Annotated in this window: 50 protein-coding genes, 3 pseudogenes and 1 riboswitch (2 of these 54 cut by a window edge); of the genes and pseudogenes, 20 read left to right on the plus strand and 33 right to left on the minus strand. The window is 40.1% G+C overall.

Annotation, left to right across the window (positions count from 1 at the left end; translation table 11 throughout):
- The 4 genes in view from PRIP_RS06190 to PRIP_RS06205 are tightly spaced (at most 18 nt apart) and all read right to left on the minus strand, a layout consistent with a single transcriptional unit that may run on beyond the window.
- A protein-coding gene (locus tag PRIP_RS06190; RefSeq protein ID WP_052008757.1) for a nucleotide sugar dehydrogenase crosses the window boundary here: on the minus strand, positions 1-200 show its 5' portion. 1,153 nt of this gene lie to the left of the window's left edge; the window shows 200 of its 1,353 coding nt (coding positions 1-200); the start codon lies at positions 198-200; its stop codon lies off the left edge, out of view.
- Between the two features lie 18 nt (positions 201-218).
- On the minus strand, positions 219-1,661 hold the full coding sequence (locus PRIP_RS17560; protein WP_241434096.1) for an O-antigen ligase family protein: 1,443 nt from the start codon (positions 1,659-1,661) through the stop codon (positions 219-221).
- Complete coding sequence (locus PRIP_RS06200; RefSeq protein WP_036100168.1) at positions 1,612-2,298, minus strand: CpsD/CapB family tyrosine-protein kinase; 687 nt, start codon at positions 2,296-2,298, stop codon at positions 1,612-1,614. Before PRIP_RS06200 ends, PRIP_RS17560 begins: the two co-directional genes overlap by 50 nt.
- Complete coding sequence (locus PRIP_RS06205) at positions 2,295-2,963, minus strand: YveK family protein (protein WP_036100170.1); 669 nt, start codon at positions 2,961-2,963, stop codon at positions 2,295-2,297. Before PRIP_RS06205 ends, PRIP_RS06200 begins: the two co-directional genes overlap by 4 nt.
- Positions 2,964-3,614: 651 nt before the next feature.
- Here PRIP_RS06205 and PRIP_RS06210 point away from each other — a divergent pair.
- Positions 3,615-4,319, plus strand: a complete 705-nt coding sequence (locus tag PRIP_RS06210) for a Crp/Fnr family transcriptional regulator (protein WP_036100171.1) — start codon at positions 3,615-3,617, stop codon at positions 4,317-4,319.
- 58 nt (positions 4,320-4,377) lie between these two features.
- Here PRIP_RS06210 and PRIP_RS06215 read toward each other — a convergent pair whose 3' ends face one another.
- The 4 genes from PRIP_RS06215 to PRIP_RS06230 all read right to left on the minus strand — a co-directional run bounded on the left by PRIP_RS06215 (position 4,378) and on the right by PRIP_RS06230 (position 10,715).
- The gene (locus PRIP_RS06215) at positions 4,378-5,226 is read right to left on the minus strand and encodes a carbonic anhydrase (protein WP_241434097.1); all 849 of its coding nucleotides are present in this window, start codon (positions 5,224-5,226) and stop codon (positions 4,378-4,380) included.
- A gap of 247 nt (positions 5,227-5,473) precedes the next feature.
- Complete coding sequence (locus PRIP_RS06220; protein ID WP_036100172.1) at positions 5,474-6,196, minus strand: cyclic nucleotide-binding domain-containing protein; 723 nt, start codon at positions 6,194-6,196, stop codon at positions 5,474-5,476.
- Between the two features lie 306 nt (positions 6,197-6,502).
- Entirely contained in the window at positions 6,503-9,487 is a 2,985-nt protein-coding gene (locus PRIP_RS06225; protein ID WP_036100174.1) for an Ig-like domain-containing protein, read from the minus strand.
- Positions 9,488-9,836: 349 nt separating this feature from the next.
- A complete protein-coding gene (locus PRIP_RS06230) occupies positions 9,837-10,715 on the minus strand; it encodes a helix-turn-helix transcriptional regulator (protein ID WP_036100176.1) in 879 nt (292 codons plus the stop codon).
- 135 nt (positions 10,716-10,850) lie between these two features.
- Between PRIP_RS06230 and PRIP_RS06235 the strand changes: the two genes are divergently transcribed.
- From PRIP_RS06235 to PRIP_RS06270, 8 genes are all read left to right on the plus strand, one after another.
- Positions 10,851-14,096, plus strand: a complete 3,246-nt coding sequence (locus PRIP_RS06235; protein WP_036100177.1) for a tetratricopeptide repeat protein — start codon at positions 10,851-10,853, stop codon at positions 14,094-14,096.
- A 53-nt stretch (positions 14,097-14,149) separates the two neighbouring features.
- Positions 14,150-15,136: an aldose epimerase family protein gene (locus tag PRIP_RS06240; RefSeq protein ID WP_149023772.1), complete on the plus strand. Its 987-nt coding sequence runs from the start codon at positions 14,150-14,152 to the stop codon at positions 15,134-15,136.
- A gap of 137 nt (positions 15,137-15,273) precedes the next feature.
- A complete protein-coding gene (locus tag PRIP_RS06245; protein ID WP_036100179.1) occupies positions 15,274-16,542 on the plus strand; it encodes an extracellular solute-binding protein in 1,269 nt (422 codons plus the stop codon).
- A gap of 87 nt (positions 16,543-16,629) precedes the next feature.
- Positions 16,630-17,529 (plus strand): carbohydrate ABC transporter permease, encoded by a 900-nt coding sequence (locus tag PRIP_RS06250; protein ID WP_036100180.1) that lies wholly within the window; start codon positions 16,630-16,632, stop codon positions 17,527-17,529.
- A gap of 15 nt (positions 17,530-17,544) precedes the next feature.
- Positions 17,545-18,375 (plus strand): carbohydrate ABC transporter permease, encoded by an 831-nt coding sequence (locus PRIP_RS06255; RefSeq protein ID WP_036100181.1) that lies wholly within the window; start codon positions 17,545-17,547, stop codon positions 18,373-18,375.
- Positions 18,376-18,390: 15 nt separating this feature from the next.
- Positions 18,391-20,589, plus strand: coding sequence for an alpha-galactosidase (locus PRIP_RS06260; RefSeq protein WP_036100182.1), 2,199 nt, complete (start codon positions 18,391-18,393; stop codon positions 20,587-20,589).
- A 95-nt stretch (positions 20,590-20,684) separates the two neighbouring features.
- The gene (locus PRIP_RS06265) at positions 20,685-21,035 is read left to right on the plus strand and encodes a magnetosome magnetite crystal formation protein family (RefSeq protein WP_036100184.1); all 351 of its coding nucleotides are present in this window, start codon (positions 20,685-20,687) and stop codon (positions 21,033-21,035) included.
- 63 nt (positions 21,036-21,098) lie between these two features.
- A complete protein-coding gene (locus PRIP_RS06270; RefSeq protein ID WP_036100185.1) occupies positions 21,099-21,497 on the plus strand; it encodes a hypothetical protein in 399 nt (132 codons plus the stop codon).
- A 45-nt stretch (positions 21,498-21,542) separates the two neighbouring features.
- Here PRIP_RS06270 and PRIP_RS06275 read toward each other — a convergent pair whose 3' ends face one another.
- The 5 genes from PRIP_RS06275 to PRIP_RS06295 form a co-directional block, all read right to left on the minus strand.
- Complete coding sequence (locus PRIP_RS06275) at positions 21,543-22,043, minus strand: GNAT family N-acetyltransferase (RefSeq protein WP_036100187.1); 501 nt, start codon at positions 22,041-22,043, stop codon at positions 21,543-21,545.
- Positions 22,044-22,106: 63 nt separating this feature from the next.
- The gene (locus tag PRIP_RS06280) at positions 22,107-22,670 is read right to left on the minus strand and encodes a hypothetical protein (protein ID WP_052008760.1); all 564 of its coding nucleotides are present in this window, start codon (positions 22,668-22,670) and stop codon (positions 22,107-22,109) included.
- Positions 22,671-22,687: 17 nt separating this feature from the next.
- A complete protein-coding gene (locus tag PRIP_RS06285; protein WP_036100188.1) occupies positions 22,688-23,719 on the minus strand; it encodes a DUF4097 family beta strand repeat-containing protein in 1,032 nt (343 codons plus the stop codon).
- The gene (locus tag PRIP_RS16210; protein WP_052008761.1) at positions 23,712-24,290 is read right to left on the minus strand and encodes an HAAS signaling domain-containing protein; all 579 of its coding nucleotides are present in this window, start codon (positions 24,288-24,290) and stop codon (positions 23,712-23,714) included. The genes PRIP_RS06285 and PRIP_RS16210 overlap by 8 nt, the downstream gene beginning before the upstream one ends.
- Positions 24,283-24,615: a PadR family transcriptional regulator gene (locus tag PRIP_RS06295; RefSeq protein ID WP_036100190.1), complete on the minus strand. Its 333-nt coding sequence runs from the start codon at positions 24,613-24,615 to the stop codon at positions 24,283-24,285. Before PRIP_RS06295 ends, PRIP_RS16210 begins: the two co-directional genes overlap by 8 nt.
- Positions 24,616-24,796: 181 nt before the next feature.
- On the opposite strand from PRIP_RS06295, the gene PRIP_RS06300 reads away from it, so the two are divergent.
- The 4 genes from PRIP_RS06300 to PRIP_RS06310 all read left to right on the plus strand — a co-directional run bounded on the left by PRIP_RS06300 (position 24,797) and on the right by PRIP_RS06310 (position 27,759).
- Positions 24,797-25,336: a biotin transporter BioY gene (locus PRIP_RS06300; protein WP_036100191.1), complete on the plus strand. Its 540-nt coding sequence runs from the start codon at positions 24,797-24,799 to the stop codon at positions 25,334-25,336.
- 142 nt (positions 25,337-25,478) lie between these two features.
- Positions 25,479-25,622: a hypothetical protein gene (locus PRIP_RS18210; protein ID WP_420912109.1), complete on the plus strand. Its 144-nt coding sequence runs from the start codon at positions 25,479-25,481 to the stop codon at positions 25,620-25,622.
- Complete coding sequence (locus tag PRIP_RS06305) at positions 25,615-26,154, plus strand: Crp/Fnr family transcriptional regulator (protein WP_420912110.1); 540 nt, start codon at positions 25,615-25,617, stop codon at positions 26,152-26,154. Before PRIP_RS18210 ends, PRIP_RS06305 begins: the two co-directional genes overlap by 8 nt.
- Positions 26,155-26,412: 258 nt before the next feature.
- Positions 26,413-27,759 (plus strand): LPXTG cell wall anchor domain-containing protein, encoded by a 1,347-nt coding sequence (locus PRIP_RS06310; protein ID WP_052008762.1) that lies wholly within the window; start codon positions 26,413-26,415, stop codon positions 27,757-27,759.
- Between the two features lie 47 nt (positions 27,760-27,806).
- Here the strand turns inward: PRIP_RS06310 and PRIP_RS06315 are convergent, their stop codons facing one another.
- The gene (locus PRIP_RS06315) at positions 27,807-28,334 is read right to left on the minus strand and encodes an HdeD family acid-resistance protein (RefSeq protein ID WP_036100193.1); all 528 of its coding nucleotides are present in this window, start codon (positions 28,332-28,334) and stop codon (positions 27,807-27,809) included.
- A gap of 318 nt (positions 28,335-28,652) precedes the next feature.
- Positions 28,653-28,752, plus strand: a riboswitch (SAM riboswitch).
- 112 nt (positions 28,753-28,864) lie between these two features.
- On the opposite strand from PRIP_RS06315, the gene PRIP_RS06320 reads away from it, so the two are divergent.
- On the plus strand, positions 28,865-30,142 hold the full coding sequence (locus PRIP_RS06320; protein WP_036100194.1) for an O-acetylhomoserine aminocarboxypropyltransferase/cysteine synthase family protein: 1,278 nt from the start codon (positions 28,865-28,867) through the stop codon (positions 30,140-30,142).
- A gap of 22 nt (positions 30,143-30,164) precedes the next feature.
- Positions 30,165-31,284: pseudogene (gene metX, locus PRIP_RS06325) on the plus strand (homoserine O-acetyltransferase MetX).
- Positions 31,285-31,465: 181 nt separating this feature from the next.
- Here the strand turns inward: metX and PRIP_RS06330 are convergent.
- From PRIP_RS06330 to allC, 11 genes and pseudogenes are all read right to left on the minus strand, one after another.
- Complete coding sequence (locus PRIP_RS06330; protein WP_036100196.1) at positions 31,466-31,942, minus strand: GyrI-like domain-containing protein; 477 nt, start codon at positions 31,940-31,942, stop codon at positions 31,466-31,468.
- Between the two features lie 100 nt (positions 31,943-32,042).
- The gene (locus tag PRIP_RS06335; protein WP_036100198.1) at positions 32,043-32,843 is read right to left on the minus strand and encodes a formate/nitrite transporter family protein; all 801 of its coding nucleotides are present in this window, start codon (positions 32,841-32,843) and stop codon (positions 32,043-32,045) included.
- A 209-nt stretch (positions 32,844-33,052) separates the two neighbouring features.
- A pseudogene (gene arcC, locus PRIP_RS06340) lies at positions 33,053-34,013 on the minus strand (carbamate kinase).
- 30 nt (positions 34,014-34,043) lie between these two features.
- Positions 34,044-34,820, minus strand: a pseudogene (locus PRIP_RS18075) (oxamate carbamoyltransferase subunit AllH family protein); the annotation flags it as partial.
- Positions 34,821-34,840: 20 nt separating this feature from the next.
- The gene (locus PRIP_RS06345; protein ID WP_036100199.1) at positions 34,841-36,109 is read right to left on the minus strand and encodes a YlbE family protein; all 1,269 of its coding nucleotides are present in this window, start codon (positions 36,107-36,109) and stop codon (positions 34,841-34,843) included.
- A gap of 21 nt (positions 36,110-36,130) precedes the next feature.
- A complete protein-coding gene (gene fdrA, locus PRIP_RS06350) occupies positions 36,131-37,903 on the minus strand; it encodes an acyl-CoA synthetase FdrA (RefSeq protein ID WP_036100201.1) in 1,773 nt (590 codons plus the stop codon).
- Between the two features lie 17 nt (positions 37,904-37,920).
- Positions 37,921-38,970 (minus strand): ureidoglycolate dehydrogenase, encoded by a 1,050-nt coding sequence (allD, locus tag PRIP_RS06355; RefSeq protein ID WP_036100202.1) that lies wholly within the window; start codon positions 38,968-38,970, stop codon positions 37,921-37,923.
- A gap of 27 nt (positions 38,971-38,997) precedes the next feature.
- Positions 38,998-40,053 carry an ureidoglycolate dehydrogenase gene (gene allD, locus PRIP_RS06360; protein WP_036100544.1) on the minus strand — a complete coding sequence of 352 codons (1,056 nt, stop codon included), beginning with the start codon at positions 40,051-40,053 and terminating at the stop codon, positions 38,998-39,000.
- Between the two features lie 35 nt (positions 40,054-40,088).
- Entirely contained in the window at positions 40,089-40,877 is a 789-nt protein-coding gene (gene allE / locus PRIP_RS06365) for a (S)-ureidoglycine aminohydrolase (RefSeq protein ID WP_036100203.1), read from the minus strand.
- A gap of 74 nt (positions 40,878-40,951) precedes the next feature.
- Entirely contained in the window at positions 40,952-42,064 is a 1,113-nt protein-coding gene (locus PRIP_RS06370; RefSeq protein WP_241434098.1) for an MFS transporter, read from the minus strand.
- Between the two features lie 139 nt (positions 42,065-42,203).
- The gene (gene allC / locus PRIP_RS06375) at positions 42,204-43,433 is read right to left on the minus strand and encodes an allantoate deiminase (RefSeq protein ID WP_036100205.1); all 1,230 of its coding nucleotides are present in this window, start codon (positions 43,431-43,433) and stop codon (positions 42,204-42,206) included.
- 276 nt (positions 43,434-43,709) lie between these two features.
- Here allC and PRIP_RS06380 point away from each other — a divergent pair, with 276 nt between their 5' ends.
- The 4 genes from PRIP_RS06380 (at position 43,710) to PRIP_RS06395 (ending at position 49,858) form a co-directional block, all read left to right on the plus strand.
- Positions 43,710-44,561 carry an alpha/beta hydrolase gene (locus tag PRIP_RS06380; protein ID WP_052008764.1) on the plus strand — a complete coding sequence of 284 codons (852 nt, stop codon included), beginning with the start codon at positions 43,710-43,712 and terminating at the stop codon, positions 44,559-44,561.
- Positions 44,562-45,116: 555 nt separating this feature from the next.
- Positions 45,117-45,617 (plus strand): helix-turn-helix domain-containing protein, encoded by a 501-nt coding sequence (locus tag PRIP_RS06385; protein ID WP_036100207.1) that lies wholly within the window; start codon positions 45,117-45,119, stop codon positions 45,615-45,617.
- Positions 45,618-45,732: 115 nt separating this feature from the next.
- Complete coding sequence (locus PRIP_RS06390) at positions 45,733-46,533, plus strand: hypothetical protein (protein ID WP_149023773.1); 801 nt, start codon at positions 45,733-45,735, stop codon at positions 46,531-46,533.
- Positions 46,534-46,963: 430 nt separating this feature from the next.
- The gene (locus PRIP_RS06395; protein WP_036100209.1) at positions 46,964-49,858 is read left to right on the plus strand and encodes an Ig-like domain-containing protein; all 2,895 of its coding nucleotides are present in this window, start codon (positions 46,964-46,966) and stop codon (positions 49,856-49,858) included.
- 171 nt (positions 49,859-50,029) lie between these two features.
- Here PRIP_RS06395 and PRIP_RS06400 read toward each other — a convergent pair whose 3' ends face one another.
- From PRIP_RS06400 to PRIP_RS06425, 7 genes are all read right to left on the minus strand, one after another.
- On the minus strand, positions 50,030-50,698 hold the full coding sequence (locus PRIP_RS06400; protein WP_149023774.1) for a Crp/Fnr family transcriptional regulator: 669 nt from the start codon (positions 50,696-50,698) through the stop codon (positions 50,030-50,032).
- A 14-nt stretch (positions 50,699-50,712) separates the two neighbouring features.
- A complete protein-coding gene (locus PRIP_RS18215; protein ID WP_077912924.1) occupies positions 50,713-50,895 on the minus strand; it encodes a helix-turn-helix domain-containing protein in 183 nt (60 codons plus the stop codon).
- Complete coding sequence (locus PRIP_RS06405) at positions 50,886-51,251, minus strand: hypothetical protein (protein ID WP_036100212.1); 366 nt, start codon at positions 51,249-51,251, stop codon at positions 50,886-50,888. The genes PRIP_RS18215 and PRIP_RS06405 overlap by 10 nt, the downstream gene beginning before the upstream one ends.
- A gap of 37 nt (positions 51,252-51,288) precedes the next feature.
- A complete protein-coding gene (locus PRIP_RS06410) occupies positions 51,289-52,377 on the minus strand; it encodes a BglG family transcription antiterminator (RefSeq protein ID WP_036100214.1) in 1,089 nt (362 codons plus the stop codon).
- Positions 52,374-52,781 carry a helix-turn-helix domain-containing protein gene (locus tag PRIP_RS17925; RefSeq protein WP_036100215.1) on the minus strand — a complete coding sequence of 136 codons (408 nt, stop codon included), beginning with the start codon at positions 52,779-52,781 and terminating at the stop codon, positions 52,374-52,376. Before PRIP_RS17925 ends, PRIP_RS06410 begins: the two co-directional genes overlap by 4 nt.
- Before the next feature lie 13 nt (positions 52,782-52,794).
- Positions 52,795-53,493: a carbonic anhydrase family protein gene (locus PRIP_RS06420; RefSeq protein ID WP_077912925.1), complete on the minus strand. Its 699-nt coding sequence runs from the start codon at positions 53,491-53,493 to the stop codon at positions 52,795-52,797.
- Positions 53,494-53,668: 175 nt separating this feature from the next.
- Positions 53,669-53,902, minus strand: a complete 234-nt coding sequence (locus PRIP_RS06425) for a GntR family transcriptional regulator (protein WP_036100217.1) — start codon at positions 53,900-53,902, stop codon at positions 53,669-53,671.
- 230 nt (positions 53,903-54,132) lie between these two features.
- On the opposite strand from PRIP_RS06425, the gene PRIP_RS17930 reads away from it, so the two are divergent.
- On the plus strand, positions 54,133-54,255 hold the full coding sequence (locus tag PRIP_RS17930; protein ID WP_277620080.1) for a hypothetical protein: 123 nt from the start codon (positions 54,133-54,135) through the stop codon (positions 54,253-54,255).
- A 137-nt stretch (positions 54,256-54,392) separates the two neighbouring features.
- Here PRIP_RS17930 and PRIP_RS16215 read toward each other — a convergent pair whose 3' ends face one another.
- Positions 54,393-57,671 carry the 3' portion of an SdrD B-like domain-containing protein gene (locus tag PRIP_RS16215; RefSeq protein WP_052008765.1) on the minus strand. 297 nt of this gene lie beyond the right edge of the window, so 3,279 of the gene's 3,576 nt are visible here — the last part of the coding sequence; the start codon falls outside the window, past its right edge — the gene reads right to left on this strand; the stop codon is at positions 54,393-54,395.

Genomic DNA, 57,671 nt, shown 5'->3' on the forward strand with positions numbered 1-57,671 from the left:
AGCGTATCGTTGGAAATATCTTCAATATCAGATATTCCTTGGCTTAAATCATTAATCTTCTTAACATTGATATCATATCCAATTGTTTCAAAACCATTCTTGGCAAAAGAAACGGCTAAAGGTAATCCTACATAGCCCATCCCCATAATTGCTATTTTAACTTCTTTTTTTAATATTTTTTCTTTTGAAATACTACTCATATTTTCACCATCCCAAATTTAATTCGATACTTTTTTTTCATTTAATTTCCTGTAATGGATATTTAGTATACTCATTCCTATACCAAGGCCTAATCCTAAAAACATTTTATCGAAGGTCCCACTCAATCCAATGCTTGCAAATACAAATGCAACACCAATTAAAAATGGAACCGCACTATCGCTCCTCCACCCCGTTTTTATCCAGTAGCATAAAGATAAGGTGAAATATAACATGAAGAAGCTAATTAGTGGTAGAAACGCGAGAATTCCTCCATTTGCTAAAACTTCTAGCCAATAATTATGCGGTGACCAATAGCTTGCAGAGGCATTCTCAAACCCATACATCGCCGCACTCAGGTGTGTTGGTAGCATGCCTGCACCAATTCCTATAAAATTAGATTCTCTAATCAATGACCATGTTACCTTGTACATTTCCATCCGTTCTAATGTAGAACCATTCTTGTCTGTAAAGGCTCTTGTAATATCGGAAAACAGCTGTATTATCAAATTCCATTTAAAGTAGAAGGAGATAAGAACTGATCCTATTCCACCTAATATAATTCCAACCAGAGCCCAACTTCTCATCCAACTAACCAACAGCACGGTTGCTTCAATTAAAATAACCAACATTGCCATTCTCGAAAAGGTTACAATGACAAGATAGATTGCCACAAAAGAGATAATAGTGGTTGCTATAATAGACACCTTTTTCCTCCACTTGCTAATTTCAATAACAACTAAAGGAAAAAGAATGGTTAGCAAAGCAGCATAATCATTGGTATTAAATTGAAAACCCGTTGGTTGATACTTACTCGTTGTGGTGATATAAAATGTTGATCCTGAACGCGGAAGATGCAAACCTGTGATAACTTCCCATAAGCCGATAGAGATAAAAAGAATGTATAGAATAACCGTACACTTGGCAAACACTCGATAGCTTTTCGTGTCATTCAGAAAATACACACAAATAAAGAATACATACAACCATTCAAAAAGAAAATAAATGTATCGAAGACTTCCTCCTATACTATCTGTCCAGAACAATGTTAGCGACATTGTAAAAATAAACAGAATATACAGCACCAAAAAGATTCTTATTTTTCGTATCCGCTCCCAGTCTTTTTTGTAGAAAAAGAGAAATAACACTAAATGGATTGGTAATAACACACGGAACAAAAATATATTTTCCATGGAGGGCAAGCCCAAATACGGACCAAAAAAACCTGCACACAATAAAATAATCGAAAGTGTAAACATACATTTTTCCATATCAATTCGGAAACATACCAGGATAAATACTACCAAAAGTAAAGCTACAGGAACGTAACCATAAGGAATAAATACACATATTTCTAATATAGCGATAGCAATCAAGAAGAAAGCAACTATTTTGTAATTTCCATTTAACCATTTAATAATAAGCATACACTTGCTTGTCTTTCTCACTATATTTGCTACCATTCAATATAGCTCCTACAATCGGCGTTCCGGTCTTATCAATATAGTCTCTTGCTTCCTCCACCTCATATATTTTCGTTATACCGCTACGAACGACCATAATTACTCCATCACATAAAGATGCAATGACCCGACCATCTGATAATACTCTAACAGGCGGCGTATCAATAAATATATGATCAAATTTAGACTCTAGTGAATTGAGCGTTTCCGAAAAGAAATCCGAACTGATAATGCCTAGAGGATTAGGAGGTAATATACCTGTTGGCAAAACATATAAATTCTCAGATACGTTGTAAATACACTTACTACTATTAATGTCATGCCGCTCTTTAATTATGTTCATCAATCCATTCTTCTCTCTTGGTAATAAACTTTGCGATAATCTTGGATGATGCAAATCTAAATCGACTAAGAGTACCTTTTTTCCTTGATTTGCAACCTCTTTTGCCACATTGATGATACAAAATGTCTTCCCTTCGCCTTTGTTTGCTGACGTAAACATAATTTTTTTATGATTCGCTTGTGTCAATAACGAAAACTGCATATTCACTTGAATAGAACGAATTTTCTCTGCTTCAAATGAATTTGATTCTCCTTCAAAAAAAAGAACCTTGTTTTTACTCCTAGTTTCCATCATTCCATATCTCCTTTTATAAATGGCATATCTCCAAGAAATGTAAGTTTTAATTCATCAATTGCCGTCTTATGACGAATTGTATTGTCATAACTAGCTTGTAAAATAATAAATACAAGCGCAAGCGCAATTCCGAATAATCCAGCTAATATATATTTAATTAAATTACTGACCTCTGCTGGCGGACTTGCTTTCTCCAAAATAACCATTTTAGTGGAGTTAAATAATTTTGCAAAATCTTTTTGTGACACTTCAGCTATGCCATTTGTTAATTGTTCAATCTTGCTAGGATCGCTGTCATGCACCGTAATAGTGTACACTAATGAATTTTCACTGCTTGCGACTGTTACTTGGTTAGCTAATTCTGCAGCGGTTTTATTTAACTTATACTTATCAATGACACCTTGCATCGTTCTGGCGCTTCCTAGTGTCGTACTAAAAGTGTTTCCAAGTTGTATGGATGTTCTTATTTCTTCAAAACTGGGGGTTTCATCTCCTTTCGTTGTTGCAGTCACCAATACCTGTGTAGATGAGGTATAAATTGGCTTCAACCACAATGTACTAACAGCTAGTGTCACTAAAATTAATAGCGCTGGTATGACAATTAACAGTGACCACAATTTCTTCAAACTTCTTAAAAAGCTGTTAATCGTTATTACTTGTTTCATCTTACGCCTCCATCTCAACGTATCTATAGATTCCCTATTCTTCAAATGCACATACTTGTTATTTATTTTTGTTTACCGAATTTTCAATCTTATATCTGTCTAAGAATTCACGTGATTGTATGTTGCATCAGGCTCTTAATAATTATTTCATCTCCTCACATCAGCCCAATGTATACACATAGTCTACACCTATTTAGCACAGAAATCTGTAGACAAATTACAACTATTATTGCTAAAAATAGTGCCTTTCTGATAGTCTAACGAGCTATAATTGCTATGAAAACGTTCTCTCGATGTGTTTGTTTTTTTGGTGCGCAATAAAGTATGCTAGGACCGAATTCTTCATTTGCCTATTTTAATGAAGCAGTGTTGAAAGGCAGTACAAACTATTTTTACAATCTCTACTTAGCCTGTAACAGTTCATATATGTACTTGGCTAGAATATGAAAGCAAATGTAGTTCGCAAAACACTTTTTTATGAGAACGCTTTCTTAATCATTTTTCTGCTATTACATTGACGTTAGTGCGACTTCTGGTGAGAAAGAGTTGTTTTTTGTCTACAGATTTTCATAGATAAGTGGTATAGAATGTAAGTATGAACAACATTAATGTTCGTAAGCTTTTTCACTGTTAACTGAAGGGAGCGAGACCATGTTGGCTATTTGTGAGTTTTTAACCGCATCACCGGATTTGGCAAAGGAGTATACAAAAAAAATTACCTTTCATGACAACGAAGTCATTCATAAATACGATTATGTAAAAAATAATCAATTCGTATTAATAGAAAAAGGTGTCGGAAAATTAGAATTTTACAGAAAAAGAAGATGGGAATTTGAGACTTTCATTGCACATGATGAATTCGCTGGAATTGAGAATTTGCTTAACTCAAAAAAATATGATTGCTCTATGAAATATAGGATTGTTGGTGCATCTGAGGGAACTGCTTTTTTAGTAAATAAAAACTTTTTTCTTGATCATATGTATGCTGACCCAACTATTTTTCATACCGTATTAGAGCACATTGCTTTGCGTCACGTTTTAACCTCTCATAATTTTCGTGAAAAGAAGTCACCTTTAAAGCAGCGGGTTGCTGATGTCCTAATAGAATTTGCAATTATTAATTCTCTACCAACCTTAGATAACCAAATCATTTTCCCCGATTATTTTTCTGAGTCTATGTTAGTTAGCGTACTTCGAGCTCCTTCTCATCATGTGTTCGCGATTTTGGAGTTTTTAGAGGAGCAACAAATAATAAGTAGATTCCCCCAATTTGAAATTAGGGATTTTGCACGGATGCAACGATTATCTAATCTTCATCTAGCGCTTCTTGAAAATTCTGTTGCACCTGTTATCTAATCTATCTCCTAAAATGTTTCTGAGATTGGCTACATTAGCTAATCTCAGAAACGTTTTTTTATTCTTCATGTTTCAGAATTGACCTGCCATTTAAAGGTTGTACTTTGCGATTATTACCGTCATAATACGTATTAAATGTTTCGATTTGTTGTTGTGATACCTCGACTGGTGTTGCCATCACATACCATTCTACATTTTCGGTAAGGGGCGGAGTGGTCAGTGAGCCAAGATAGTGGTAGTATGTGCGGTTGTCAGGTAACATGCTTGCTACATCAACGCTTTCTGCTGAAGGACTTTCTTGACCTTTTTTAATATGTTCTAAAACGGCCTGAAATCCTGGATTAGCTTTTCCTTCTTTAAAGAATACACCAATTACCGCTAAACGCCCCGCCTGTGATTGATTTACAAAATGAACTTCTAAAGGGTAGTATTCTCCGTCTAATGTGTGCTCACTTTTGGCATGGAAATGGAACTGTTTTAGCTCAAATTGGCGACCGTTGATTTCTGCTATCCCTTCATCGTTAACCTGTATGCTATGACCATTATCAACCTGATTTAGCACTTTATCATTGTAGTTTAAATCTAATGCACCCTCATCTTTCATAGGAACTGCCTTTGTAGTATCGATATTAATTGGTGATTGAAATTTTCCTGATTCTACCTTCCAATCTGATTGTTTACCATAGTCTAAGTGCTCCTCATGCTCACTAGATGTTGCTTTTTCTTCCTTTTTTTGTTCCGTATCACCACAGCCAGATAAGACAACACTAAAAGCTAGTAAGACTCCTATTAACATTGTTTTTTTCATATTTTTTCCTTTCTTTTTCACATTTTTTATAAATTTAGAATTTTTATAAAACAAAAATTTTAGTCGGCCATTCACCTCCTTATACAATAAATTATACATAACACACGCTTTCAGGTATGTAGATAAAATCCAAACATATTAATTTATTCAAGCTGTGTGATAGCGCTTTCTTAGCTGTTTATTCAAATTAAGATGTGCATCGATTTATGTATTAATATACAAAAAAATAATGCGCCTTCTAAATAGCTTACATTCTCATTTCTACTAAAATTAAGTAATGCACCAATCAAAAAAACCGCTAAGTTCTCTTAGCGGGCTCATGGTACACTGGCATACTATTGGCATTTCAATTTGCTTGTTGTAAATCAACTTCTTCAAATGTATTATTGCGACATGTTTCTAGGTTAAGATTTGATAATTTACCTAGCCTCACATAATCAATTACTTCAAACTCACATTCTCTAGTGATGATTTTTTCTTTTTCCAAAAATTTCAGTATCGACTGAATATGATGGATTGGAACCTTTAATGCGGAAGAAATAATTTCTTCGGAAAAAGGGAATGGTAGCGTTACGTGATTATTTTTAATTGGTAATGAAGCAAACATGATGAATTCCAATACAATATCGGCCAAGCGCTGTTTCAGAGGTGATTTTTTTTCACGAAAATTATGTGCCGTCATTATTTGGTGCAATGTTACGTTTTCAAGTACTTTGTGAAATAATGCTGGATTGGCATACATGTGATCCAGAAAAAATTCTTTATCTACTAATAACGCTTCGCCATCTGAAGCTGCAACAATTCGGTATTTTATATTCGTGCTAAAAAGTCGATTTTTTATTAAGTTCTCTATCCCACCAAATTCATCAATAGAAATAAAAGTTTCGAATTCCCAACGCCGCTTCCGATAGATTTCAATTCTAGCTACTCCATTTTTCATTAGTAAAAAATGATTATTCCTTGACCAGTCATACTGATAAATTATCTCGTTTTCACTAAAATGAATTGTTTCTGTAAATTCCTGTGCTAATCCTTGGGAAGTTGTCAAAAAGTCATACACCTCTAACATAATTTTCACTCCTCTTATTAGAACGCTACTCTATCACTTCTCTACTTCACTGTGAAAAAGCATTTATTACTTGTATTAGTATACACTTTCTCCTAGGCATATACATGTGAATAATATTACAAAAAGAATAAGGGAGCTTACACTTTCGTAAGGTACTGACATTTGATTCTTCTCCCTACCTCACTCATTTTCATTAGCTACCTCCTGATATCATGCTAATTAAAGGTAAATAAACGACTTACTAGTGTATTCTTATCAAAATACATAGTAAGTCGTTTATTACTCTATTAAAAGCATTTCGTAGTATTATTTAGCTTGTATAAAACCTACTGTTCCATCACTTACCGATCCATTTTCACCGAAAGCTTTAACAGTAAAGCTATCTCCCACTACTTGAAGAGCCTCAATACCATTTACATAAATCTTAAATGTCCCATCTTCATTCACTTGTCCATTTTTTAGTATTACTCCTGCTTTATCAAAAATAGATATTCTCTTCACTTGTTTACTTACAGTCCCTGTAACGTAACTCTGACTTACTCGATACGGATTAACGACTGGTGGTTCCAAACCTTTTACTACTCCGGTCACGGCTTCACTTGCTACATTGTTTCCATCCAACGCGCTAATTTCAAATGCTGCGCCCACTTGTTTCAATGCTACTACGTCGTTTACATAAATACTGTAAGTCCCATCTGCTGAAACGGCTGCTACACGGATAGCTACACCATTTACACTTAATCGCACTCTAGTAGCTCCTGCTGATGCTGTCCCTTTAACATAAGCTGAATTCAAATAGAAGTTATTCACAGTCGGTGCTATAAGTCCATGTGCCTCAATGATTCCCTGAGCTGGACTACTAATTGCGCCACTTGCATTGAAAGCTCTAACGGTAAAACTTTCTCCTGCAGTCTGGAAAACTTCTTGGTCCTCTACATAGATTTTAAACGTACGATCGGCATTAATTTGACCATATCGCAATAATTTTCCCGATTTATCGTATACTGCGATTCTTGAAACTCCCTCGGCTACCGATCCAGTCACATTTGTTTGGCCTACTTGATAGCGATTAAGTGTCGGTGCTAGAACAGATTTCACTTCACTTGTTGCTATTTCGCTTACTAAGTTATTATTATCTCGCGCGATAATGCTGAATGTTGCCCCTTCTTTTTGTAGAGTAGCTACATCATTTCCGTAAACGCTATATGATCCGTTTGCTGCCACATTGACAGATCTAATTTCTTTGTTGTCTACAATTAAAGCAATTTTTACTGCTTCAGCTGGGGCTGTTCCTCGAATATAGGCACTACCCACAAAATAATCATTAATTGTTGGAGCTGCCATGCCTTTAATAATGGTTACTTCCACTGGCTCACTCTCATCGCCTGCTTTAGATTGTGTAATCACGAGCTTGCTTCCTTCTGCTTGTTTTGAAATCGTTATTTCGAACTCGCCATTGTCGGTTGTTGTTGCTGTACCAATCTCTGTTCCGTTGTTCTTCACGCTAACTATCGACCCAGCAATACCTTTACCTGTCACTTTTGTGCTGTGTGAAGATAATTTGTTAATTTCTGTTACTTTTTCAATACCTTTCACAACGGTTGCCTCTACTGCCGCACTTTCACCTTCTGTATTTTGTTGTGTTAGTGTTAGTTTTGTTCCTTCTGCTTGCTTCGCGATAGGCGCTACGAAGTCACCATTAGCATCTACTTGGCCTGTGCCAATTTCGGTTCCATTTAATTTGATACTGACAGTTGCGCCGGCGCTACCTCTACCAGTTACTTTAGTGCTGTTCGTTGTGACTGTGCCAATGTTACTTAATTTGTCTAATCCTTTGACAGCGGTAAATTCTGTAGATATACTGCTTTGACCGTTTTTAGATTGCGTAATTACTAATTGTTGCGCGTCTAGTGCTTGTTCAATCGTCAGTTCAAAATTGCCATCCTTGTCTACAGTTGCTGTGCCTATTGCTTGCGCCCTTTTTATTGTTGCTTTTAAGTTGACGCTAATTGTTGCGCTTGGGCTTCCTTTACCAGTAATTTTTGTTTTCCCATCGGCAGCTACTGCGCGAACATCAGTTGGACTTCCTAAATGAATAGCATACCTAATACTATCTTTATATTGATTAAAAGCAAGTGCTGCTCGAACTTGAACTGCATTTCCTGCTACTAAAGCTGGAACGGTTGCGGACCACTCTCCTGTTAATGCATCTGCTTTTGTTGTAGCGGCGATGTTTGCTCCACCAGTCCATACTGTAATATCTGCTCCTGGATAGGCGGTCCCAGCAATCGTAGTCATTCCATCCGCTAATTCTGATGTTACTTCAGGTACTTCTTGTCCTACTGTTATTCTTTCTGGTTCACTTATATCCAAAACACCAATATTTTCTTCTTGCGTTACTAATAATCTAGTCCCTAATGCTTGTTTTGGAATAGTAACTTCATATTGACCGTCTTCGTTTGCTGTAGCATTTCCTAGTTCCTTTTGATTTCTGTCTTTAACACGTATTTGCGCGCCAGCTTTCCCGTATCCAGTTATCTTTGTATCTTTGTTTGATACGGCATTAACTAATGGACTGTCAATCCCTTGTTTAACAAATACAAAGTCCCAAGTGGACGGAAGTGTGTTCCCAGCGCGAACTACCGATTGCCTAACAGAAATGCTACTTCTCTGTGGTAATTGATTTATTGTTGCCTCGTAATTTCCTGTGGCATTTGCTACAACCTTTTCAGAGAAATACTGGCCGCCAGCATAGTAGCCAAATTCTACAGTTGCTCCTGGAATAGCACCTTCTCCATAAACTTTCGTACTGTTCGTTGTTACTGGCTTTACTTTGTTTGCATCGATAGGCGGTGTGATTACTCCAACATCCTGTGAGTCATACGGTGAACCATCCTGTTGGAAAGAAATGCGCAACGCATCTGATATTTCTAATTCCGTAACGTCTATTCCCCAGTTCCCCTCACTGTCTGCTGTAGTTGAGTGCGTTTCTGTAATGGATCCTGCATGAAATCTATAATGTGTTATTGATATAGTCGCTCCTGGCCGAGCTACTCCTGAAACATGTGTGCTCTTGTAATAAATGCCTTTTGTATTCGCTGCGATTTGTGGTTGAATTTCAGCTAAACTGGAAGCTCCTTCGTCTCCAAAAGTTGGAGTTACAGGCAAGCTACCAGTAATTTCAGCTGCCGCCACTTTTTTATTTCCTGAAAATTCCGTAAAATCAGCTTCGGATATAACAGCTAATCCTGCAGCCAATGACAATGCTGCGATTTGTTTTCTTTTTTTCATACCTTAAATCTCCTTTATTAGTGAACTACTTTTTTATACGGTGAAACAATTCGAGTGACATTTCTGATTACCTACTGTGTTTTTCTTAAGAATGGATATTGTCCCTATAAGTTATGTGACTTAACCAGTATGATTTTTTTCTGTTTTGCACCTCTAGTTGTTTATATCTTAATTATACGTGTGATTGTAAAATTAGTATGTAGATAAATTTAATACATTCTTTCAAAAACAAATGTATAAGAGAACGCTTACATGATATATTTTGCTTTTATTGGATAGCTGGGCAGAAAAATTTTTTTCATTCAGTATTTGTTTGGCTAATCCTTCATTTTGAAAGCGCTATCTTTTTCTACCCCTGCTTGAAAGTCTCTTCTTCCATCTGTGCTCGATAGACCTTTGGTGAGAGGCCAGTGTATTTCTTAAATAGCCTTGAAAAATAATATGCGTCTTCATAGCCTACTTTTTTGGCGATTTCGTAGATTTTTAGGTCGGTCATTTTCATATATTTACAAGCTTGGTCGATTTTTAGGTGGATGAGGAATTCGATGGGTGATTGTCGCGTGTATTTTTTGAAAATGTTGCTTAGGTAGCTTTGGGATATTTTTAAGTGATGCGCGAGTTGTTTTAGCGTGAGTTCTTGATTGATGTTTTCGTTCATGTAGCGGATGCATTTGGATAAGTATTGATTTTGTTTGTCGAAGGAAACTTTGTCTTCTAATAGGTAGGTTTCAGCGAGAATGAGGGATAGAAGTTTGGAAATGACGATGAAATGATGCTGGCTGAATTCTTTTTCTGAGATTTGGAGTAAGTTGATGAAATGGGATTGTAGTAAATGCTTTTTTTCTGGGGAGGAAATGGTGATTTTGTCGTCGGCAAATAAATCCATCATGTCGCTTACAAAATGAACCCAGATGATGGACCATGGGTTATCAGATAAGGCATAGTAACGGTGTGGTGTTTTGGCGGGAATACAGAAAATTTCACCGGCGTTTAGTTGGATAATTTTATTGTGCAATAGTTCGATGACGCCGCTTCCTTCCATACAATAGATAAAAATATTTTCATCGATGCCTTCCATCCTTTCGCGATAGTGGTATTTGGCAGATGGGTATAGACCTAGTTCAGTTATGTAAGTGCCGTTGATTAGTGGGTGTTTAGTGTAATCGGTTTCATTTCTAATTGGTAGGGCAATGTATTTCTCATCTTTGAAGCCATCTTTTTTCTTCATTTAGAACGCCTCGCTTTCTTTTTCATTATATCAAATAAAGTAAAATAGTCCATCAATGGCATAATTTTCGCTATGTTTAATCGCATGGATTCGCTGTATTCTTGAATTATTACATGTGGATTGGAGTGTTGAATAATGAAAACAGTGCGTGTCTGGGAAGAGGAAATTGTGATTCCAACGTATGAAGCTTCGGCACCGGATAAGAACCCGCTCTTTTTTGAAAAACGGGTGTATCAAGGAAGTAGCGGCAAAGTATATCCGCTTCCTGTGACGGAGAAGATTGCGGATGATAAGGTGGACAAGACGTATAAGGCGGTTTATTTGGAAAATGAGTATTTGAAAGTGATGCTTTTACCGGAGCTTGGTGGACGGATTCAGCGGGCAACGGATAAGACGAATAATTATGATTTTGTCTATTATAATCATGTGATTAAGCCTGCGCTTGTTGGGCTCGCGGGGCCTTGGATTTCTGGGGGCATTGAGTTTAATTGGCCGCAACATCATCGTCCTAGTACGTTTATGCCAGTGGAGTACACGATTGTTACGAATGAGGACGGGAGTAAGACGGTTTGGACGAGCGAGATTGATCAAATGTATGGTTCGAAGGGATCGGCTGGTTTTACGCTTTATCCGGACAAGGCGTATATTGAGATTACGGGGAAAGTGTATAATCGGACGGATATTCCACAGACGTTTCTTTGGTGGGCGAATCCGGCGGTGCCTGTGAATGATCATACGATATCTATTTTTCCGCCGGATGTGCATGCTGTGATGGATCACGGGAAACGAGCTGTTTCTAGCTTTCCGATTGCGACGGGGACATATTATAAGTTTGATTATTCGGAAGGTGTGGATATTTCGATGTATAAGAATATCCAAGTTCCGACGTCGTACATGGCGCACCATTCGGATTATGATTTTATCGGGAATTATGATGAACAAAAGCAGGCAGGACTCCTACATATCGCGGATCATCATGTGTCACCTGGTAAGAAGCAGTGGACTTGGGGAAACGGCGATTTCGGACGGGCATGGGATCGGAATTTAACGGATGATGACGGGCCTTATATTGAGTTGATGACGGGAGTTTTCACGGATAATCAGCCGGACTTCACTTGGTTAAAGCCCTATGAGGAGAAGACTTTTCAGCAGTATTTCATGCCTTATAAGGGCGTTGGTCGGGTGAAAAATGCGACGGTGGATGCTTCGGTGAATTTAGAGAGTGACGGGAAATCGACGACGCTTACGATTTATGCTTCTGCGGTTTTTATAGGGGCTCAAATTATGTTAACTGCGGGGCCAAAAACGATTTTTGCGGATAGTGTAGACCTTTCGCCTGATTTGTTTTATCATAAGGTTTTGGATGTTGCGGGCGATGACTTGACTGTTCGTGTTTGCGATGCGAATGGGCAGTTGTTGGTGAATTATGCGCTGAAGGAAGAGGAGTTGCAGCCATTGCCGGAGCCTGCGGAAGCGCTTGTGTCCCCTACTGACATGAAGACGACGGAGGAATTGTTCTTGGCAGCGCTGCACATTGAGCAATATCGCCATGCGACGCTAGATGCGGAACAATATTATTTGGAAGGTTTAAGACGTGATGCGAAGGATATTCGGTTAAACAATGGGTATGGGATGTTCTTGTATCGTCGTGGGTTGTTTGCGCAAGCTAGAGATTATTTCCAGAATGCAGTGGACACACTGACTTGGAAAAGTCCGAATCCTTATTACGGCGAACCGCTCTTCAACCTTGGTTTGGCTTATGTGAAGCTCGGTGATGAGGAGAAGGCGTATGATGCGTTTTATAAGGCGACTTGGAATGATGATACGCAAGCTGCGGCGTTTTATCAGTTGGCTTGTATTGCGAGTCGCAGAGCGGATTGGGATGGTGCGCTGGCTTTTGTCCAACGGGCGATTGTGAAGAATCAGCATCATTTGAAGGCGCGCGTGCTTGAGGTTTATATTTCGAGGCGGCTGAATCTTGCTGTGGCACCACTTGTAGCGGCTAATTTGGCCATTGATGCGCTTGATTTAGGGAGTTTGTTTGAAGCGGCAAAATTGAATGCGGCAGCAAAACCTGCTTGGCAATCGGCAATGCGGGATTCCTTGAATAATTATTTGGAGTTATCGCTTGATTATGCGTCGTTCGGAGATCGGCAGTCAGCGATGGAAATTTTACAGGAATGTCCTGTAGCGAGTCCTTTGAAATATTATTACCTGGCTTATATGGCGCCAAAACACGCGGATCAGTTAGCTTGGATTGAGGAGGCGGAGAAGACTTCACCAGATTATTGCTTCCCAAATAAATTGGATGAAATTTTGATTTTGCAACGGGTTATTGCACTTTGTCCTGAGGCGAGTTTTGCGAAATATTATCTTGGTAATTTGTATTATGATAAGCGACAATATGTGGATGCGGTCGCGCTTTGGGAAAGTAGTGCGAAGCTTAATCCTGATTTCCCGACGGTTCATCGGAACTTGGCGTTTGCTTACTATAATAAACAACAGAATGCGATGAAGGCGCTTCAAAGTATTGAGAAGGCTTGTGCGCTTGATTCTAATGACGGTCGACTGCTCTTAGAACGCGATCAACTGACAGCGAGCCAGAGCACATCGGTTGCGGATCGGTTGGCGGCGCTGCAAGATAATATGGTGACTACGGAAACGCGTGACGATTTATTTATTACGTATATTTCGCTTCTGAATACGCGTGGCGTTTATGAAACGGCGCTTGATCTACTGCTAAATCGGAAGTTTCATCCGTGGGAAGGCGGCGAAGGCAAGGTTAGCGGACAGTATTTGTACGCGTTGATTGAACTTGCAAAACAAAAAATCGACTCCGCGCCACAAGATGCAGTTGCATTGTTGGAACGAACTTTTGCGTATCCTGAGAATTTGGGTGAAGGTAAATTGGCAAATGTTCGTGATACGATTAGCTATTATTATTTAGCGCTAGCATATAGAAAACTTGGGCAGGAGGAACAAGCCATGTCCTCGTTCTTGCAAGCAACACAAGGAAATTTCGAACCTGAGAGTGTATTGTATTATAATGATCAGCCGGCGGATACGATTTTGTATCAAGGGTGGGCTCATGCAGCGTTAGGTAATGCAGCGGCGGCGAAGTCTTGTTTCCATAAGCTCGTGAGTTATGGTGAGAAGCTTTTATTTGATACAGTTGCTTATGATTATTTCGCGGTTTCAATGCCGAATACGGTTGTTTTTGATGATGATATTCAGTTGAATAACACGATTTACTGCCAGTATTTGATGGCACTTGGCAATATTGGGCTTGGGAATACTGAAAAAGCACGCGAGTTGTTGGAAGGGATTTTAGTCATTCGCCCAGATCATCAAGGCGCAATTAGACACCTATCATTTTGTTAAATCCATGAGGAACGGCGTTAGTTCGCCTTCCTTTTTTTGAAAGGGGAATTTCATTGAGAATGTATCAGTTGGAAAATGCTAACGGGGTTTCTATGCGTTTTATGAACTATGGTGCGGCCGTTATTGCGATTGAAATACCTGATTTTCGTGGGAAGATGGATAATATTATTTTGAGTTTGCCGACATTGCAAGATTATACGAAAGCAAAAACCTATCTTGGTGCGACTATCGGGCGTGTTGCTGGGCGTATTCGAGGCGGCGAATGGACTTTTCCACTTGAAAAAAATGAGGGCGAAAACCATTGCCATGGTGGTACAATCGGATTTGAATCTCGTTTCTGGGACGGCGAGCCATTCCAAGAAGAAACGCGTGTTGGTGTTCGTTTTACGTATCATAGCCCTGCTTTTGAAAATGGCTATCCTGGGAATTTAACGGCGACGGTTTGTCATAGTTTAGATTATGAAAATAATTGGCGCATCACGTACACGGCTACAACGGATGCTACCACTTTGTTTAATCCAACAAATCATGTGTATTTTAATTTGGCTGCAAATAAGGAAAATACGATTCATAATCACACGCTCATGATTCAAAGCGACGCCTACCTTCCCTTAACCGCTGAACATTTACCAACAGGCGCAATCAAAAATGTCCAAAACTCACCATTTGACTTGCGAACTGCGACTCCGTTACAAACAATTCTTGCAAGTAGTCATCGAGATATTCAGCAGTCACAAGGACTAAATCACCCCTTCATTCTGAATAAGCGACAACATCCAGACGCAATACTCACGCATCCAGGTACAGGCCGGCAAGTCCGCATCACAACTACAGCGCCAGCAGTTATCGCGTATACAGGCAATCATTTCAATCAAGACTTCACCCTATCCACAAGTCAAAAAGTAACAAGATATGCTGGCATCGCCTTAGAAGCACAACAACTTCCCGATGCGATTCATCATCCTAACTTCGGAAATATTATTTTGCAGCCAGATCAGCCCTTTTATTCCGAAACAACGTATCAATTTAGCCTAAAGTAGAAAATAATCCATCTTTCTAGCAACATAATCTATTTGAAAAAAACGGCTATTTACCTATAATTAGCTTATCAAATAGCTATTTAACACCGAATAAGTAAGCGCTTTCCGAAATTATAAGTAGAGAGGACGAATAATCAATGAAAACACACAGAACAAGAATTTTAGCCGTTTTTTTCACTATCCTTTTAGCAGTTGGGCTGGCGGGTTGCGGATCTTCTGGATCTGATAAAGCCTCGTCATCAGGAAAAACCGAGATTACTCTGGCGCTTTGGGATGCAAACCAGAAACCCGCCATGGAAGAAATGTCAAAAGCATTCATGAAAGAAAATCCTGACATTAAAGTCAACGTCGAGCTAACACCATGGGATCAATACTGGACAAAATTACAAGCAGCGGCAACTGGTGGAAATATGGCAGACGTTTTTTGGATGTCTCCAGAACAAATTTTCACATATGCACAAGGTGATGCGTTACTCGATTTAAATGACAAGATTAAAACGGACAAGTTCGACATGACGAAATATCCGAAGAATTTAGTTGATGCGCTAAAAGTAGACGATAAACAACTCGCCATTCCAAAAGACAATAGTACCGTTGCGCTTTGGTATAACAAAGATTTGTTTGACAAAGCTGGGGTATCATATCCTGATGACACGTGGACATGGGATACTTGGATGGATGCCGCGAAGAAACTGACCAACAAAAAAGCTGGGGTTTACGGTATGCTAGCGCCGAACAATGGGCAGAATTTCACTTACAATTTAATTTATCAAAACGGTTCTGATTTCTTCACTAAAGATGGCAAGAAGAGCCTTTATGATTCGCCAAAAACAATCGAAGCTGTCGAATACGGTACTGAATTTATCAAAAACGGCTACTCCCCTTCTATCGCCGGCTTTAGTAACACAACACCAGATCAATATTTCGAATCTGGTAAGGCTGCAATGGTTACGGCGGGTTCTTGGATGAACAGTGAATATTTAGCTGTTGATGGACTAAATGTTGGTGTTGCGCCAATGCCGAAGAAAGCAGATCATGGCACAATTTCAGCAGGCATGGGCTATTCTATCGCTGCTAAAACAAAAAATCCAGATGCTGCTTGGAAATTCGTACAATACATGGGTGGTAAAGATGCCAACTTAATTCAATCGAAATCCGGTGCTGCAATCTCTGCTTATGATGGCACACAACAGCCATATGTCGATAAATTCCCATCGATTGACGCACAAGTATTTGTGGATGCTGCGAAATATGGCCATTCGTCTTACATGGTTCCGAGTCGTGCAGACTGGTTAAGCATGGAAGAAGACATGATGATTAATATTTTCTCCGGCCAAATCAGTGCGAAGAAAGGCTGTACAGAACTAGCAAAACAAATCAACGACGTCATCGCTAACCAAAAATAAGTTTTTCAAAGACGCTTGGAGTTCTTATTTTTAGGACTCTGAGCGTTGTATATTTGGGAAACGACATATCTAAGGGAGTGAAGCTTGATGAAAGAAACATCTTTGAAATCGTGGCAACGAAATAAGCAAATCTGGGCTTTTATTTTTATTGCTCCGACTTTGCTACTCATACTCATTTTAAATGTCTGGCCGATTGTTCAAACATTGTATTACAGCTTCAACACGATTAAAGGGCTTGGCGAACCTGTCTGGAATGGCATTGCCAACTACACAACGGCTTTCCATGACAAAGAACTTGGGCGCGCGCTCATCAACACGATGATTTTCACCGTCGTTACCGTTCCTGTTGGCACCTTCTTATCACTACTCACAGCCGTTCTACTCAACTCCAAAATTAAAGCCAAATCCTTTTTCCGGGTCGTGTATTTCATTCCCGTCATTTCGGCGCCTGTCGCAGTTTCGATGGTTTGGAAATGGCTTTATAACTCGGAATATGGGCTGATTAACTATTTGTTATCGTTGATTGGTATTAACGGACCTGACTGGCTTGGTGATCCTAAATTTGCGCTGACGTCGATTATGATTGTCGGCATTTGGTCACTCGTTGGTTACAATATGGTTATTTTGTTAGGCGGATTGCAAGATATTCCAAAAACTTTTTATGAAGCTGCGGAAATGGATGGTGCTGGACCTGTGAAGCAATTTTTCACAATTACGATTCCGCTTCTTTCCCCGACTCTATTTTTCGTTGTTATTACAACGTTTATTGGTGCACTTCAAGTATTTGATTACATTTTGATGATGATTAGCCGGTACAGTCCTTCGATCAAGTCGACTGAATCGATTGTATATCTTTTTTACCAATACACATTTGCGAATAATAATAAGGGCTATGGCGCGACAATCGCTATTATTCTGCTCGTAATTATTCTCGTCATCACGCTGATTCAAATGAAACTACAGAAAAAATGGGTGCACTACAAATAAGGAGGGGCAAAAATCATGCCTAAAAAAAGAATTGCAACGAGTCATATTTTCATTTATATACTGCTCGGAATTGGCGCCATCGTTATGATTGTCCCGTTTCTATGGAGTATTTTAACGTCATTTAAAACATTATCGGAATCGCTGGAATTTCCACCGAAATTATTCCCAGCTGACTGGAGCTTCAAAAACTATACCGATGTTTGGCACGCTTTGCCGTTTCCGTATTTCTTTTGGAATACCTTTGTGATGATTGCCGTTCGGGTCGTTGTCTCCACTGCACTGTGCGCGCTCGCTGGTTTTGCTTTTGCGCGAATTCGCTTTAAGGGGAGTAATATTTTGTTCTTATTAGTCTTGTTGCCAATGATGATTCCTGGACAAGTGTACATTTTACCGCAATACTTGCTCGTCTCGGACATGGGGCTTGCAAACACTGTCACCGCGCTTATTATTCCGGGGATTGCCAGTGCATTTGGGACATTCTTGATGCGCCAGTTCTTCATGAGCGTTCCCGACGAACTGGAAGAAGCTGCAACACTCGATGGCTGTAACACCGTACAAATTTTCTTCAAAATCATGCTTCCTCTTGCAAAAGCACCACTGACATCGCTTGCCATTTTCACATCTCTATTTGCTTGGAAAGACTTGATGTGGCCACTGATTGTCAACATGTCACCTGAAAAAATGCCATTGTCATCTGGTTTGGCATTACTTCAAGGACAATACACAACGAACTATCCGCAACTCATGGCGGGATCTGTTATCGCAACGATTCCGATGGTGATTCTGTTCATCATTTTCCAAAAAAAATTCGTACAAGGGGTCGCTTCTACAGGGTCCAAAAATTAAAAAGGAGGCGCAGCAATGCCGATTATTTTTCACGAGGAAACAGGACAATTTCATTTATTTAATAAGGATGTAAGTTATGTGATGGAGCTTAAGGAGCAGTTCTTGGTTCATGCTTATTGGGGGGAGCGGATTCGGAGTTTCACGCAGTCGGATACGTATCCGAAGAAAGACCGTTCTTCTTTCTCGCCAAACCCTTATCGCACAAATGATGCGACTTTTTCGCTCGATAATGTGTTACAAGAGTTCCCTGGATTTGATTCGGGGGATTACCGGGAGCCAGCGTTTGAGATGACGTATTCGGATGGGACGAAGGCGACGCAATTTCAATATGCCAGCCATACGATTTATAGCGGGAAGAAGCGTTTAGATGGTTTGCCTGCGACGTATGTTATGGAGGATGATGAGGCGGAAACACTGGAAATCACACTCGCAGATAATATCCGCGGCATCCACGCGACGCTAAGCTATACGATTTATCGGGATCGTTCTGCCATCACAAAATCCGTGCAATACCAAAACATGTCGGAACACACGATTCAATTAAACCGCGCGCTCTCTAGTTGTGTTGACTTTGATGATGCGGCGTTCGACTTATTGCAACTCCCAGGCGCATGGGCTCGCGAAAAACAAATCGTGAAAACACCACTCGCGATGGGCATCCATGTTTTAGACAGCAAACGCGGCGCCAGCAGCACCCATCAGCAACCCTTCATCGCCCTTCTTCGCAAAAATACGACCGAGCATCATGGCGATGTGTACGGTTTCCACTTTGTATATAGTGGCAATTTTACGATCCGTACGGAGGTAGACACATTTTCGCAGACACGCGTTCTAGTTGGAATGAATTCGCATAATTTTGGTTGGCAACTAGAGCCGAATGCCATTTTCCAAACGCCAGAAGTTGTATTAGTGTATGCCAAAAATGGCTTGAATGACATGTCGCACACGTTCCATTCGCTGTATACCGAACGATTGGCGCGCGGCGAACATAAATTGCAGGAGCGTCCTGTTTTAATTAATAACTGGGAAAGCACTTACTTCCAATTCGACGAGCAGAAGTTATTACATCTAGCAGACGGGGCAAAAGCACTTGGTGCAGAGCTTTTCGTGTTGGATGATGGCTGGTTTGAAGCGCGAAATGACGATACTACATCACTTGGAGATTGGGTCGCAGATTGCAAGAAATTACCGTCAGGGCTCGCCAACCTTTCTTCTCAAATTCATGAACGCGGCTTGAAATTCGGCCTATGGTTCGAGCCAGAAATGATTTCAGAGCAAAGCCAACTTTTCCAAGCGCATCCGGATTGGCATATTCACGTGAACGGCTACCCTACTTCGCTTGGACGCAACCAACTCGTACTTGATTTTAGCCGGCAGGAAGTGCGCACAGAAATTGTTCGTCAGATGACGGAAATCCTTGATGCGGTGCCGATTGATTACATTAAATGGGACATGAATCGCAATATGACAGAGATTGGCTCGCGTGACCTAACACCGCAACAGCAAATGGAACTCCCACATCGCTACATGCTCGGCTTATACGAAGTCATCGACTATTTAACCGAACGCTATCCCCATATTCTTTTTGAAAACTGTTCTGGCGGTGGTGGGCGCTTTGATCCAGGTATGGCTTACTATATGCCACAAAGCTGGGCTAGCGATAACACGGATGCCATCGAACGTATCAAAATTCAATACGGCACTAGTTTGATTTTCCCTCCAGTGATGATTTGTGCACAATTATCGGAAATCCCGAACCATCAAGTCGGACGCATCACGCCGCTACAAACCCGTGCTAATGTTGCTATGAGCGCGAATTTTGGTATTATGCTCGATTTAAATAAAGAAAGTCAGGAAACATTGGACGCTGTACAACAAGACATCACTTGGTATAAAAAGCACCGTCAGCTCATCCAATTTGGTCGCTTTTCACGACTGATTAGCCCTTACGAAAGTAATTTTGCAAGTTGGAGTTTCACTGCATCAAATCAAGAAGAGTCCCTCGTTTTCTTTTTCAAAATTCTTGGGGCGGCATCAGAGCCTTTCTTGCGCTTGCAGTTGCGTGATTTAAATCCAGAGTACATGTACGCAATCGGTGACACAACCTACTCTGGCGAAGAATTAATGAAATTCGGGCTTTATTTAAACCCAGACATGTCAGGTGATTTCCAAAGCAAAGTCCTCCACCTTAAACGTCTGGTTACAAAAATGTAATGATAGCAAGCGATTTTGTCACCCAATTCCATGGCTAGCGAATGTGATTCTATCATATACTTAGGACAACAAGTTACGAAAGGATGTTGTTCATTATGAAAGATCAAAAAATATTAAACGCACTTAGCTACTTCAGCCTATTTTTCGCACCGATTCTCGTACCACTTGCTATTTGGATTTTCAGCGCTACAGAAAACACGAAACATCACGCAAAGGTCGCTTTATTAACACATATTATCCCTGCAATTGGAGGTTTTGCCTCTTTATTTTTAGTAAGCTTCGTTGGTATTAGCACAAACAGTTCAAATGTAACTGGCATTGTGGGACTTGGCTTAATGGTTGCTATCGGAATTATGATTGTCATCTTAGCAGTTTTCAACATTGTTCGTGGTATTCAAGCCCTTGTCGCCAAAGAAGATAATCCACTCTTTAACACAATTGACTAAACCAAGATGCGAAACCTCCCCGTTTTTATGATATAATATGTGTGGAAATGGGGGGAATGCATCATGCGTTTTATCTTTGCTTATCTAACTGTATTTATATTTGGTATTCTAGCAGTAATCGGAATGGAAGCAATTATGTACGGTGAAATGACGTATCAGCTTGTTTTTGCAGCAATTCTCTTTGCAGCACCGCTCATACTTGTTGGTACTACTATAGCCGAAATGTTTTACGGTTTCAGCCAAAATGCGACCGCTAAACGTTTCATTCTTTGGGGCTTTGTTTTCGGTGTTGCTGCGACAGTCGTGATTACGAGTATTTTACAACTTGTTAGTACGCTCATGATTATCACGATTTCACTACTCGGTGGCCTTATTAGCGCGTTTCTTTCATGGGTTTTCTTCGTCATCCGGGGCGGTCATAAAGAAAGCGGCAAAGCAGCGACCAAAACATCCACAAAATAATAAAACGCTCAAAATCAAATTTCCCGATTTTGAGCGTTTTATTATCTATTCCTCTTCTTCCACATGTTGAATCAACTGCAGACGAACCGTTTCAAGCTTATGTCCATAAAAGTCTTCCTCGAACTTATCCCACTCAACAAATCCGCGTGCTTTATAGAACGCCAGTGCATTCGTATTTTCCTTCTCCACATTAACAAATAACGGTAATGGTAAAGCGAACAACTTAATACCTTCGTCCAAAAGCTGCGTACCATAACCTTTATGTTTCATACCTGGCACCAAATAAAAGGCCGCCAGTTCACTTTTTCGTTTTTCTAGCTCGATAAAATTGGCAAAACCAATCACATCATTATTTTGCTCCAACACGGCAAATGGCGTCGCTGAAACACGCGTTTTTAACGTCTCCAAATTATAAAACATTTCCAAAAACCGATCCTGTACTTCGCGCGGAATGATTTTTTCGTAGGTATCATGCCACGATTTTGTAGCGATGCTTTGAATAGCTTCAATATCATCTAGCGTTCCTTTTCTAATTTGAACTGTCATCTGTGATTTCCCCCTTCATCCTTGTAGGTTACCACTTAGTATACCCTATTTGGATGCATTTAGTCACATAGAAGCTAGCGCTAACATTTCTGATTCTTCCACTACAAAGCGATTTACATAGGAATCCATACACCCGCAAAATTCTACTTCCATCAAGCCTTCATATAAAAAATCATGTGGCTGTAGGAAATGCAATGCTGTATCCCCAACCACATAAATATTTGCAACTTCTAGCACATGCCCAACAAACTGCGAACAAAAAAATTCATTTTCCACAGAAAAGTCGAGACGTAATACTAACCCTAGAATCCCCCAAAAATTATATCGGTAATTATCAATTGTAAACCAGAACCAATCCAATTCCTGCTGAATCCGAGCGTGTTGTTCTGCTGTGATTTCATAGCTGAGAATGGCGGTGGCGGATTTCTCCAACACACCGCTTCGCACATCCTCTTTAATAAATCCACCATTCAAAAAGTTTCGCTTACCAATCCGTCCAAAACTATAAACTTCCGACAAATCCTCCGTCAAGCTAATCGATACATGATTGAATGGTTGGCGTGTATATTTTTGAATAAGCTTCCCCGGAATCGTTGTTGTTTTTGTTAAAATGACATACACTTTCATCACATTACAGCTCCTACTTAGTGCTCGACTTGGATATTACCTGAAGAAGTTCGAACTTTGATAACACGATCTGAACTTGGTTTAGAATTAGGCACCTTAACATCGCCAGAATTACTGCGCAAATCAAGGAATCCATCAAAAGTACTTGGAATTTCTATCGATACGTCACCAGAATCCGCATTTACCGCTACATTCGCCTTTACATCAAGGAATGACAAATCGGTTTCCCCAGAACTGTTTGTTACTGTAACTCCGTCCGACAAATCGGATAGATCAATATCCCCTGAATTATTCTCTGCTTTCACAACGCCCTCTACCTGTTCACCGTCAATACTTCCCGAACTATTTTTGAGCATAGCCGTATTTACTTTCACTTGTTTCACTTCGATGTCTCCTGAATTTGACGACACGTTCAAGTTATCGCCCTTCATTCCTAAAACATCACTTTCTCCAGAACTATTCGTCACATCCACATTTCCTATCATACTGCGCAATTCAATGTCTCCCGAATTATTCTTAGCCTTAATCGATTTCGCCTTTAAATCAGCGGCTTCAATGCTTCCAGAACTGCTTGTTAGCATCACATTATCCGCAACAACGCCTTGTACCTTCAAGTCACTCGAATTCAGGTTGCTTTCTAGCTGAGACAATTTCGCATCTTTCGTTAAGTAAATCGTCACTTGTTGCTTACCGTAAATCTCAAAATCAAGAAAACTCATCCATTCCTGCTTGTTCTCCACATTAATCGTCAAGCTATCTTGATTTTCCTTCACACTGTCATCTAGTCGCTTAATCGTATCTTTTGAGAGACTTCCGCTCATCGTCACATAGTTTTTCCCGTTCGTACTTTCTGCAACACTCACTTGCAAGTCTTCATCACCCATCAATTTAATCAGCGAAATATCGCCGTCAGCAAGCTTCCATTCACGATTATACGCCGTTCCTCGATCCACCACATTGTTACTATTAAACGTAAATGCAAACCCAATGCCACCGATGACAAGAAGAATCGCACCAATAATAAGTAATTTTACTTTATTTTTAAACATGCTTTCTCTCTCCCTTCATCAAATGAATATTGAATTGCGTGTACCCAACAGTCGTAAGAAGCATCACCTTCACAAGCCACATCGTCAATACGACAAAAATGAAACCAAGTCCAAGCGAAGCAATCACTGCGAACAACTTATATAGTACAAACGAATGATTCACTACCACGTCCAAAATAAAGGCAACAGGCGTCAAGAAAAAACCAAGCGCTGAAGCCGCGACTCCCGCAACTACTCCCCAAAAGGAAAGCAATAGCGAGTAGACCACGATATTCGGAATCAACATCGCTAAGAAAACACCAAATTGTCCAGCCGCGCCACGCTTCTTCATTGGCGCTGGTCTTGGCACATAATACGTTTCCTCAACAGGCGCTTCCCCGCGTCCTGCTAAGATATCTCGCGCAATCTCATCTGGACTGCCAAGATCAAATACGATTTCCTGTTCCGACTTGCCACTAGCTGCACCCGCTGCAAAATGCTCCTCATAATCCGCTAAGATTTCAAATCTTTCCTCAGGTTCAAGACCTGCTAATTTTACTCCTAATTCATTTAGAAACTGGTTCTTATCCAATGTTCTCTCCCCCTTCATTAAACAATCGATTCACACTCGACACAAAATCTTTCCATTCAAACATCAATTCATTCATATAAATTTCACCTTTGAACGTTAGTTGATAGTATTTTCGCGATGGGCCTTCTGTTGATTCTTTCAAATACGTATCACAATATCCCTCTTTAACAAGCCGACGTAAAACCGGATAAATCGCACCTTCCGCCACTTCTACATATTGCGAAACATGTTGCGCCAGCTCATATCCATATTGATCTTTCTTCTGAATAAGGAAAAGGCAGCATAATTCCAGAACACCTTTTTTAAATTGAACATTCACTTCCATGCCGAACCCTCCACTTCTAATTGTTAAAATTTCAGTACTGAACATTAATCACTACCTGTTATACATACTATATCACGCACTACTAATTAATGCAAGGTAGTGTTAATAAAAAAATAGTATTGCCATTTTTAAAAGTTAATGTTAACCTAATATCATATTAAGTTAACAAAGGGGAATGATCATGCGAAATGAAAAATTAAAACAACTTATTATTAACGCGCTATTTGCCGTTATCATCGCGATTCTAGCACAAGTAACCATCCCAATCGGACCAATTCCACTCACTGGACAAACACTTGCCGTCGGACTCGCCGCAACTATTTTATCTCCTCGAAATGCTACTATTTCCGTTGCTGTCTATATCGTTCTCGGCGCAATCGGTATCCCTGTTTTCGCAGGAATGACTGCAGGGCTTGGCATCCTGTTCGGGCCGACTGGCGGTTTTATCATTGGTTTTCTTTTCAACGCGTACATTACAGCATTCATTATTGAAAAAACCGATTTCCGACTTAGTTATGCTATTTTAGCCAACATCATCGGTGCTATGGTGACATTACTATTTGGTGCTGCATGGCTTAAATTTGGTGCTGGAATGCCTTGGAACACTGCATTTATGGCTGGTTTTGTCCCATTCATCATTCCTGGAATCTTGAAAGCGACACTTGCTGCCCTGCTTGGAATAACGATTCGCAAGCGGCTAGTTACTGCAAAGCTCATCTAAATTTTCCAAAATCAAGGGAAATCGTTATACAAACCCCTCCAGCTTCGATATAATAAAGGAGATAATCTGTGAGAAAAGGGGAACATACTAATGACTTTATATGATTACAATAATCTGAAAAAAAAGTTTTGACACTGATAAAATGCTTGCCACATTATTAGAGTCAAACGAAGCAACATCGCCTTATACGGAGCTTACGTACCGCCGCAATGAGGTTATCATGGAAGAAGGGACAGATAATCAACACTTCTATAGTCGTAAAAAAAGGAATGGTCGCCATGTCTAAAGGAACAATCAGAGACGATTCCATTCTAACTTTTTCTGGGCCAAATGATATTCTTGGCTTTCTAAGCATTCTTGAAAATGCCGTATCACCTATTTCCTACACAGCAATTAGTGAAGTCACCTTGTTACGTTTCGATCGTCAATATGTTATCGATAAAATTACCTTTGGTCAAGAAAGCTTCTGGTATGCTTACTTCTTCTATTTGAATTTCACACAGCCGATTCTTATTCGTGAATCTCTTTCTAATCTACCGTCCGACAAAAAAATTCTAGCTGGCCTAGTTATTGTAGCCGAGCGCTTTGGTCGCGCTGAACCTGATGGCTCATACTTAATCCCATATTATTTTACACAAAAAGTAATTGGAAAGTACTTAAACCTGGCCCGTGCTTACGTTGCAACGAACCTTCGCAAACTAGAACAAGAAGGACTTATTTCTCTTTCACCAAAACCTTGGAAAATCCATGACATGGCAGCCGTGAAAGAAATGTTGAATATGAAATATACGGATTTGTACTCTATTACTAAAAAATAAATTTTCATAGAAAATGGAAGCTGGATTTATCACTTGCCAATCATGATTTGGTATGTGATAAATCCGGCTTTATTTATAGTTTTGCAAAAAGGTCAACACCAATGACCAATTTCTACATATTTCCTTTTTTTAACTAAATCCGAACTAATTTATCAATAGGTTGCGTTTTCTTTTTGGAAATCCCTACAAATAAGTAATGACAATTATCCTTGTTTTTAGTATAATGAACTTATTACACATAAAGGGGAGAATTTTTAAATGGCTAACAAAACTACAAAATTAGCATGTGGCTTGCTTGCATGCGGACTAACACTGTCTTTAACAACACCAGTATTCGCGGAAGAGACACAAACACCAACTACACTTGATGGGGCTACAACACAAGAAACGAATACAGATGCAACACCAGCAACCACTACTACAAGCTCAGTTACACCTAAGACAGATACTACTTTCACAAGAAATGCAACCGTTATACCTGCTGATTTTGTGACAATAACAGATACGACGAACGGCCCTGCACTGGCATTCAAATCCGGAGCAGAAGCTACAACAACTGCTGCTGGAACATTCACGACAACTATTATTGCAACATTTGCTGACGCGACAACACAAGAAATTACAGTGAACTATACAGTAACAGAACCTATTGCTAAACCAACTGTGGCAACAGATGCAGCACTTGGCACAGCTAAGACAGGTGTAACAACAGAAATAAACGTAGCAGTAAAAGATCCAAGCAAATTCGTAACAGCAGCAAGCGGCGTAACACTATCTTTCGCTAAAGCTCCTGTCGTTAACCGCTTAGGCGCACAAACAGCAACAGTGATAGCAACAAACGGCACAACAACAGAAAACATCACTGCAACATACACGGTAGTTGATACAACAAAACCAGTTATCACAGCCGATGAAAATGATTTCTATATAGGTATCGACGAGGAATGGACCGCAGATGAACTTGTTACCGCAACAGATAACTCTGGCTTTGTAAAAGTGTACTTCGAAAACGGTAAGAAATTTTTAGACACAGCTACTGAAGGCTCCCATACAACCGTTGTCGTGGCAGAAGATGCAAGCGGAAATACATCAAGCGTAACCCTTTCTTATGAAGTAATTGGTGATGATGTATACTTCTTTGACGCGCCAGTTGTAGACGTAAACAAAACGACAGCAACAGACGTTTATGGAAAAGCAGAACCAAATACTGCTGTTTTCATCATTTCAGAAGATGGTCAAACTTTGTTAAGTATGACTGATGCTGATGCAAATGGCAACTTCCATTCCAAACTTGAAACACCACTAGTTAAAGGACAAACGATATATTTAATCAGCATGGATGAAGAAACTGGCGAAATGAGTGATGTTGCCGAATTCACCTTCCAAGGCGGTAAGCTACAAGTAGCACCCGTTGAAAATACGAAGAAACCAGCTGTTGTGAACACTGTCCAAAAAGTTGATTCAGCACCAGCTACTAAAACACCAACACCACCAACAACTATCAAAGAGCTACCACAAACTGGCGACAATAGCGCAACTGGAATCGTATTTGCTGGATTAACTATCTCCGCACTTGCAGCATTCTACTTGAGAAAACGTAGCTAGCATTTAAAAAAAGAGAAATCCATTTCGTGGATTTCTCTTTTTTATGTTTATTTTACTTTACCAACAAAGAAGAACGTTGCAATACAGTTAATCCCTTGAACGATAAAGAATGTACCCACGAGAAGCACGATACCAATTGCACCAACGATTGGATTGAACAACGATATGAAGCCAAGAATAATACCAAGAATCCCTAATGCTAAAATCCAACCCCAACCTTCAACGTTTTCTCCTTTAGCAGCAAATGCACCGATTGTGCGCATAATTCCTGCGAACAACACCCACATACCGAAAACAAGTACTAAAGTAACCGTTCCTTCTAATTGATCGGCTAATAATAAAATACCTAATAATACCGATAAGATTCCTTCTGCTAAAATCCAGCCCGATACTTTCTGTCCTCCACGGTTAGAGAAGTACGAAATGATTTGGAATACCCCAACAACTAACATTAAGATTCCGATGAAAAATGTGAATGAAAGTAAAGAAATTCCTGGGTGGAACACAAACCAGATTCCTAAACAAATCATTGCAATACCAGCTAGTAAAACTAATATGCGAGTAAATGTCTTCATGCTATGTAACACTTCCTTTTTTTATTTTTAGAACTTTTTAAGCCCTGTTGTACATTTTACCCCTTTTTACTTTAATAAAACACTATTTTTATTGTATATTAGATTTTTTTTTCTGCTTTTAGACACAAATAATCATAATTTAGCGTAAATAGGCCTCATATGAGTCAAATATATGTGTTTTTTTCATTTTCACAGCTAAATAATTTAAAAAAAATTCATATTTAGAACCTTATTACTAGGTTCGTTTTTTTGAAGAATCTGCCTGCTACCTTGACAAATAGATGCTAAAAGTTGTATGATGATAGCAATTTAATACGCTTCTTATCAAGAAAGGTGGAGGGACTGGCCCTATGAAACCTTAGCAACCGGAAGTTGTTTTCACGGTGCTAATTCCAGCAGTATTTTGCGAAGATAAGCTAATGTTGAGTGAAAAGTTGTCTGTTCAGCCTTTCCTAGTATCGCTTTTCAAAGCTTGCTGGGAGAGGTTTTTTATTGTTTTCTTGATAGGCTCGCGTGAAAGGGGCAAAAGAATGGGAGAAAATTACCGATTTGAGACGATTCAAGTACACGGAGGTCATACGCCTGATAGTGCGACGAACGCTCGAGCAGTGCCGATTTACCAAACGACTTCGTATACGTTTAATGACACGGAACATGCCGCAGCGTTATTTGGGTTACAGGAAACAGGAAATATTTATACGCGCATTATGAATCCAACGACAGCTGTTTTTGAAGAGCGTTTGACATTGTTGGAAGGTGGAATTGGTGCGGTGGCGACGGCTTCTGGGATGGCTGCGATTACGTATGCGATTTTAAATATTGCAAGTAGTGGTGACCATATTGTTTCTGCTAGCACGCTTTATGGCGGGACTTACACGCTTTTCTCGCATACGTTCAAGGACTTTGGTATTGATGTATCATTTGTAGAGCCTGATGCTGTAGCGAATTTTGAGAATGCGGTTACGGATAACACGAAGGCGATTTTTATTGAGTCACTTGGAAACCCAGATATGAATATTGTGGATGTTCGGCAAGTGGCTGAGATTGCTCATAAACATGGGATTCCGCTTATTGTAGATAATACGTTTGCGACAGCTTATTTACATCGGCCGTTTGAATTCGGCGCGGATATCGTGGTTTACTCGGCAACGAAATTCATTGGTGGACACGGTGTGGCAATTGGTGGTGCCGTCATTGATGCCGGAACTTTCGATTGGAAAAACGGCAAATTCCCAAAACTAGTGGAACCTGATGTAAGCTATCACGGTCTTTCCTATGCGAATGATGTTGGCGCCGCTGCCTATATTACAAAATTACGCGTGAGTCTGTTGCGTGACACAGGTGCCGCAATTTCTCCATTCAACTCCTTCCTATTGATTCTAGGGCTTGAAACACTATCATTGAGGCTTGAAAAACATGTTTCTAATGCACAAAAAGTTGCGGAATATCTCGAAAGCCATGAAAAAGTAGCTTGGGTTAGCTATCCTGGTTTGAAATCAAACCGATACTATGATTTAGCGCAAACCTATTTTCCAAAAGGAGCGAGTTCGATTTTCTCTTTTGGAGTGAAAGATGGCTACGCGGCAGGAAAACAAGTTATTGAATCTGTGAAGCTGTTCTCGCACTTGGCGAATGTCGGTGATGCAAAATCGCTTATTATCCACCCTGCTTCGACAACACATCAACAATTAAGCATCGAGGAGCAAAAGGAAGCTGGCGTGAAACCAGAAACGATTCGCGTATCGATTGGCATCGAGAATGTGGAGGATATTATCGCTGACCTTGCCCAAGCGCTGGACAGTATTTAAGACTACTATATAGAAAAAGGTGATGGAGTTGGGAACGCTAAAACAAATACGACTTTTTGAAGATACGCCACTTATTTTAGAAAATGGCGAAAACAATCGGGCCAATTGATGTTGGTTTCGAGACTTATGGCGAATTATCCGCTACAAGAGACAATTGTATTCTGCTAGAACATGCATTAACTGGGACAGCACATGCCGCGAAACATTTTGAAGACGATGTAGCTGGATGGTGGGACGACTTTATTGGGACAGGAAAAACGCTTGATCCAGCTGATTATTTCTTAGTTTGTGCGAATGTGTTTGGTGGTTGCAGTGGGACAACTGGACCTTCTTCCGTTAATCCAAGGACAGATACAGCGTACCGTTTGAATTTTCCAGGCTTTTCGATTAAAGATATTGTTAAGGTCCAAAAAGCATTGCTTGACGCGCTTGGTGTGGTTCACGTGGTATCAGTCATTGGTGGTTCGATGGGCGGTATGCAAGCGACGCAATGGGCCATTGATTATCCCGAAATGACGGGGACTGTGATTAACTTAGCATCCCCACTTGCTGCAAGCCCGGAGGCGATTGGTTATAATTTAATTATGCGGATGGCGATTTTGAATGATCCTGATTTTAATGGTGGAAATTATGTTGGTCAACCAGAAGGTGGGCTTGCAACGGCACGGATGGTCGGGATGATGACCTATCGGACGAGTGAGCTTTTTTCTAAACGATTTGAGCGCTTCACAGTGGCTGACTCCTCACCTGGTGCTTTCTCAAAAGAGCATTTTCAGGTGGAATCGTATTTGCAATATCAAGGGGATACATTCGTGGAGCGCTTTGATGCGAATAGCTACCTGTACTTAACAAAAGCGATAGATTTATTCGATGTGACGGTAAATGGAATAAATGAAAAGCCATTGTTTGCGGATATTCAAATTCCTTATTTATTGGTCGGTGTAACAAGTGATCAATTATTTCGAATTAATGATTTGCGACGCGATTACGAGCTTTTGAAAGAATGGGATGTGCCGGTGACATATTATGAAGTAGATTCGGATTACGGGCATGATGCATTTTTAGTGGAGGTCGAGAAATTCCATCCGCTTATTAGCACTTTTTTGACACAGCATTCGCAACTGACGCTAAAAAATAAATAATTTTGGTATAAACTCTAGGTAAAGCAAGATTTTTCGTCTAGCCGTTTCCTTGCTAAGACGAAAATCTTGCTTGGCGTAAATCTAGTGAAAGCTTTTTTATTCTGAAAGTTTGGAGCGGAATAACATCCTCGCTCGGCTTTCGTTTGTCGCTAGTTTATCTGTGGTATGTTCTAGTCTCACTTTATTTTCTTGTTACTGGAATCCATACCTCGCACATAAAATCGGCTTTTGTTGTATCGCTGCCATCGTAGACTTCGATTTCAGGGCCGTTCGCATGAATGTAATCGCTTTCAGGTAGCCATGTTGAGAAAATTTGCTGCCAAGTAGCTTGAATAGCTTCTGGTAAGGCTCCAATGGATTTGAAAATTGCCCACTCCTGTGCGGAAACCTCGAAAACTTCCATCCCATCAACCTTCTGTCCGCTATACTCCGTCGCTATCCAATAGTCCATTTCTTGTTTCTCCGCTTGTTCTTTAGAAGCGCTACAAATTCCCATATATGAGGTTCCTAATTGACTGAGCTTCTCGATTGTTCCATTGGCATGTACTTCGTCCCAGAATTCTGGGATGTCTTCTAAATTCTTCCCTTGGCTATAGGTAAATACTTTTTTCACGCCGATTACTTGAAATTTATCATGCTTTACAATTATAGCATCCATTTAATCTCCTCCTCGATACGTTTATGTAAATAAGTATATCTTTTTTTTGATTCTAAATATATTAAAAACCCCCATCACAAATGTGATAGGAGTCTTTATTTTAATCTTTGTATATCGATTTCGTTCTATTCAGCCATGCATAACCAAGTCCGATGACCAAACCACCGCCGACGTAATTGCCGAGTAGGGCTAGAGAAAGATTGGTTGATACGCTGCCTAATGTCATACCAGGTACATGTCCACCTGATGAGAAGAAGGCTAGGGAGAAAGAAGAGAAATTCGCGATAACGTGCTCGAAGCCAAGGAATGCGAAGATAAAAATAATGAATACCATCGCGAAAACTTTTCCAGCATCATCTTTCATCCGCATGGTACAAATGACCGCCGTATTTACAACGATATTTGCAAAAATCGCTTCAATGAAAATCTGTAGTGGTTCTTTTTGTAGCTTACCTTCTACAGCTGTAAATAAGAAATGATCGGCTGGTAGAGCGTGAAATGCTGATGTTAGCGACATCAAGTAACCTGCTAAAATACCACCAATTAAATTACAAAAAATACAAAGAAATAAGATGCCTAAAGCTTTGCCAGGCTTAATAATTTTTTGGTAAACTCCAGTTGTCATATACATCATGTTACTGGTACCAAGTTCCGCGTTCATATAAATAATCATTACAAGTGACCAGCTGAACATGAAGGCGTAAACGATTTTTCCTAATCCGTGTGCGAAGTGATCTACTTTATCGCCAATCATTACCGCAACTGCTGTTCCAAGTGTTAGGAATAAACACGCTAGCATTGCACGGATAATATAGCGAATCACACTATTATGCACTAAATCGATTTTTTTGCGCGTACTATAATCGATTTTCTGCATCAATGTACTATTTTCTGCGTCCAAATTTTTCATCTCCATTAATTAGTTTTCATGCGCCACAACTTTTCTATTGTAGCACGAATTTCTTCGATTGAAAATAACCATTTAGCCGATTTTCTGAAAAATTTCTGAAAAAATTACTACATCTTATTTCATTATAAATTACAATTCCCAAACTGGTTATCTGCTAAACATAAAAAGAACCCAATGGAGATCCACCGAGTCAAGATTAGTTATGCGTTTACAGTGCTTTTTTCTGGTAAAATGCGTGTTCCTGCATTGCCGGCTAATGCATCTACCGCTGCGTCTAAAGAACAAATGATAGCTTCTTTTCCGGATTCAGCGAATGCGATTGCGGCTTCCATTTTTGGTCCCATACTACCATCTGCGAAATGGCCTTCTGTCATGTATTGTTTCGCTTCTTTGACGGGAACGCCTTCTAGTTTTTGTTGATTCGGTTCGCCGAAATGTAAGTAAACATTGCTTACGTCGGTTAGAATCATGAAGACGTCTGCTTCGACTTGTTCGGATAAGCGTAATGCGGAGCGGTCTTTGTCGATGACCGCTTCGACGCCTTTTAGATTGCCTGCTTCGTTTTGAACGACTGGAATGCCGCCTCCGCCTGTGGAAATAACGACGGTGTCTGTTGCGACTAGTTGTTTGATGGCTTCGACGCCGTGAATTTTCTTAGGTTGTGGTGAAGGGACAACGCGACGGTAGCCACGGCCGGCGTCTTCTGCCATTTTCCAGCCTTTTGTTTTTGCTAGTTCTTCGGCTTCCGATTCGGTATAGAATACGCCGATTGGTTTGGTTGGGTCTTGAAACGCCGGGTCACTTGCGCTAACTTCTGTTTGTGTTAGTAGCGTGATGACGTTTGTTGCTAGTTTTTTGCGAGCAAATTCGTTTTTTAAGGACTGTTCCATCATATAGCCGATGAAACCTTGTGATTCTGCGCTACACGCATCGATTGGAAGTGCTGGGACGAACTCCTTAGCTTCTTCGTTTTGGCGCAAAATATTGCCGACTTGTGGCCCATTACCATGTGTAACAATGACTTTATGGCCGGCTTCAGTGATTTCAGCGATTTTAGCGCAACTATCCTCGACGTTTTTTTAATTGATTTTCAAATGTTGCTTCTTGTTTTGGTTGCAGAATGGCATTTCCGCCAAGCGCGATAACTACTCGTTTTCCCATTGAAAATTCCTCCTTCATTGCGAGTGCGACACCTGCTATCGTGTCTATTCCCGATGTGTGTCCATTTTGATAAATACGCTGCGTCAAGGCTTGTGTGTCTTCGCCCGTTTGGAACGCTTTATAAAGTGCTATTAATGTGTCGCTAAATTGGCCTTTTAATGCATATTTCAGGTAGGTCTGGCTAATGTCTGTGGTGAGCTGTTCAGTTGTAATCAGCCGTTGGAGTGTCTCCGTAAATGTGTCGCTCACATGATCCACTAGCAAAATTCCGACGAGCATGTCGTCACCAGAAGGCGTCAAGCCACTGCCTCGACCTATAAAATAACGCAAGGTTTGTTCTATAAATGCTTCATCCCGACTTTTTATTGCTTTGGCGAGTTCGCATGTTTTTGGTTGTGCTAGTAGTGTGTTTATGGTAATGCCGAATCCATTTTGGGTGGTTTCTTGCAAAACTTGGTTTAAAAAGATTGGATTTGGCATTATTGGTGCATTTTGAAGCGAACTTGTGTATTTTGTAGCTGTGGAAATATTGATTTTAATGGATGATTGGTGGTGAAGCAGCCAGCCGTCATTATACGCAAATTGTTGGTCGGTTTGAATCGTAGCTTGGCTCCTAGCAATGTCCGTCTCGGAAATTTGGATGGCAAATGGTAACTTGCCGTTTTTGTCTGTGCCGACAAAGATGAGTTCGCCGTTATTTTCGAGATTGAAGCCATTGTTAAACACGCTATGGACGTGCCACGTTTTTGCGTTTTCAAGTAATTCGACAACATGTTGAGCTATGTTTTCGGCTTGGATGACTGGCATAATACTTCACCTCCTTCTTTTTAAACGGTTAAGCCTAGTTTTTCAGCGTAGGCTGTGATTGCTTTTTCAAAACATGCGACTGGTGGATTTACTGTTCCAGCGCCGATTTGACCGATTCCTGCTTTTTTGTGGGCAATACCGGTGTTGATGACTGGTGTAATGCCAGTTTCTACGACTTTACGAGCGTCAATGCCTAGGCAAATACCTTGGAAATCCCATGTTGGCACGGTGAAATTCGGATTTTGATCGATGACGATTTCAAGCATTTCGTTACTTGTTTTTAATGCGTCGCCGAAACCACCTGTTCCAACAAAACGAGTCACGGCTGGAGCCGCAATCATTGCCATACCGCCAACGCCGAATGTTTCTGTAATCGCGCTGTCCCCGATATCTGGGTTCGCGTCTTCGCCTGAATAACCTGTGAAATAAAGGCCTTGTGGTGTGTTAACGGGTGCTGTGAACCACTCGTCTCCCATGCCACTGATGCGAATTCCGAAGTTCTCGCCATTTCGGCACATCGCCGTAACAATCGTTCCTTCTTGAATCATCCGCGCGCCGTCCATCACTGCTTTTGCAGAAGCCATCATGATATTTAAGAAGAACTGATCTGTATCTGCTAAAAATTTAATCACTTCTTGGCGTTGCTTTTCGTCAATATCTAAGCTCACGATAATTGGGCTAACTTCTTTCAAAAATACAAGGGATGCCGCGATATTCCGTTGGTGGAACTCGTCTCCCATCGCGATTGCTTTTGCGACGATAACGTTTAAGTTCATGCCTTCGTCTAGTGCTTGTAAGGCTTTTCCTAATACTGGACCAAGGACGTCACGCATCCAGCGCAAGCGATTGACAACGTCCTCTGAATAAGCGCCGAATCTTAATACTGCGCCGATTCCTTCGTTCATGGTACAGTACGCGCGATTGCCATCTGTACGGTTTTCCACGACAACGACTGGCATATTTGCGGATGTGATACCTCCCATTGGTCCAACCGCATCCACGTGATGGCACGGAATAAAGCGAACTTCGCCGTTTTCTAACATCGCACGAGCTTCGTCCTCGCCTGTTGCCCATTCTTCAAAAAGTGCTGCACCAACACATGATCCTTGCATTGGGCTCGTCATGTTTTCCCATTTGATCGGAGGGCCCGCATGAAGTAATACTTTCCCTTCGTTTAATTCTGCGATAACTGATTTAGCTGGAACGACATCGAGTAAAAATGGCGCAGAGGCAACAATTTTATCAGCTACAGCTCGGTTTGCTTCATCAATAGTTTGGTAGTTTGTCATGCTTTCTTCCTCCTCAAAAATCTATTTTACGTCCGCCGTTTCCGCACGGTAACTGTTTAAGAATTGTAAGACTTTTTGTAGTTTCGCGTCGCCACCAGCAACTGGGCGCCAATCGAATTGGACAACTCGTCCGCCAGTTTCTGTGATCGCTTCGGCAAAACTTTTTAATCCGACATTGATGACGCGTGGTTGTTTTGCGAGTAGGTCTAGCATTGCGTCTGATGCGTTTAGCTGTGGCGCTGTTGTTTCGCTGTCTACTTTTTGGATGGCTTTGTCATTGTCTTCTACTTTATGACCGACTAATTCAAGACCTGTTCTGACTGCTTCGTTGTTGCTATCTTTTACGATAACGCCTGCTGCTTCTAATGTTTGGCGCTGTTCGTTATAATCTTGTGGATCTTGCAATGTGCCGCAAACTGTTCCAATAACTGCGATTTCACGCCCAGCTTCTTTCGCTTTTGCAATCACTTCTTTGATTGCCGGCGCTAATTGTCCCGCCATGTCTTCGTGCGAGCCATAACCCAGTACCACGTCTAGCAAAATAACAGCGGTTTCTGGGTCGTTTGCCGCGTCACGAATGAACGCAATCCGTTTTTCAGGGTCAATCATTGGGTGTGGCTTTCCTTGCGTGTAAATATCATCGCCTAAATCGATGACTTCATGCCCCTCAGTTTTCAAAATGTAGCCGTCTTGCTTGATAAGTCCCTCTTTTAAAGCAAGAGCATCCGCAATAAGCATTGCTGCCTCTGACGCCAATGTTCCGCCTGAATAATAGCCTTTTAGGTGTTTTTGTTCTGGCGTGAAGCTTATGTTTGGAACGTCTATTGTTGTTTGCGTTGCGGTTACTTCTTGACCTTTTGCCAGTTGAACCGCAATGCGTGCCGTTTCTTCTAATGTGTAGGCGTGATATAGATTTTCCTCATGGTACGTTGGTTTTTCGCCTAAGAAAATCGTTACCGCTGGCTTGCTGATTGTACGTAATAATGCCAAAACTTTATCGCGAATCGCTTTTGCAGGTGGCTTAGAGATAACGACAATCACGTCTGTATCTGCTTGTTTGTCTAGTGCTGCAATCGCATCTAGCATCGTAATTCCGCCGACTGTCTCAGATAGATCACGTCCACCTGTTCCAATCGCGTTGGTAACACCACCGCCAAGACGATCAATAATCGTTGAAACTTCTTGAATTCCAGTTCCAGACGCGCCAACAATCCCGATGTTTCCTGGTTTCACAACGTTTGTAAATGCCATTGGTACACCGTTCACGATTCCCGTTCCGCAGTCAGGTCCCATTACGAGTAACCCTTTTTCGTGGGCTTTTTGCTTCAAGCGTAGCTCTTCTTCAATCGGCACATTATCGCTGAAAATAAAAGCGTGTAAGCCCTCATCTAGCGCACGATCTGCTTCTGAGGCCGCGTATGTTCCAGGAATCGAAATAAGTGCCATGTTCGCGTCAGGATCTAATTTCATTGCTTTATCCCAAGTCCGTGCTGTTTCCGTTTCATTGCTACTTTCCTTCGTTGCTTGGCTTGCTAAGAACGCATCCACTTCTGTCAAAATTTCATCCAAAATCGACGCATCGTCTGTGTCTACCACAATCGCCATATCGTTTGCCGATGCTTTTTCTAATTCTTCCGTACGAAGACCTGAGCTTCCAAAAATATCTTTATTCGCAGGTGTTCCCATCATGATAGAAACTCGATTCACGCCTGCAATCGTTGAAATTTTATTCGTAAGTAGCATCAAAACTACCGAGTCTTGATATGCATTTTCTTTAATAATTGTGTGTAACATTGCTTGCTCACCTCTCCTTATTCCGCAAATTTATTTTTACCATCATAATTGTCAAAATGAATCGCATCCGAAATTAAGTATTCATATATATCATCCACGATTTCAATTCCATTTTCTTCGTAAGCCTTCTCGCGCAACCGTCCACGTTCCCCAGGATAATACACGCGATCAGAATCTGGAGCTGGTTTAACAGCCGTTACCTCATCTAAGAGCTCCGACATATTGGCCTTAAACGCCTCCATATCCGTGAAAAACGCTGGATTAATCACGATATGTAGTTGTCCCAAATCGCGTCCTTTCGACAAATCCGCGTACATCGAGCTTACATGTTTTCCAAATGGCAGTCCTAGCAAAATGCCAGACAAAACGTCCACCATCATCATCAAGCCGTACCCTTTCGGTCCAGCAATTGGCAACAATGCGTTCACCTTCATCGGATCCGTCGTCGCCGCACCATCCGCATCCACAGCCCACGTCGGTGGAATCGCTTCCCCGCGTGATCTCGCATGCAACACTTTACCCCATGCTTGCACTGTCGTCGCCATATCAAACGTCAATGTCCTTCCATCTGCTGTCGGCGCTGCAAATGCAATTGGATTCGTCCCAAAATAGTCTTCCGCTCCGCCAAATGGCACAACCATCGGATCAGATTGGCAAACAGAAAGCGCTACAAAATCGCAATTCGCCGCCTGTTCCACAAAATAAGCTAGCGCGCCACTATGCGACATATTTTTCACGCCGACAACAGCTACACCGTTCTTGCCAGCAATCCGAATCGCTTCTTCCATTGCCAATTTGGCCGCAACATGACCAGAACCATTATCCCCATGAAAAATACCGCTCGTCGGCCCCGTTTGTTCAAAGCGAAACTCCGGACGATTCGTAATTCCACCTTTTGCAATACGTTCCGAGTAATACTCCACACGAACTGCTCCATGTGAGTGAATACCGCGCGCGTCAGCGAATGCCAACACATCTGCGACAATATCCGCATGTTCTTCCGTCAAGCCAGCCCGCTCTATTTTTGTTTGAATCAGTTGATGCAAATCTTCTTTTGAAACTCGCATTCTGTTTGCCCCTCCCCGTTCTTATCTCTACTCTTGTTTTGCGAAAAGCCCAGCATGGTCGTATTGATTGAAATGGACTGTATCGCTAATCAAGTAGTCATAAACATCTTTGACAATCGGTATACCTACATCTGCATAGTCAGTTTCGACAAGTTCCGCTAATTCGCCTGGATAAAGCACTTTATCGAATCCTGGCGCTGGTTTTGTCGCATGCAATTCGTTCACCATCTGCGCAATATTTTCCTTAAATTCCTTCAAAGATGTGAAAAACGCTGGGTTAATAACGATATGCAGTTGGCCCAAATTACGCCCTGCTGTTAAATCCGTGTACATGGACGACACCCGTTTACCAAATGGTAGCCCTAGCAAAATACCGGATAAAATGTCCACCATCATCATCAAGCCGTACCCTTTTGGTCCAGCGACTGGTAGTAACGCATTTACCTGATCAGGATCCGTCGTTGGTTCCCCGTTCGCGTCCACTGCCCACGTTGGCGGAATTTCCACACCTTTAGAGCGCGCATCTAAAATCTTACCCCATGCTTGAACTGTAGTCGCCATATCAAAAATAACAGGCTCACCATCCGCACGCGGCGCTGCAAATGCAATTGGATTTGTTCCAAAATAAGGTTCAGCCCCACCAAACGGTACTACCATCGGATCAGACTGACAAACCGAAATTGCAACCATATCTTGATCCGCCGCTTGTTTTACAAAATACGCTAACGCACCGCTATGCCCCATTTCATGTACGCCGACAATCCCAACACCCGTTTCCTGCGCCAGTTGAATCGCTTCGTCCATTGCTCTACGCGCCGCGACATGTCCAACACCATTATCAGCTTCAAAAATGCCAGAACTTGGTCCCGTCTTGTTAAATGCAAATTTCGGATCAAGCGTTGTGCCGCCTTTTGCGATACGTTCTGCATAATAGTCCACACGAACTGCTCCATGTGAGTGAATACCGCGTGCATCAGCAAATGCTAGTGATTCCGCTACGCCATCTGCATGCTCTTCTGAAAGTCCTGCCGCTTCTAATTTATGTTGAATTAAATCGTGTAAATCATGTTTTCTTACTCGAATCATTTGTGGTTCTTTCACACCAATTCCCTACTTTCCTATAATTGTGGATCGCGATTACAGTCTTTGGAATACAAGTAACTAAATGCCTCGCCACGTCCGACGGCATACGTTGCTTGTGGTACATACGCACCCATGAATAAATAATCTCCTTTTTTAACTGGTACCCATTCGTTGTCCAAATTGTAGATGCCTTCACCTGATAACATATACGCACCGTGTTCTTGATAATGCGTTTCAATATAACCGTGACAAGCGCCTGGCTCGAAGCTTAAAATATGGAAATTCATATCAAAACCTAAATCTGCTGGCAATAAGTTTTGCAAAATAACGTCTTCCATGCCTTCATAAGCGATTTTTTCAAGGTTCGCCACGTTATTTACAACAACATGTGTTTCGTAACCTGCCACCGCTTCGTATTTCTTCTTGTAAAGGAATGCTTCGCTGTTTGCACCGCCATTACTATTCGCAAATTTCAACATAACGCCTGCGGGGCAATAAATATAGCCACCTGCTTCTAGCGTATGTTCTGCTTCGTCTGCCCAAACAGTGATTTTACCTTCTAAGCAATAGAAAAACGTCTCAATGCCTTCGTCGCCAAACCCAGCTTTGTTTTGGCCACCATCAAGCAATGTAATAATATAATCAACGAATGTTGCGCCAAGTTTCGGTGTTGCTAAAATCGACAATTCGCAGTTTTCAAAACCAGGAATCGAGTTATTAACTAAACCGTCTGGCGGGATAATCGCATAATTTGCACGCTTAATCACAGAACGTGATGCTAAAATATCATTCACATAACCCGTATTTTTATTTCTGTAACCCATCTTAAAAAACCTCGCTTTTCTCTTAATAAATATAGTCGGAACCAGCGTTATCAGACACTGATTCCGTTATTTTTTTACGCTATTTTTTTACTTCTGATATTGGCAATTAGGAAAACAGCCGCTCCGATGATTAGAATGATTGCTGAAATATAGAATCCCATTACTTTTGAACCTGTGGAGTCAGAAATAACACCTGTTAGGAATGGTGCGATAACTGATGAGCTCATGCCGAAGAAGTTGAATACCCCGAAGGAAGTACCATATCCTTTTTTCGGCGCGCTGTCTGCTACGTAGGAAATCAAGATTGGTTCCACGGCTAATTTACCTAGTAATCCATAAAGAATCAGACCGACAAGTAGTATGCCTGATGTTGGCGCTAATACGGTTAACATCAACATTAACGCCGCAGCAACTGTTAAGCTAATGATAAAGATGACTTTTTTCGTGCGGAATTTATCGGACATCCGGCTGAAGAATAGCGCCCCTGGAATCGCTGAGAAAGCAACTAAGGCAGAAGAAAATCCGATAGCAACACCTTGGAAACCACGTTCTTGTTGTAGGAAAGATGGCAACCAAGTTACGACCATGTAGTAACCGTAACACGTTGCGAAATATAGAATGTAGGATGCGATCATACGACCTGTAAACAAGTTTTTGATTGGTGCTTTTTCTTTTGGTGCGGCTTTTTCTTTTGCAACCGCTGTACGATCCACTTTTGGCGAGCTTTTAATAACACTTGCAAAAACAAAGATCATTACAACGATCAGTCCTGCGATAATGAAAAGCATGATTTGCCAGTTCATTCCTACCGATTTAACGAGTAGACTGGAAGCAATTAAACCAATACCCATACCGAGTGCGGACCCGCTATTGATGATTGCAGTGGAAAGACCACGTTTTTCTGGCGGGATATTTTCAGAGGAAAGCGAGTATGCTGAACCGTAGTAAGAACCACAGCCTAGGCCTGCTAGCAAGCTTCCCAAATAAATCATTGGCAAGTTTTGCGCTGTTCCGATAATAATTGCAGCAATCGCGAACAGAGAGAAACCTGGAATTAGTACGACTTTTTTACCGAACTTATCAACTAAAATACCTGCTGGAATCTGCATCCCAGTATAAGCAAAGAAGTAGAAACTGGCGATTAGCCCCATCTCCGCGTCTGAATGCTGTCCAATTGTTTGTTGCATTTCTGGGAAAATCGGCGTTAAAACACTACGATAAATCCAGATGACAACCCAACCTAAACATAAAATAATGATGATTTGCTGCCAATACTGGAGCCCCTTTTTTCATTGTTGCCGTTTCGTTTTCCATTTTGTCCACTCCCTATTTATACGCTAACTCATATAGCGCTTCAGTTAATGCTTTAACACCTTCTACAAGGTCTTCTGTTTTTGTATCTTCTGCTGGATTGTGGCTGATACCGCCAATACTTGGCACGAAGAACATCGCCGTTGGAACACGTGGTGCAAAAATTTGTGAATCATGACCTGCTCCACTGTGCATAACGCGGTAGTTCAATCCTTCTTTTTCACAAACGCTTTCCAATACGGAAACAACATGTGCATCCATCGGAACTGGATTTTCGTCCATCCACAAATCAATCGAAATATCGATGCCCATTTCTGCGCAAATGTCTTTCATGTCTTGCTCTACTTCTTTTGTAAAGCTGTGCAAAACTTCTTTGTCGGTGTGGCGGCAGTCCATTGTGAACAGCGTTTCGCCTGGTACGACATTGACTGTATTTGGTTTGGGCTCTACTTTTCCGAATGTGAGTACGAGTGGATCGCCTAATTTCTTCGCTTTATCGATGGATTGCGTCACGATTTTGCTAAATGCGTAAACCGTGTCTTTGCGGTAGCCCATCGGTGTTGTTCCTGCGTGATTGGACTCGCCGTTTAGCACGATTGTGTAGCGACGTTGGCCAGCGATGCTGTTTACAACGCCTACTGCTTTGCCTTCGTTCTCCAATACGTTTCCTTGTTCGATATGAATTTCGACAAACGCTTTAATATCCTCGCGTAACGGTTTTGTTTCATCGCGGAAATCAAATCCTGCACCGCGCATGGCATCCGTGAATTTCACACCTTCAAAATCAGCCACGTCTGCCATTTCAGCTTTTTGTGCTAGCCCAAAGAAGTTCTTACTTCCCCAGAAAACGTATGGGAAACGGCTACCTTCTTCTTCTGCCATCGAAATAACTTCTAGGTTGCGAAGTGGTTGTCCGTGTTTTTCTTTCAAATATTTGATCGCCAAGTATGCTGCTAGAACTCCAAATTGACCGTCTAACTTCCCACCGTTGACTACGGTATCAATATGCGAACCAGACATAATTGTTTCGTCTTTATATGTAGAACCTTCTACACGCCCAAACAAATTACCGATGTCGTCGAAATACGTTGTAAACCCAGCCTCATCCATTTTTTGCTTCACGCCATTTTGGGCTTCTACCCACGAATCTGAGTAAAGCAAACGCGTCGTTCCACCAGTTGGATCAGCACCGATACTAGAAAGCCATGTTACGTTTTCTGCTACATCTTGATATATTTTATCCATTGTTAAAAGTCCACCCTTCCTTGCGATTTTATTTCATTTTTAGCTACTACCAAAGTGTAAGCGTTTTAAGTTTTGATTGCATCGTTTAAAAGCGATAAAAGAGTCGCATGCAATTTGTTCATTGTGACCAATCAGACCCTTAAAATTGTTAACAATGATTATACTGCTTACCTTTAGTATAGCATCGCCACTTTGTTTTGGTCATAATCGCCAACCAGTTGAGATTTCGCCGAACCTATGTTACGCTTTTCCCATCAAAAAAAGGAGTGGATTCCATTGCAAACAGTCATTTTCGCGAAAAAAAATAACGTCGAACTAAAGGGCGATTTTTACAAAAGTCCGCGTTCTGACGCAGCAAAAACAATTATTTATTTTCATGGTGGTGGTCTAATTTGGGGACTACGAAATGATTTGCCAGAAGACTATCGACATCTATTACTAGAAGCAGGTTATCACTTTTTTGCAGTCGATTATCGATTGGCGCCGGAAACGAAATTGCCGGATATTTATGAAGATGCGCAAGATGCCATTCTATGGTTCGAGGCGAATGCCCACACAGAGTTTGGAGTGTCGAATGCCTTTGTGCTTTTTGGACGTTCTGCTGGCGCTTATTTGGCGCTTCAACTGGCAGCTGATGCAATGTTACCGAATGCAGACGCGGTGTTATCATTCTACGGCTATCCATCGATTCGTGCGGACTGGTATCAAACACCGAGCGCTCATTATGCAAAACTGCCAACGATTTCTGCTGAATTGAAAGATGCACTGATAGGTCAAGACGAATTAACGGAAGGCTTCATTGAAAAACGGTACGCCCTCTACATATATTGTCGCCAAACTGGGAAATGGTTAGATGAAGTATTCGGTTCTATTAATGAAAGCAATTTAGATGCGTTTTGTTTAGAAAAAATGCGCGATTTCAGTTTTTTGCCGCCCGTATTTATTGCACATAGCATGACTGATCAAGATGTACCATACAGTGAAGCCGAGAAACTAGCGAAGTCAATATTCGAGAGTGAGTTTTATACCGTGCATGATTTAGAACATGATTTTGATAAAAATACAGTTGATGGTTTGCCCGCCTACAAACAAGCTGTAGCGTTTTTAGATACCTATACAAAACCATAAAAGGTTCCCCTCAAAAGATTTAGAATCCTATTATAGATAGCATCTAGTATAGAATGGTTTATCGGCCACCAACAAGATTAGCATTCTTTCCACTGAAGCACATACTCGTCTGGCCTAATTTCTAGCCATTGCAATAAGTCTGCTAATTTTTGGGCATCTGTGAAAAAAGGCGCTAAACCATTTTATACTAAAGTTTATTTTCTTACCTAAAAAACCTGAACTCTATTCCCAATTATCTTTTCAATCTCGCGGAATACCCCCTCTCTATTCTTACAACTAGATAAAACATATTTATATCGATGTTTTTTATACATTCCCTCTTAAGAAAAAGAATTATTTATTACTTTTATAAACCGAATTCAAAATATAATACTTGCTTTCAGACGTTGTTTTTTCAACAAAAACCTCTTTAAATAAGTGTCAATCAGGGAAAACAGATTATTAAGCAAGCAAAAAACTTGCTTTTTTTTTTTGTTATATATCATTATGGTATCGTTATCGACATTACTTTTCATAGAAACGCACACTAATTATTAGATAGGAGCGCATCATCACATGGTTGTATCAATTTTAAAAAAAGCAGACAAGAAGTTGAAAAAATTATTAGAATTAACAAGTTATCTGTGTAATTCAAAAAAATCATCCATTAGAGCTATTAGTCTTTCTTTAAACCGTTCCAGAAGCAGTATCCAAAATGATATTCAAGAAATTAAACAAATCCTTCCAAGTAGTTGGACTCTCCAAGTTGATCCTTATTCAGGCGTTGAACTTATTAAACCCTTTAACCAAACGGAGAATGACCTAATTGCTTTTTTTGTACAAAAAAGTTTAGTTTTCCAACTGGTATTTGCACCTTTTAGAAATCAATTTAGTACAATTGCAGAAGCCTCTGATGCGTTATTTGTTTCCAAGAAAGCACTCTATGACCTGATTAGCCAACTAAATATGGCATTAGAGACTCACAAATTAGTATTTGATAAAAAAAAGTCTTACTATCACCGGAAAAGAAGAAGTTGTACGAAATTTTTACTTATGTTTACTAACCTACTCCGATGATGCCGACTTAATAAGCCTTTACCCTTTAGCACACGAAGAGTTACTAAAGGAATTAGGAATTCATTTACCGGCATACGCAATTAGACTATTAAATATATGCTGCATTGTTGCGACAGTGAGAAAAGACACCCCCGTCGGACCAACAAACTTAAAGCCTTTGCCTGAAAACAATTTTGAAATCACCAAATTCTTATTATCTATTCAATATCAACAGCGGCTAGCATTTCATGAAAATGATAGAGCATGGCTGTTATCAAAATTCATACAAATCATTTTTCAAGAACAGCCTGTGAAAGAATATGACTCATTCAAGTTATTAGAACAACAAGTTTCTAAGTTCGAATCTCTAATTCCAGCAAATATGGCAAAAGAGCCATCATTTATCAAAATGATTAGTCATCACATTATGTCAAAACTATATTTTTCGGATACCTCTTTCCATGGGTGGAATGAATTCACATTGGAAGAAAGCAAATTTATTAAATCTCATCCCGTTTTATTTTCTAGAATCATTTCGATTTATTCGCAGCTTGATCCACCTTTTAATAATATCTCAGCGACTGATGTTGATATTATTTTTCAAACAGCACTTTTTATTCGTGACATGTTACCAGAACCCGATAAAAAAATTCCTACTGTCTACGTATCCATTAAGAAAGGTATATCTTATGAAAACCACTGCATTCAATTATTTAATGCGCAATTCCAACCATGGCTATTTAAACCTCTAAATACTAAAACAACATTACATGAGGTTGGAGATGAGGAAATTATCATTACTGATTACCCATTACTATTAGAACATTCGAACAATATTCTAGTATCCCCTAAACCGACGGAACTAGACTTAGTGCTAATAGAAAAATTTTTGAATAGTCATTCACGACATGAGAATTCAGACTTTGTATTATATTAGACTATTAAAAACAGATTCAACATTTACTCTAATGGGAGATTACATGCCTAATGAGGAAGAATTTATTAATATTTTACCTAATATAAACCATAAAGTAGCTGAAAATAGAATTTCAAACTATTTTAGGCACCTTTACTAAAAGTAATAAATATAACTTTAATACTAAAAAACCTGTAAAATGTGACTAGAATATGAACAAAGGCAATACTGATTAGGACTATACCAATTATATAATTTGCTAATAACAAGACATTTTCACAACAAAAAAAGGGATATACCTCTTCTAATTTATTTTTGCTGTTTTTAAATTTTCTGCATAACGGGGCTCTTCTTTTAAAAAAAGGTATTCAATATTACCAAATTTATCATGTACTTTCCAACATCTGCATGATAGGATAGAGCCCTATTACAAATAAAAGGAGATGTTCCAATGAAACAGCAAAAAAAATGGAGAAAGTTAGCAATAGCTAGCATGTCTGGACTACTAATTGCGGGATTAGTTGCACCAACATTTGCACATGCAGCGCCAGTCACAAACAAGGCGCAAACGAATGGAGCAAATGCGTTAAAGTCAACTATTCAAGACAAAAATTTAGTACAGGATCCAAATTTCACATCATTTACAAATGATAAAGACACTGGCTGGGTTTATATGAGTCAGGTAGGTATGGGAAATGCTACAAATATGCCACTTATACCAAATGGGGGTGGATATGATATCCAAAATAGCACCAACGATCACCTTTTAGGGTATACAGAACATGTTGATATTAATGGAGAAGCAGGGGTTCAAGTAGATAATAAACCAACTTCTACGGCTACGTATGTTTATGTACAGCAAAAAGTGACCAATTTAATTCCTGGACAAACGTATCACCTAACGGCAGACTATCGCCTACTATCCTCGGATTTGGATAATCCAGCTGGTTCCCCTTACAAACCAAACGTATTAGCTTTAATTGTTGATAACGCAGGGGATCAACAATTAGTAAAACAAGATGAACTAGACAATACCGATAATGAATGGCGCACATACGATTATACTTTTCAAGCTGGCGGTACAGAAGCAGAACTAGCTTTCTTATCATTCGCTCGTACAGTAGATTTTGCAGAACAATCGAAAATGACGACCCAATATAAAAATGTAAAACTTATCAATGCTGATCAACTTCCTCCAGATGTGCCAACAATTAATGATTTAACTACAGAATCGACAAGCGCAACTGGGAAAGCAGAGCCTAATTCTGATATTACATTAACAGTTAACGGCGAAGTCATTGGCACTGGTAAAACTGATGATGATGGTAATTACACAGTTGCTATTACACCACAGCCAGCCAACGCAGTCGTTCAAGCTACTGCCACAGACACTGCAGGAAATGTCAGTGACCCCGCATCTACAGTCGTTGCTTCCCTTAATAATTCTGCTATTGGCGGAACAGTAACGGATGATGCTACAGGAAATGGATTACCAAATACTCGCGTGGAACTGCATGATGTAGATGGTAACCTGCTTGATTTTCAACAAACAGACAGCAATGGTCAATACAATTTTACAGGCCTAGCATCTGGCAACTACTATACAAAAGTAATTATTCCAAGTGACTACGAATATGTCACAGGTAATGGCTATGGTAGTGATGGTAACAGTAATTACATTCAACTAGATGGCGAAAATAAAATTACAGATTACAACATTACGCTAGGTAAAAAAGAGCCCTTAAATACTGTTGACTGGATTTACAATAAAGATGCATCCAATAATCGCGTTATTGCAGATGGTGATAATATTTCTGTTTACGACAACTACACAGATGCTTACAATAATCATAATTTGAACTTTGATTTAAAAGATAGTGATGGCAATGCTCTTGATCCTAGAAATTACACCATCACTTCTAGCAACACATCTGTTGCAAAAATTATACTCGGAAATAATGGTGCATTACTTTACGCAGCAACAATTGAAGGCCCTGGAACAAGTGTTATTACCATTAAAGACAGCAAAGGGAACACAATTCGTCAATATACAATCAACATCCATGCTAGCGTTCAAGATGTGAAATGGAATTACAATAAAGATGGTATTTCACGTCCAGTAAACACAAATGGCGTTCTTGAGATTCCAAACACGTACATGAATCAATACAATACACCACACGTTGATCTTCAATTTTACAATAGTGCTGGTAAATTAGTTCAGCCAAAAGGATATACGGTAACCTTCTCTGATCCAAGTATTGCAACAGCGGACCAATCTGATCCAAACCTTATCGCGCTGGTGCATAATCAGAAAACTGGTAGCACGAATGTAACAATCCGTGATGAACAAGGCAATGTTGTTCGCTCATTTACTTTCACTGTTACAGCGCCTGCAGTTGCAGCAACAGACATTAACCTATCAACAACAAATATCAATACAACCGTTAATGCTACAGGTAAAATCAATGCAACCGTTTCTCCAGCAAATGCAACAAACAAAACGCTAAGCTACACACCAGCAGACCCTAGTATCATTACAGTAGATGCGAATGGTAACTGGACAGCGAAAAAAGCAGGAACAACGACGATTGCAGTGAAAACAACAGACGGTTCTAACATCACAAAAACTGTCAATGTGACTGTTACTGACCCGAATGCTATCGCTAGTGTAAAATGGAACTTCAATAAAGATGGCGTTTCACGTCCAGTCAATAATAATGGCATTCTTGAAATTCCAAACACGTATATGAATCAATACAATAAACCACACGTTGATCTTCAGTTCTACAACAGTGCGGGCGCATTGGTTCAACCAAAAGGATATACTGTTTCCTTCTCTGACCCTACTATTGCAAGAGCAGACCAATCAGATCCAAACCTTATTGCTCTGGTGCATAATGACAAAGCTGGTAGCACAAATGTAACGATTCGCGATGCGCAAGGTAATGTCGTCCGTTCATTTACCTTTACTGTCACTGGAAAAAGCATTGCCGATCGGTTGAAGAGCGCAGACGTGGAACTTGTCAACAATCGTCCAAATGCAGGTAGTACTGGAACAAATGCGTACATCTACCCACATGTAGCAGATGTACCTGCGGGTGTCACGTACTCCATTGAAACATACAATACGAAAACAGGTGCCTTCTTCTCTAATATCGTAGTTGGTACTACAGATGGCACGTATCACCAAGTTCTCCATAATACTGCTAATCCGACTGCAGCTTGGGCTCAAGGAATGACTATCAAAGTCTATGCAACGTATCAAGGTGTGAAATATCTTGTTTTAGAAGGACCATCTTCTAATTACTACTCTGTACAAACCACACACGTTTGGAAAGACTAACCACAGCTTTAAAAATTTAAGGCTAACAATCTGATTCCAATAGAAAACATAAAAAGACTGTCTCAATAAGCGAATTATAGCTAATTGACACAGTCTTTTTATGTTTTCTAAATTATATGACGATAATTCCACTTTTATAGTTCTCTTTCTTATTCCTCTCATAAATAATGCCTAACAATAGTCCTTATTAATCCGAAATTGCTTCGCTTTATTTGACTGTAGTAAGAATCCTTCTCGTTGTAGTTTTTCAAGTAGGGTTTTTCCTGTATTGAAGCTTAGGCCGAAGTAGCTAATGACGGTCTTTTTGCTGAAACAACTCGGTAGCACTATTGCTTCTCCATCTAGTTGGCCGAAATTTTTCGCTAAATCGATTAGCATTTTTTTAGAACGATTGCTTCCTTTGAGATGTAAATGTAGGCAACTTTTTTGGACACGTTTTTGTTCTGCTTGGTTTAATAGGTATAAGTATAGCCAGCCTTCTTGTAAACCCATCAGTATATCCATAATCTCTTCCTTTACAAATAGCAAGACTTCGACCTTTTCCATTGCTACTATGGTATATGGCTGAATATCATTAAATAAGAACGTCTCCAGCCCGAGAAAATGTCCCTCTTTTTCAAAGCCAAAAATGTTTTCGTCCTGCGTAAACGCTACAATGCCGCGCTTAATAAAATACACCTGTTCATTTTCTTCCCCTTCTTCTACGAGTACTTGGTTTTTATTCATCGTTTTTTCTATAGGCGTCAGTTGATATTTATTCATCAAAAGGCTAATCAGTCTTGATTCGCTGAATAAGCGTTCAATTTCTTCTCTATTATAAAGCTCCATTAAACCTTTCAAAACAACACCTCTAATCAAAAACTAGTTTCTGAAATATAGTCCCGAAGCGCCTCCATATCTAGTACAGTCCACGGCTTTGGTTTGATACGAATAATTCTTCGGCCTGCTAATCTACGTAGCAAAACTGAAATATATTCTCGTTTTAAATTACAATAGTTTGCAATATCATACTGCGTGAAAATGGATTCTATTTGAATTTCGCCATTTTTCTCCGTTCCAAATTTATCTGCTTAATTTTTTTTATACATATGCTCACTCGTGCTGCCGCGTTGTAGTGATACTCATCCATACGTTCGACTAATAAATGATTATAAAAACCAGAACTAGAATTTCCTTCCAACTCTATTTCTTCCAAATCAAGAGCCGTCCGCGCGTAAAAATCTAAGTCGCCATTTACAACTATATAGTCGCCTACACCGAGATAAGTTAGAACACTTGCTGCTTTCGTTTGTACTTCCACAATACCGCTTTTAATCAAAAATGCTTTATCTTTCTCTGAAAATACCAATTTTTGCTTACCGAAAAATGTTCTATTTTTCCATACTATATTCATTTCTATACGTTCCTCCTTTAGATATACAAACGTTCCACTATAAATTTTGATCTAAATTTTGAATTAAATGAAAGTGCGGACTCCCTTTTGCATGACTGTTTATTAACATTTCTTCAATCGTATTGAAGTCACGAATAGAAGGTAATGGCGTGATAACAACAAGTGGTTTTGTTAACTTTTCTATTTCGGTATCACTAATCACAAAATCAATAGTCCTGAGATCAATGGCGTACAGTTCATCCAAGTAATCAAGCGTTTGAATTTCCATTCTGCGCCCAAATTTTGCTCGCAATACATCCACTAAGAAATGAGTCCAAATAGGCCCTTTATTTGTGAATAATAATATCTTCTTAACATCAAGATTATTCTGAATAGAAGCTAGAAATAATACTGTCTCGATGATATTGCTTTCCGACTCTATTTGATACAAGGGAGATTGCCGATCAAACCAGCGATAATGTGCCACTACCTGTTCATAAAGACTTTTAAATCTGGTCTTCACTTCCAAAAAAAGCTTCTCATCTTCGTAGTATAAATAATCCTTTTTCTCCTCTTGCTCACCGAAAAATCGTAGCTGGCAATTAATTAAATCTAAGAATGCTTGGTTTTTTTCCAAATCAGTGCCTGCTATTTGCCCTAATTTTTCAGCTAATGCAGTGAATCCTTCTACATTTTCAATAATGCTATAATCCAGCATTCTCACTTTTCTTCGACTCATATAATGCTGAAACATGTGACTTAAAAAGAGTTGTTCTTCAATTGGTAGAGACATTCCTAACATATCTTTTAGTTTTCGATTGAACGAAAATATTATAAATGCTGCGCTATGGTTCATATCTTCTTGCATCAGAGTAGTTGCTGAAATGGTCTTTTTTTTTTGAGAGCGATAGACACAAATAGCGACGAATAATACGATTTTCTTTTTCTCGATAAAGGAGAAGTTGGCTTGTGTTAAATTGTCTAATTGAATCACATGCTCATGAATCATGGTGAGCAAGTCTTTCTGAAAAATCGAGTTAATTGCTTGTACTTCTGAGAATAGGTGAAAAAAGAAAGTTCGAATGTCTTCTTCTTTTCCTCGTATGTGAAATGGACTTTTAGAAATCGTAATGCCATCTTTTTTCAAAAAAACTCGTTGGCTTTGCGAATCATTCTATACAATGATGGTATGGACGTATAGCTTTGTTGTGCGATTGTCTGTAGGTTAGATGCTTGTTCTCGAAATCCTAACTCCAGCATTTTGAACATTAGTGTATTGGTAATCCACGTATGAATAATCGCTTGAATTGATTGATCTATCGGCTTGATAAGTAGAATACCTTTGTATGCTTGGTGTGCAATCTCCCAGCCAGTTGGTAAGGAACTTTGTAACTCTTCCACGTAGCGGCGAGCTGTGGAAACTGTCACATCTAAATCCACTGCTATTTTTTTTATGGAATACCATGTAATTGTCTCGTCCAGTGTTGTTAGTAGTTGTACCATTTGATTTGTCTTTTTTTCAATTTGCAAAAGAACCTTTGTAACTCCCATTTTTGACAACTCCTCAATTACTAAAGATTGTGCGGTTGTTTAACTTTTGTATTGGTCTGTTATTGTTGTTTAAGTTCTTTTGTAAGTCTTGAATTTGTTGTTTGGACATCGTTACAGGTGTTTGATAAATGAGCCAAGATACGCCTTCTGTTGTAGCTGGTGTTGTGAATGATCCTTCATAACGGTACATGTCACCATTTTCTGGGATTAATCCTAATGTGCTAATGGCTGATTTCATCATAGCTGTTTTACCATTCTCTAGTTTGGAAACAACAGTTGTTAAGTCTCCCACAGCTTGATTTTTCTCTCCTTGTTTCACAAAAATGCTAATAATGAAATTCTTATTATCTGCAGATTTATGCTTTAATTGTAATTCAACGTCATATTTATTACCGTCTAGTCTATGTTCGCTTGGTGTGTGGATATTGATTTCTTTTAGTGTGTAAACTTTTCCATACACTTTTATTTTGCTGTCAGCCCGGCCTTTCGTTGGCTGTGCAATAGCTTGGATTACTTTATCTTTACGCGTAATTTTGAATGTTGTTGGCTGATATTGGTACGCAATAGCTGTTTTAGCGGTATTTGTCATTGTCTTCGTGGTATCGATATTGATTGGAGACTGTGCTTTGCCTGTGTCGCTAATTTGGTAGGCTTTATTTATTTCACCCCAGTATTTCGGGCCGTTTTTTCCAGAGTAAGACCAATCTAGTATTGTTTTTTCAGAAGTGTCGTTTGCTGTTTGTGATGTTGTCGTCTTTTTTGCATTTTACTTGTTCTTCTGAAATATTGGAGTGTGGTGTACATCCTCCTAATATTAATGCGCTTCCTGCAATCACCGTTAATACTGACATCATCATTTTTTTTCAATGCAACTACCCTCTTTCTTTTTAATCTTCATTTTCTTCTGTTTCTTTTTGATAATGAGACACGAATGCTCCACTGTATGGGAATACACGTATATATCCCTCACCAGATAGGCGTGCTAATGCTGCTTTAATAGGCGTTCGACTCATGTTTAGTTCCTCTGTTAGGTCGCGCTGATTTACAAAATCACCAGCGGCGTATGTCCCGTCAATGATATACTTTAAGATGCGTTCATAAGCTACTTCTTCTAGGCGCATTTTGTTTTTTTTCCATGTAAGTCCTCCCGTCATTCATTTTTGTACAAGGTGTATGCATCTTGTCTACCAATTATATACACATATATATGACAACTGGTAGTGGCGTTGTCATATATTAGCTAAGTAGGGAATTAACAATCCAATGTGGTCGTCATGTATTGTTACGTTGTGGTAAAACTGAAGATCAACGTGTGGTGCATTGATTCATATAAGTGCTTGGAATTTCAAAGATGCCATTGTTATTGGCTGGGCGCGAAACGCCATCTTTATTGAAGTTCCATTTTACACTAGCGATAGCACTCAGTTCTGTAACGGTGACATTAACAGTTTTTGTGATGTTAGAACCGTCTTAAACTTTTTTCAGCACGTTGTTCCTTCTTGATACCATTTTTAAAAAGCTGTAGCACTCGTGATGCCGAATGTGAAAGTACGGCCACAGCTTCTCTCGTTTTTTTATGCAAGTTCTAGGTTTGATATGTCAAATAGCATATCAATCGGTGTATACGTGTTTAGAATAATTTGGTTTCAAAAAGTCTTGAGTGTTGCCCTCTGCTACTACATAGTCAACACCTTGGTAGTTAGCGACTAATTTAACGTGAATTCCAGAAGAAGCCCAGACGCCACTTGATTCAGAACTTTCGAGCTCTTGGTGGTATGTCCCATTAGATGTACCTACTACAATGGTACCTTCTGGAGAATTTGCCGTCGCAGCTGTTATTACCCTATATGTTACTCCTGCTGGAACATCCGCAACATGAGGATACACATAAGCTTTTGTTGAGCTTGGTTGGTTACGCCCTAGAGCAAACTCAAAGTCTACACTGCCTACACGATCAGCAATGCTTTTTCCTGTAACTGTAAATGTGAATGAACGGATGACATTACCTTGCGCATCACGGATTGTTACATTCGTGCTACCAGCTTTGTCGTTATGCACAAGTGCAATTAGGTTTGGATCACTGAAGTCTGCTGCGGCAATCGTTGGGTCAGAGAAGGATACTGTATATCCTTTTGGTTGAACCAATGCGCCAGCGCTATTGTAGAACTGAAGATCAACGTGTGGTGTGTTGTATTGATTCATATACGTGTTTGGAATTTCAAGGATGCCGTTGTTATTGACTGGACGTGAGATGCCATCTTTATTGAAGTTCCATTTTACACTAGCGATAGCATTCGGGTCTGTAACAGTCACATTGACAGTTTTTGTGATGTTAGAACCGTCTGTTGTTTTCACTGCAATCGTTGTTGTTCCTGCTTTTTTCGCTGTCCAGTTTCCGTTCGCATCTACTGTAATGATGCTTGGGTCTGCTGGTGTGTAGCTTAGCGTTTTGTTTGTTGCATTTGTTGGGGATACGGTTGCACTGATTTTACCAGTGTCTCCAACATTGGCTGCGATGTTAGAAGTTCCTAGAGTAAGGTCAGTAGCACTTACTGCTCCTGCTGTAACTGTGAATGTGAACGAACGGATAACATTACCTTGTGCGTCACGGACTGTTACATTTGTGCTACCAGTTTTCTCATTGTGAACAAGCGCTATTAGATCTGGATTTGTGAAGTCTGCTGCGGCAATCGTTGGGTCAGAGAAGGATACTGTATATCCTTTTGGTTGAATCAATGTGCCTGCACTGTTGTAGAATTGAAGATCAACGTGTGGTGTATTGTATTGGTTCATGTAAGTGTTCGAAATTTCAAGGATACCATTCGTGTTTACTGGACGCGAAACGCCATCTTTATTGAAATTCCATCTTACGTCTGTAATAGCATTAGGATCTGTGACAGTTACATCAATCGTTTTCGTAATGTTAGATCCGTCTGTCGTTTTCACTGTAATCGTTGTAGTTCCGGCTTTCTTCGCTACCCAATTACCATTCGCATCTACTGTAATGATACTTGTATCATTGGATGTGTATGCTAATGTTTTGTTTGTAGCTGTTGTTGGCTGTACTGTGGCATTAACTTTGCCAGTCGCATTAACCGTTGTCTTAATACTTGTTGCACCAAGTACGATATCTGTTGCTTTCACATCAGCCGCTGTAACAACGATTGTGAAGGTACGTACAACATTACCATTCGCATCACGAACTGTTACAAGTGTGCTTCCTGTTTTTTCGCTATGAACGAAAGCAAGTAACTGCGAATTTGTGTAAATCGGTGTCAATAAGCCTGGGTTTGAGAATGTAGCTGTGTAGCCAGTTGTTTTTACAACGTTACCGTCTTTGTCGAAGAATTGAACGTTAACGTTTGGATTGTTATAGCTATCGTAGTAGTTATTAGCAATTGTAATTGTATCGTTGTTGTTCACTACGCGATTTAAGCCATCTTTGTTATAAATCCATTGGGCACTTGATACTGTTGCTGGAGTTGCTTGAAGTACAAGTGAAGCATTTAGGTTTGTAATAGATTGTTGTGATTGTACTTGGATATATCCAGATACGCCATCACTACCAAATGCTGTGTTTGCTAATACATTGTATCCAGTTGGAGGTGTTACTTTTACGTAATAGTTATTTGGAGCAATGTTTTCGAATTTGTACAGACCATTTGCATCTGTTGTTGTTGTGTCTGCAACTGCACCACTTGCACTGTATAGTGTTACTGTAGCTCCTGCAACACCATTTTCAGTAGCTTCTTGTGTGCCGTTTTTATTGATATCATTGAAGACTGTTGAGCGAATTTGACCTACTTTTTGTGCTAATGTTAGGCGTAAGCTGTCTACGTAACTATTGCTTTCAACATGTACGTAGTAGCTGTTACCATCGCTGCCAAAGCCATTCGATGAATCAAAGACATAGCCATCAGGAATTGGTGCTTTTACATAGTAATCGCCTTCTGGTAGGGAACCAAAACGGAAATCACCGTTCGAATCTGTGGCTACTGTTTTCACCAAAGTACCGTCTACTGTGTACAATGACACGTTTTGGCCATCGATACCCAATCCACTTGGCATATTGAGTACACCAGCGATTGTTGCATTCGCTTGTTTTTGTAGGTTGATAGAATAGTTACCAGCCGTGTTATCGCCTGTTAGTGCAATATAGTTACTGTTACCGTCGCTACCATAGCCGTTTCCACTCGCATAGTTATAGCCTGCTGGAATAACTACTTTCGTGTAGTAATTTCCTTGTTCTAGCCCAGAGAAACTGTATGAACCGTCTCCTCCTGTTTGGACTGTTTGAATTAATGTACCTTGTACGTCGTGTAATTCGACATTCACACCAGAAATTCCTGCGCCTGTTGTAGCATTATTTACTACACCGTTTACTGCAGAATTATTAAGCGTGGATAAGCCTAAATTTAATTCGTTACGTACGGTTTGTTCATTTGCTACTGTGAAGTAACCAGTTGTACCATCGCTACCAAAATAAGTGCTTGATTGGTATTTATAGTTCGCTGGAATGTCTGCTTTAGCGTAGTATTTACCAGGTTTCACTCCAGTAAAACTGTACCCGCCATCGCCTGCTGATGTAGCATCAGCTACTTTTGTACCTGATTCGTTATATAGCGCAATATGCACATTGCTTACGCCAGGCTCGTTGTTATCTTTTTGGTTGTTCTTATTTGTGTCAATGTATACGAAGCTTTGAATCGCTCCTTGTTGTGGATAAAAGCCAAAATGATATCCAGTTACAGCATTACCACCTGAAATCGTGAAATAACTAGAGTTACCATCAGCGCCATTGATACCTTGTGTTGTATATAATTTTTGATCTGTAGGAAGTGTTGATAAGTCCACGTGAATATAGTATGTTCCATCGGCTAAATTAGCGAA

It is taken from the genome of Paenilisteria riparia FSL S10-1204 (genome assembly GCF_000525995.1).
Taxonomy (GTDB): domain Bacteria; phylum Bacillota; class Bacilli; order Lactobacillales; family Listeriaceae; genus Listeria_A; species Listeria_A riparia.

Coding starts and splice junctions, on each gene's coding strand:
- PRIP_RS06320 (WP_036100194.1), top strand. CDS start 28,865: ATGGGAGAAAATTACCGATTTGAGACGATTCAAGTACACGGAGGTCAT.
- PRIP_RS06260 (WP_036100182.1), top strand. CDS start 18,391: ATGCCGATTATTTTTCACGAGGAAACAGGACAATTTCATTTATTTAAT.
- fdrA (WP_036100201.1), bottom strand. CDS start 37,903: ATGTTACACACAATTATTAAAGAAAATGCATATCAAGACTCGGTAGTT.
- PRIP_RS06220 (WP_036100172.1), bottom strand. CDS start 6,196: ATGTTAGAGGTGTATGACTTTTTGACAACTTCCCAAGGATTAGCACAG.
- PRIP_RS06315 (WP_036100193.1), bottom strand. CDS start 28,334: ATGAAGACATTTACTCGCATATTAGTTTTACTAGCTGGTATTGCAATG.
- PRIP_RS06200 (WP_036100168.1), bottom strand. CDS start 2,298: ATGATGGAAACTAGGAGTAAAAACAAGGTTCTTTTTTTTGAAGGAGAA.
- PRIP_RS06395 (WP_036100209.1), top strand. CDS start 46,964: ATGAAACAGCAAAAAAAATGGAGAAAGTTAGCAATAGCTAGCATGTCT.
- PRIP_RS06280 (WP_052008760.1), bottom strand. CDS start 22,670: ATGAAAGTGTATGTCATTTTAACAAAAACAACAACGATTCCGGGGAAG.
- PRIP_RS06215 (WP_241434097.1), bottom strand. CDS start 5,226: ATGTATAATTTATTGTATAAGGAGGTGAATGGCCGACTAAAATTTTTG.
- PRIP_RS06230 (WP_036100176.1), bottom strand. CDS start 10,715: ATGAAGAAAAAAGATGGCTTCAAAGATGAGAAATACATTGCCCTACCA.
- allC (WP_036100205.1), bottom strand. CDS start 43,433: ATGGATAAAATATATCAAGATGTAGCAGAAAACGTAACATGGCTTTCT.
- allD (WP_036100202.1), bottom strand. CDS start 38,970: ATGCGAGTTTCAAAAGAAGATTTGCATCAACTGATTCAAACAAAAATA.
- PRIP_RS06235 (WP_036100177.1), top strand. CDS start 10,851: ATGAAAACAGTGCGTGTCTGGGAAGAGGAAATTGTGATTCCAACGTAT.
- PRIP_RS06210 (WP_036100171.1), top strand. CDS start 3,615: ATGTTGGCTATTTGTGAGTTTTTAACCGCATCACCGGATTTGGCAAAG.
- PRIP_RS06285 (WP_036100188.1), bottom strand. CDS start 23,719: ATGTTTAAAAATAAAGTAAAATTACTTATTATTGGTGCGATTCTTCTT.
- PRIP_RS06425 (WP_036100217.1), bottom strand. CDS start 53,902: ATGCGCCTAGAAGAAGTAGCTTATGAACGCATCTTAAAGTATATCATT.
- PRIP_RS06295 (WP_036100190.1), bottom strand. CDS start 24,615: ATGGAAGTGAATGTTCAATTTAAAAAAGGTGTTCTGGAATTATGCTGC.
- PRIP_RS06330 (WP_036100196.1), bottom strand. CDS start 31,942: ATGGATGCTATAATTGTAAAGCATGATAAATTTCAAGTAATCGGCGTG.
- PRIP_RS06250 (WP_036100180.1), top strand. CDS start 16,630: ATGAAAGAAACATCTTTGAAATCGTGGCAACGAAATAAGCAAATCTGG.
- PRIP_RS06385 (WP_036100207.1), top strand. CDS start 45,117: ATGGTTGTATCAATTTTAAAAAAAGCAGACAAGAAGTTGAAAAAATTA.
- PRIP_RS06225 (WP_036100174.1), bottom strand. CDS start 9,487: ATGAAAAAAAGAAAACAAATCGCAGCATTGTCATTGGCTGCAGGATTA.
- PRIP_RS06305 (WP_420912110.1), top strand. CDS start 25,615: ATGTCTAAAGGAACAATCAGAGACGATTCCATTCTAACTTTTTCTGGG.
- PRIP_RS06245 (WP_036100179.1), top strand. CDS start 15,274: ATGAAAACACACAGAACAAGAATTTTAGCCGTTTTTTTCACTATCCTT.
- PRIP_RS06405 (WP_036100212.1), bottom strand. CDS start 51,251: ATGAATATAGTATGGAAAAATAGAACATTTTTCGGTAAGCAAAAATTG.
- PRIP_RS06270 (WP_036100185.1), top strand. CDS start 21,099: ATGCGTTTTATCTTTGCTTATCTAACTGTATTTATATTTGGTATTCTA.
- PRIP_RS17930 (WP_277620080.1), top strand. CDS start 54,133: ATGCCATTGTTATTGGCTGGGCGCGAAACGCCATCTTTATTGAAGTTC.
- PRIP_RS06255 (WP_036100181.1), top strand. CDS start 17,545: ATGCCTAAAAAAAGAATTGCAACGAGTCATATTTTCATTTATATACTG.
- PRIP_RS06275 (WP_036100187.1), bottom strand. CDS start 22,043: ATGACAGTTCAAATTAGAAAAGGAACGCTAGATGATATTGAAGCTATT.
- PRIP_RS06310 (WP_052008762.1), top strand. CDS start 26,413: ATGGCTAACAAAACTACAAAATTAGCATGTGGCTTGCTTGCATGCGGA.
- allE (WP_036100203.1), bottom strand. CDS start 40,877: ATGGGTTACAGAAATAAAAATACGGGTTATGTGAATGATATTTTAGCA.
- PRIP_RS06205 (WP_036100170.1), bottom strand. CDS start 2,963: ATGAAACAAGTAATAACGATTAACAGCTTTTTAAGAAGTTTGAAGAAA.
- PRIP_RS06265 (WP_036100184.1), top strand. CDS start 20,685: ATGAAAGATCAAAAAATATTAAACGCACTTAGCTACTTCAGCCTATTT.
- PRIP_RS06370 (WP_241434098.1), bottom strand. CDS start 42,064: ATGCAACAAACAATTGGACAGCATTCAGACGCGGAGATGGGGCTAATC.
- PRIP_RS17560 (WP_241434096.1), bottom strand. CDS start 1,661: ATGGTAGCAAATATAGTGAGAAAGACAAGCAAGTGTATGCTTATTATT.
- PRIP_RS17925 (WP_036100215.1), bottom strand. CDS start 52,781: ATGGGAGTTACAAAGGTTCTTTTGCAAATTGAAAAAAAGACAAATCAA.
- PRIP_RS06345 (WP_036100199.1), bottom strand. CDS start 36,109: ATGACAAACTACCAAACTATTGATGAAGCAAACCGAGCTGTAGCTGAT.
- PRIP_RS06300 (WP_036100191.1), top strand. CDS start 24,797: ATGCGAAATGAAAAATTAAAACAACTTATTATTAACGCGCTATTTGCC.
- PRIP_RS18210 (WP_420912109.1), top strand. CDS start 25,479: ATGCTTGCCACATTATTAGAGTCAAACGAAGCAACATCGCCTTATACG.